This is a genomic window from Pseudomonas sp. Arb-4-2C (assembly GCF_055755015.1).
Genome location: NZ_CM146899.1, coordinates 1,269,150 through 1,326,820, shown reverse-complemented (window position 1 = coordinate 1,326,820; position 57,671 = coordinate 1,269,150). Strand labels below are relative to the sequence as shown.

General features: G+C 60.8%; 50 protein-coding genes (2 of these 50 cut by a window edge). All 50 read right to left on the bottom strand.

Annotated elements, in window-relative coordinates; translation table 11 throughout:
- Window positions 1–175, bottom strand: the 5' portion of a protein-coding gene (gene fliP / locus AC0J41_RS06020; protein WP_003222895.1) for a flagellar type III secretion system pore protein FliP. The gene continues 584 nt to the left of window position 1, outside the view; 175 of the gene's 759 nt are visible here — the first part of the coding sequence; it begins with the start codon at window positions 173–175; its stop codon lies off the left edge, out of view.
- Complete coding sequence (gene fliO, locus AC0J41_RS06015; protein ID WP_473014851.1) at window positions 175–624, bottom strand: flagellar biosynthetic protein FliO; 450 nt, start codon at window positions 622–624, stop codon at window positions 175–177. Before fliO ends, fliP begins: the two co-directional genes overlap by 1 nt.
- Complete coding sequence (gene fliN / locus AC0J41_RS06010) at window positions 625–1,080, bottom strand: flagellar motor switch protein FliN (RefSeq protein ID WP_025111935.1); 456 nt, start codon at window positions 1,078–1,080, stop codon at window positions 625–627.
- 56 nt (window positions 1,081–1,136) lie between these two features.
- Window positions 1,137–2,105 carry a flagellar motor switch protein FliM gene (gene fliM, locus AC0J41_RS06005; RefSeq protein WP_003222890.1) on the bottom strand — a complete coding sequence of 323 codons (969 nt, stop codon included), beginning with the start codon at window positions 2,103–2,105 and terminating at the stop codon, window positions 1,137–1,139.
- Between the two features lie 9 nt (window positions 2,106–2,114).
- A complete protein-coding gene (gene fliL / locus AC0J41_RS06000; RefSeq protein WP_007966247.1) occupies window positions 2,115–2,618 on the bottom strand; it encodes a flagellar basal body-associated protein FliL in 504 nt (167 codons plus the stop codon).
- A 214-nt stretch (window positions 2,619–2,832) separates the two neighbouring features.
- Window positions 2,833–4,215 (bottom strand): flagellar hook-length control protein FliK, encoded by a 1,383-nt coding sequence (locus tag AC0J41_RS05995; RefSeq protein WP_473014849.1) that lies wholly within the window; start codon window positions 4,213–4,215, stop codon window positions 2,833–2,835.
- A gap of 106 nt (window positions 4,216–4,321) precedes the next feature.
- Complete coding sequence (locus AC0J41_RS05990) at window positions 4,322–4,669, bottom strand: Hpt domain-containing protein (protein ID WP_473014848.1); 348 nt, start codon at window positions 4,667–4,669, stop codon at window positions 4,322–4,324.
- 30 nt (window positions 4,670–4,699) lie between these two features.
- Window positions 4,700–6,403 (bottom strand): ATP-binding SpoIIE family protein phosphatase, encoded by a 1,704-nt coding sequence (locus tag AC0J41_RS05985; protein WP_473014847.1) that lies wholly within the window; start codon window positions 6,401–6,403, stop codon window positions 4,700–4,702.
- A gap of 5 nt (window positions 6,404–6,408) precedes the next feature.
- A complete protein-coding gene (locus AC0J41_RS05980; RefSeq protein ID WP_473014846.1) occupies window positions 6,409–6,714 on the bottom strand; it encodes an STAS domain-containing protein in 306 nt (101 codons plus the stop codon).
- Window positions 6,715–6,903: 189 nt separating this feature from the next.
- Entirely contained in the window at window positions 6,904–7,353 is a 450-nt protein-coding gene (fliJ, locus tag AC0J41_RS05975) for a flagellar export protein FliJ (protein ID WP_025111940.1), read from the bottom strand.
- Window positions 7,354–7,359: 6 nt separating this feature from the next.
- Entirely contained in the window at window positions 7,360–8,718 is a 1,359-nt protein-coding gene (fliI, locus tag AC0J41_RS05970) for a flagellar protein export ATPase FliI (protein WP_025111941.1), read from the bottom strand.
- A complete protein-coding gene (fliH, locus tag AC0J41_RS05965) occupies window positions 8,708–9,514 on the bottom strand; it encodes a flagellar assembly protein FliH (protein WP_473014845.1) in 807 nt (268 codons plus the stop codon). The genes fliI and fliH overlap by 11 nt, the downstream gene beginning before the upstream one ends.
- A 4-nt stretch (window positions 9,515–9,518) precedes the next feature.
- Window positions 9,519–10,538 carry a flagellar motor switch protein FliG gene (fliG, locus tag AC0J41_RS05960; protein ID WP_007920042.1) on the bottom strand — a complete coding sequence of 340 codons (1,020 nt, stop codon included), beginning with the start codon at window positions 10,536–10,538 and terminating at the stop codon, window positions 9,519–9,521.
- Window positions 10,531–12,318 carry a flagellar basal-body MS-ring/collar protein FliF gene (gene fliF / locus AC0J41_RS05955; RefSeq protein ID WP_025111943.1) on the bottom strand — a complete coding sequence of 596 codons (1,788 nt, stop codon included), beginning with the start codon at window positions 12,316–12,318 and terminating at the stop codon, window positions 10,531–10,533. The genes fliG and fliF overlap by 8 nt, the downstream gene beginning before the upstream one ends.
- A gap of 15 nt (window positions 12,319–12,333) precedes the next feature.
- Complete coding sequence (gene fliE, locus AC0J41_RS05950; RefSeq protein ID WP_025111944.1) at window positions 12,334–12,663, bottom strand: flagellar hook-basal body complex protein FliE; 330 nt, start codon at window positions 12,661–12,663, stop codon at window positions 12,334–12,336.
- 252 nt (window positions 12,664–12,915) lie between these two features.
- Entirely contained in the window at window positions 12,916–14,307 is a 1,392-nt protein-coding gene (locus AC0J41_RS05945; RefSeq protein WP_473014844.1) for a sigma-54-dependent transcriptional regulator, read from the bottom strand.
- A gap of 5 nt (window positions 14,308–14,312) precedes the next feature.
- Complete coding sequence (locus AC0J41_RS05940) at window positions 14,313–15,506, bottom strand: sensor histidine kinase (protein WP_177327352.1); 1,194 nt, start codon at window positions 15,504–15,506, stop codon at window positions 14,313–14,315.
- Between the two features lie 125 nt (window positions 15,507–15,631).
- Entirely contained in the window at window positions 15,632–17,107 is a 1,476-nt protein-coding gene (locus AC0J41_RS05935) for a sigma-54 dependent transcriptional regulator (RefSeq protein WP_003222863.1), read from the bottom strand.
- 172 nt (window positions 17,108–17,279) lie between these two features.
- Window positions 17,280–17,576 (bottom strand): flagellar protein FliT, encoded by a 297-nt coding sequence (gene fliT / locus AC0J41_RS05930; protein WP_025111947.1) that lies wholly within the window; start codon window positions 17,574–17,576, stop codon window positions 17,280–17,282.
- An 11-nt stretch (window positions 17,577–17,587) separates the two neighbouring features.
- Window positions 17,588–17,983 (bottom strand): flagellar export chaperone FliS, encoded by a 396-nt coding sequence (fliS, locus tag AC0J41_RS05925; RefSeq protein ID WP_003222858.1) that lies wholly within the window; start codon window positions 17,981–17,983, stop codon window positions 17,588–17,590.
- A 129-nt stretch (window positions 17,984–18,112) separates the two neighbouring features.
- Window positions 18,113–19,555, bottom strand: a complete 1,443-nt coding sequence (fliD, locus tag AC0J41_RS05920) for a flagellar filament capping protein FliD (protein WP_473014843.1) — start codon at window positions 19,553–19,555, stop codon at window positions 18,113–18,115.
- An 83-nt stretch (window positions 19,556–19,638) separates the two neighbouring features.
- Window positions 19,639–19,995 (bottom strand): flagellar protein FlaG, encoded by a 357-nt coding sequence (locus tag AC0J41_RS05915; protein ID WP_025111949.1) that lies wholly within the window; start codon window positions 19,993–19,995, stop codon window positions 19,639–19,641.
- A gap of 73 nt (window positions 19,996–20,068) precedes the next feature.
- Complete coding sequence (locus AC0J41_RS05910) at window positions 20,069–20,920, bottom strand: flagellin domain-containing protein (RefSeq protein WP_003222852.1); 852 nt, start codon at window positions 20,918–20,920, stop codon at window positions 20,069–20,071.
- A gap of 237 nt (window positions 20,921–21,157) precedes the next feature.
- Complete coding sequence (locus AC0J41_RS05905; RefSeq protein WP_473014842.1) at window positions 21,158–21,430, bottom strand: hypothetical protein; 273 nt, start codon at window positions 21,428–21,430, stop codon at window positions 21,158–21,160.
- Complete coding sequence (locus tag AC0J41_RS05900) at window positions 21,427–22,716, bottom strand: motility associated factor glycosyltransferase family protein (protein ID WP_473014841.1); 1,290 nt, start codon at window positions 22,714–22,716, stop codon at window positions 21,427–21,429. The genes AC0J41_RS05905 and AC0J41_RS05900 overlap by 4 nt, the downstream gene beginning before the upstream one ends.
- A gap of 86 nt (window positions 22,717–22,802) precedes the next feature.
- Entirely contained in the window at window positions 22,803–23,729 is a 927-nt protein-coding gene (locus tag AC0J41_RS05895) for a ketoacyl-ACP synthase III (RefSeq protein ID WP_025111952.1), read from the bottom strand.
- A 226-nt stretch (window positions 23,730–23,955) separates the two neighbouring features.
- Window positions 23,956–25,008 carry a pseudaminic acid synthase gene (gene pseI / locus AC0J41_RS05890; RefSeq protein WP_473014839.1) on the bottom strand — a complete coding sequence of 351 codons (1,053 nt, stop codon included), beginning with the start codon at window positions 25,006–25,008 and terminating at the stop codon, window positions 23,956–23,958.
- The gene (gene pseG / locus AC0J41_RS05885) at window positions 25,001–26,506 is read right to left on the bottom strand and encodes a UDP-2,4-diacetamido-2,4,6-trideoxy-beta-L-altropyranose hydrolase (RefSeq protein WP_473014837.1); all 1,506 of its coding nucleotides are present in this window, start codon (window positions 26,504–26,506) and stop codon (window positions 25,001–25,003) included. Before pseG ends, pseI begins: the two co-directional genes overlap by 8 nt.
- Window positions 26,506–27,198 carry a pseudaminic acid cytidylyltransferase gene (gene pseF, locus AC0J41_RS05880; protein ID WP_473014835.1) on the bottom strand — a complete coding sequence of 231 codons (693 nt, stop codon included), beginning with the start codon at window positions 27,196–27,198 and terminating at the stop codon, window positions 26,506–26,508. The genes pseG and pseF overlap by 1 nt, the downstream gene beginning before the upstream one ends.
- A complete protein-coding gene (locus AC0J41_RS05875; protein WP_473014834.1) occupies window positions 27,195–27,815 on the bottom strand; it encodes a pseudaminic acid biosynthesis-associated methylase in 621 nt (206 codons plus the stop codon). The genes pseF and AC0J41_RS05875 overlap by 4 nt, the downstream gene beginning before the upstream one ends.
- A gap of 31 nt (window positions 27,816–27,846) precedes the next feature.
- Complete coding sequence (gene pseC / locus AC0J41_RS05870) at window positions 27,847–29,004, bottom strand: UDP-4-amino-4,6-dideoxy-N-acetyl-beta-L-altrosamine transaminase (RefSeq protein WP_473014833.1); 1,158 nt, start codon at window positions 29,002–29,004, stop codon at window positions 27,847–27,849.
- Window positions 29,001–30,002 carry a UDP-N-acetylglucosamine 4,6-dehydratase (inverting) gene (gene pseB / locus AC0J41_RS05865; RefSeq protein WP_025111958.1) on the bottom strand — a complete coding sequence of 334 codons (1,002 nt, stop codon included), beginning with the start codon at window positions 30,000–30,002 and terminating at the stop codon, window positions 29,001–29,003. The genes pseC and pseB overlap by 4 nt, the downstream gene beginning before the upstream one ends.
- A gap of 21 nt (window positions 30,003–30,023) precedes the next feature.
- Window positions 30,024–32,948 carry a TIGR00180 family glycosyltransferase gene (locus tag AC0J41_RS05860; RefSeq protein WP_473014832.1) on the bottom strand — a complete coding sequence of 975 codons (2,925 nt, stop codon included), beginning with the start codon at window positions 32,946–32,948 and terminating at the stop codon, window positions 30,024–30,026.
- Window positions 32,949–32,997: 49 nt separating this feature from the next.
- The gene (locus tag AC0J41_RS05855; protein WP_025111960.1) at window positions 32,998–33,726 is read right to left on the bottom strand and encodes a cephalosporin hydroxylase family protein; all 729 of its coding nucleotides are present in this window, start codon (window positions 33,724–33,726) and stop codon (window positions 32,998–33,000) included.
- Window positions 33,727–33,755: 29 nt separating this feature from the next.
- A complete protein-coding gene (locus tag AC0J41_RS05850) occupies window positions 33,756–34,421 on the bottom strand; it encodes an acetyltransferase (protein WP_025111961.1) in 666 nt (221 codons plus the stop codon).
- Window positions 34,418–35,539 carry a DegT/DnrJ/EryC1/StrS family aminotransferase gene (locus AC0J41_RS05845; RefSeq protein ID WP_473014831.1) on the bottom strand — a complete coding sequence of 374 codons (1,122 nt, stop codon included), beginning with the start codon at window positions 35,537–35,539 and terminating at the stop codon, window positions 34,418–34,420. Before AC0J41_RS05845 ends, AC0J41_RS05850 begins: the two co-directional genes overlap by 4 nt.
- On the bottom strand, window positions 35,536–36,762 hold the full coding sequence (locus tag AC0J41_RS05840; protein ID WP_473014829.1) for a methyltransferase domain-containing protein: 1,227 nt from the start codon (window positions 36,760–36,762) through the stop codon (window positions 35,536–35,538). The genes AC0J41_RS05845 and AC0J41_RS05840 overlap by 4 nt, the downstream gene beginning before the upstream one ends.
- Complete coding sequence (locus AC0J41_RS05835) at window positions 36,759–37,319, bottom strand: dTDP-4-dehydrorhamnose 3,5-epimerase family protein (protein WP_473014828.1); 561 nt, start codon at window positions 37,317–37,319, stop codon at window positions 36,759–36,761. The genes AC0J41_RS05840 and AC0J41_RS05835 overlap by 4 nt, the downstream gene beginning before the upstream one ends.
- Window positions 37,316–38,398, bottom strand: coding sequence for a CDP-glucose 4,6-dehydratase (gene rfbG, locus AC0J41_RS05830; RefSeq protein WP_473014827.1), 1,083 nt, complete (start codon window positions 38,396–38,398; stop codon window positions 37,316–37,318). The genes AC0J41_RS05835 and rfbG overlap by 4 nt, the downstream gene beginning before the upstream one ends.
- The gene (rfbF, locus tag AC0J41_RS05825) at window positions 38,380–39,153 is read right to left on the bottom strand and encodes a glucose-1-phosphate cytidylyltransferase (RefSeq protein WP_025111966.1); all 774 of its coding nucleotides are present in this window, start codon (window positions 39,151–39,153) and stop codon (window positions 38,380–38,382) included. Before rfbF ends, rfbG begins: the two co-directional genes overlap by 19 nt.
- 252 nt (window positions 39,154–39,405) lie before the next feature.
- Window positions 39,406–40,587, bottom strand: a complete 1,182-nt coding sequence (locus AC0J41_RS05820) for a hypothetical protein (RefSeq protein ID WP_473014826.1) — start codon at window positions 40,585–40,587, stop codon at window positions 39,406–39,408.
- A 48-nt stretch (window positions 40,588–40,635) separates the two neighbouring features.
- The gene (locus tag AC0J41_RS05815; protein ID WP_473014825.1) at window positions 40,636–41,823 is read right to left on the bottom strand and encodes a hypothetical protein; all 1,188 of its coding nucleotides are present in this window, start codon (window positions 41,821–41,823) and stop codon (window positions 40,636–40,638) included.
- Window positions 41,816–45,214 (bottom strand): toxin VasX, encoded by a 3,399-nt coding sequence (locus AC0J41_RS05810; protein WP_473014824.1) that lies wholly within the window; start codon window positions 45,212–45,214, stop codon window positions 41,816–41,818. The genes AC0J41_RS05815 and AC0J41_RS05810 overlap by 8 nt, the downstream gene beginning before the upstream one ends.
- Window positions 45,211–46,098 (bottom strand): DUF4123 domain-containing protein, encoded by an 888-nt coding sequence (locus AC0J41_RS05805; RefSeq protein ID WP_473014823.1) that lies wholly within the window; start codon window positions 46,096–46,098, stop codon window positions 45,211–45,213. The genes AC0J41_RS05810 and AC0J41_RS05805 overlap by 4 nt, the downstream gene beginning before the upstream one ends.
- Entirely contained in the window at window positions 46,079–48,094 is a 2,016-nt protein-coding gene (tssI, locus tag AC0J41_RS05800) for a type VI secretion system tip protein TssI/VgrG (RefSeq protein WP_473014822.1), read from the bottom strand. The genes AC0J41_RS05805 and tssI overlap by 20 nt, the downstream gene beginning before the upstream one ends.
- 313 nt (window positions 48,095–48,407) lie before the next feature.
- Complete coding sequence (locus AC0J41_RS05795) at window positions 48,408–52,001, bottom strand: glycosyltransferase (RefSeq protein ID WP_473014821.1); 3,594 nt, start codon at window positions 51,999–52,001, stop codon at window positions 48,408–48,410.
- 108 nt (window positions 52,002–52,109) lie between these two features.
- The gene (locus AC0J41_RS05790) at window positions 52,110–53,678 is read right to left on the bottom strand and encodes a flagellar hook-associated protein 3 (RefSeq protein WP_025113520.1); all 1,569 of its coding nucleotides are present in this window, start codon (window positions 53,676–53,678) and stop codon (window positions 52,110–52,112) included.
- A gap of 13 nt (window positions 53,679–53,691) precedes the next feature.
- Window positions 53,692–55,737 carry a flagellar hook-associated protein FlgK gene (gene flgK, locus AC0J41_RS05785; RefSeq protein WP_473014820.1) on the bottom strand — a complete coding sequence of 682 codons (2,046 nt, stop codon included), beginning with the start codon at window positions 55,735–55,737 and terminating at the stop codon, window positions 53,692–53,694.
- 24 nt (window positions 55,738–55,761) lie between these two features.
- On the bottom strand, window positions 55,762–57,048 hold the full coding sequence (flgJ, locus tag AC0J41_RS05780; RefSeq protein WP_025113522.1) for a flagellar assembly peptidoglycan hydrolase FlgJ: 1,287 nt from the start codon (window positions 57,046–57,048) through the stop codon (window positions 55,762–55,764).
- Between the two features lie 11 nt (window positions 57,049–57,059).
- Window positions 57,060–57,671: the 3' portion of a flagellar basal body P-ring protein FlgI gene (locus AC0J41_RS05775; RefSeq protein ID WP_161794916.1), read on the bottom strand. 477 nt of this gene lie beyond the right edge of the window; the window shows 612 of its 1,089 coding nt (coding positions 478–1,089); its start codon lies beyond the right edge, outside the window — the gene reads right to left on this strand; it ends in the stop codon at window positions 57,060–57,062.

Sequence of the window (57,671 nt, the reverse complement as noted above, 5' to 3'; positions counted from 1 at the left end):
GAATGAAGCTCAGGGCGGTCATGATCAGCAGGATCTGCAGGCTGACCGAATACTCCTGCGCGCCGTCGGCGTTGGTGCCCAGCGTGATCGCCGGGATCGACAACGGATCGGCGGCGAACGCCAGCGGCGCGGCCAGCATCAGGGCCAGCGTCAAGACGATGCGTAGCGCACCCATTACTTCTTATCCTTCTGATCCTTGCCGAGAATCTTCAGCAGATGCTGGGCAAATTCCGGGGTCGCTTTCTCGCTGGTGCTCGGCACCTGCACCGGCTCCTTGAGCACATGCAGCGCGGTGATGGTGCCAGGGCTGAGCCCCAACAGAATCTGTTCGTTGCCGACCTGCACCAGCATCAGCCGGTCGCGCGGGCCAAGTGCGCGGGACCCGATCAGCTCGATCACCTGGCCCTTGCCCGCAGGGCCGGCCTGCTGCACCCGGCGCAACAGCCAGGCGAGGAAGAAGATCAACCCGAGTACCAGCAACAAGCCGAAGACCAGTTGTGTCAGTTGCCCGGCCACACCACTGCCGACCGCCGGCGCGGCATTCGCAGCAGCAGTCGTGGCGGCCGGTTCGGCGGCCAGCACACTCAATGGCAGCGCCAGCAGCGCCCAGAGAAAGCGCTTCACTCAGCGCAGCTTCTTGATGCGTTCGCTTGGGCTGATCACGTCGGTCAGGCGGATGCCGAACTTCTCGTTGACCACCACCACTTCGCCGTGTGCGATCAGCGTGCCGTTGACCAGCACGTCCAGTGGCTCACCCGCCAGGCGATCAAGCTCGATCACCGAACCCTGGTTGAGTTGCAGCAGGTTGCGAATGTTGATGTCGGTGCTGCCCACTTCCATCGAGATCGATACCGGGATGTCGAGGATCACGTCCAGGTTCGGACCGTCCAGCGTCACCGGATCGTTGTTCTTCGGCACGCTGCCGAACTCTTCCATCGGCAGACGGTTGGAGCTGGCGGCGCCGGCGTCAGCGGCCAGCAGCGCGTCGATGTCAGCCTGGCCGTCACCGGTCTCTTCCAGGGCAGCAGCCCATTCGTCAGCCAGTGCCTGATCGTCCTGGGCGTTCATATCGTCGTTCATCATTTGTCCTCGGCGGGCAACAATTCAGTTAAATGCGTGGGGGTGAGAGCGCCGCTTCAGCGACGCTCGATCGGCTCGATCACTTGCAACGCGAGGTTGCCTTTGTGCGAGCCCATCTTGACCTTGAAGGCCGGTACGCCGTTGGCGCGCATGATCATGTCTTCCGGCATCTCGACCGGGATCACATCCCCCGGCTGCATGTGCAGGATGTCGCGCAGCTTCAACTGACGGCGGGCCACGGTGGCACCGATCGGTACGTCGACATCGAGCACGTCCTGACGCAGGGCATTGACCCAGCGCTCGTCCTGATCGTCGAGGTCCGACTGAAAACCGGCGTCGAGCATCTCGCGCACCGGTTCGATCATCGAGTACGGCATGGTCACGTGCAGATCGCCGCCACCGCCGTCGAGTTCGATGTGGAATGTCGATACGACAATCGCTTCGCTCGGGCCGACGATGTTGGCCATGGCCGGGTTCACTTCCGAGTTGATGTACTCGAAATTGACTTCCATGATTGCCTGCCAGGCTTCCTTCAAATCGACGAAGGCCTGTTCCAGCACCATGCGCACCACGCGCAGCTCGGTCGGGGTGAATTCACGGCCTTCGATCTTGGCGTGACGACCGTCGCCGCCGAAGAAGTTGTCCACCAGCTTGAACACCAGTTTGGCGTCGAGGATGAACAGCGCAGTGCCGCGCAGCGGTTTGATCTTGACCAGGTTGAGGCTGGTCGGCACGTACAGCGAGTGCACGTATTCGCCGAACTTCATCACCTGTACGCCACCGACGGCAACGTCCGCCGAACGGCGCAGCATGTTGAACATGCTGATGCGGGTGTAACGGGCAAAACGCTCGTTGATCATTTCCAGGGTCGGCATGCGTCCACGGACGATGCGATCCTGACTGGTCAGGTCGTAGCTTTTGACACTGCCGGGTTCGGCAGCGTTATCGGTCTGTACCAGACCATCGTCGACGCCATGCAACAGCGCATCGATTTCATCCTGGGACAGCAGATCCTGCACGGCCATGTCGTGTTCCTACTGCAGTACGAAATTAGTGAAAAGCAACTGTTCGATCACCACTTTGCCCAGCTCTTTCTGCGCCACTTCCTGGACGCTGGCCGTGGCCTTCTGGCGCAACATCTCCTGCCCGACCGGCGTCGCCAATGTGGCGAAATCCTGACCGGAGAAGAGCATCACCAGGTTGTTGCGGATCACCGGCATGTGCACTTTGAGCGCCTCCAGATCGGCCTGGTTACGCGCCAGCATGGTGATACTCACCTGCATGTAGCGCTGACGGCCGTTCTGGTTGTAGTTGGCGACAAACGCTGGCGCCATCGGCTCGAAGATCGCCGGTTGCTTGCCGACCGGAGTGGCCTCGGCCGCTGCGGCAGGCTTGCTCTGAGCACTGTGCATGAAGTACCAGGTCGCGCCCACGGAAACACCGATCGCCAGCAGCAGAGCCACCACGATCAGGATGATCATCTTGAGTTTGCCTTTGGTCGCGGGGTCTTTTACAGCTGCTGCTTCGCTCTTCGCCATGCCAATAATCCGTCACTAATCGGGTTTTCACAGTCGCACGGCAAGGCAAGAGCAAGTGTTATGCCAGAAGTGTCGAAGAGCGGAATTGGGTAGCACCCCATAACCAATGTGGGAGCGAGCCTGCTCGCGAAAGCGATTTAACATTCAACATTGATGTCGACTGTCATGACGCATTCGCGAGCAGGCTCGCTCCCACAAGGGGTGTTGCGTTGTATCAGGCGTAATAGTCGACGGCGCTGGAGCCAATCACGCTGGTGGTTTGCGCAGCGGCTTCAGCCACCGCCGCCGGGGTCAGCTCTTCTTCCGCCGAATCCAGACGCCCGCCAGCGGCACTGGTGCGGCCACTCTGACCTTGCTGCGCCTGCTCCTGGCCCTGCTGACCCTGCCAGCCACGGCTCTGGTCAGAGACGTTGACGTTGACCTGGCCCATGCCCTGCTGGGTGAACATGTCACGCAGGCGATGCATCTGGCCGTCGAGGGCTTCACGCACGCTTGGGTGCGCGCTCATGAACGTCACCTGGGTCTGCTGGTCCGGCACCATGTTCACGCGGATGTCCAGACGTCCGAGTTCCGCCGGTTGCAGCTGAATATCGGCGGCCTTCAGATTGGCGCTCGACAGGTACATGACGCGGTTGACGATTTCTTCGGTCCAGCCGCTCTGGTGCATGGCGATCGGCTGGTTCACCGGCACCGCGTTCGCGGTTTTCGGGGTGGCCGCCTGGGTCAGCGCCGCCAGACGGTTGGCGAAATCATCGACACGGGTGTCGCTGGTAGCAGACTTGAGATCTTTGAGGCCATCGTCGATCAGGCCGCTGAAGGCTTTCTCACCGCTCTGACTGGTGCTGTCTTTGTCGGCCTGCACATCGAGCATAGTGGCCATGCCAGCGGCAAAGGTCTGCGCCGAAGTCAATTCACTGTCGGCCTGAGTCTGGGCCGGCGCGGCTTTGGGCTGGGACTGGCTGGCGGCAGAAATATGCCCGCCCTGCTCCATCGCCATACGCACCGCCGGCAGCGAGTCGAGAGGATCGGCTGCCGGGTCGAAAGCGCTGTCGGTGGGGGCCGCCGGGTCTTTGACCACCGCTGGCGCAACGGTAGCGGCCACGACCGGTGTTTCTGTTTTGGTCGGCGCCGGGGTTTCAGCGACCGGGGTTGGCGCTACGGGCGTGGCCACCAGCGGTTGCACGGTTTGCGCCAGCGCCGGATCCAGTGCCGGATCCACCGGGGTGGTGTCTGTCACCGGAGTCTGTGCGGAATCTGCAGCTGCGTCGTCGCTGGCCGCCTGATCATCGGACGTCGTCGACGCCGTCTTGTCGGCAGGCAAGGCATTGCCGCTATCGGCAACGGTCTGTTGCGCGGCGGCAGACGACGACGTGTCGGCATCCTTTTTATCGCTGTTGTCAGCGACTTTGTCGCGCGCCGGTTTCAACGAATTGTCAGCACTGGCGAGGGTCTTTTTCGGGCCTTGATCGGCGAATACCTGAGCGAAGCTTGAGGCCTTGTCCCCGGTATCTGCGGCCATTGCCGGCACTTTGGCAGCGGCGGCTTGCGCCTTGGCCTGGGCGGCAGATTGAAGAAGAACATTGGGGGTCGCAGGCATGACACGGTCTCCGCTGCACTGGGATCGTAGGTACAGTTGAAGGGGATTATTGCAAGTGTCGGGCCAGATTCGTCCGGCGCTTGCGAAAAGCGCCGGACGGCAGGATTCAATGGGTCAGTGCGTGCTGGCGCTCGTCCTCGTAAACCGGACGGACATCGGCGAACTCGCTGCTGATGTCAGCCACCAGCTCTACGATTTCGGTTGGACTCTTGTCCCTGGCGTCCGACTCCAGCGTCTGGCAAAGCGTCGCCAGGCGAACCGCGCCCATGTTGCTGGCGCTGCCCTTGAAACTATGGGCAAGCTCCGCCAACACCTTGGCATCGGCGGTCTTTTGCAATTGATGCAAGCGACTTTCAGAATCGGTCAGGAAGGTATCCAGCAAATCCGGATAGCTGTCCTCCATGACTTCGCGCAACGCATCGAGTACTTCGCGATCCACATGTTTGTCAGTCACTTGTTCACTCCTTGATCAAGAATTCGCGAATTATGCCTTAACCTCCCAGAAAAACTCCACGCAAGCACTGCGACCTTCGTCCGACCAACTGGCGTTATGCCCCAATTGCCGGATCAAACTGACACCACGGCCCGACAGGCGGACACCGTCAAGCGGCCGTTCCATCACTCGCGTCACGTCAAAACCCTTGCCGCTGTCCTCGACGCGGATAACCAGACAGCCACCGCTGCCTTGCGGACGCACCTGCAGGTGTACGCGCACATAACCGTCCTGCAAGGCCTCCAGCCGTTCATTGCGCTGCTCGTAGTAGCGAGCGAATCCACTGGCATCGCGCTTGAGGCTGGAATCCAGACCCAGCACGCCATGCTCCAGCGCATTGGAATACAGCTCCGCGAGCACGCTGTAGATCGCGCCGCCTTGCGTGCGCAAACCGTGCACTTCCAGCAACAATTGCAGCAAGTACGGCAAGGGATTGAAGCGTTTGAGCGTGGCACCGCGAAACTCGAAGCTGACTGACCAGTCCAGCGGACACGATTGGCCGCTGTCGGAATAGACCGGCGCCGACGGCACCACCTGCGCCGCCTCCAGCAGGCTGATCTCGACCATGCTCACATCGTCACGAGGCTCACCGCGAAACTCGCGCAAGGCCTGATCGATCTCGGCAAACAGGTTGTCCGGCTCACGGTTGGCGGCAAACAGTTGCTGCAAGCGCTCGACACCGAACAACTGGTCATCGGCATCCGTGGTGTCGATCACTCCGTCCGAGAGCAGGAATACCCGGTCACCCACGGCCAGGGTCTGCACCTCGGTGCGATCATCAAACGCTTGCGGGCTGAGCACGCCCAGCGGCAAATGCCGCGCCGGCAGCGGCACGCGCTCCCCGCTGGCGATCCGGTGCAGATAACCGTCAGGCATGCCACCGTTCCACACCTCCACCGAACGCCGCTGAAAACTCAGGCAGAGCATGGTCGCGCAGCAGAACATGTCCACCGGCAAGATGCGCTTGAGCTTGGCGTTCATCTCGCGCAGGGTTTCGGCCAGACCGTAACCCTTGGCAGTCATGCCATAAAACACTTCGGCCAAGGGCATCGCCCCCACCGCAGCCGGCAAGCCGTGACCGGTGAAATCGCCGAGCAACACATGCATGTCGCCGGCCGGGGTGTACGCCGCCAACAGCAGATCGCCGTTGAACAACGCATAGGGTGATTGCAGGTAACGAATGTTAGGGGCACTGAGGCAACCCGAGTGCGCGACCTTGTCGAACACCGCTTTGGCCACGCGCTGTTCGTTGAGCAGGTAATCATGATGCCTGGCGATCAGGTCGCGCTGCTGCAGCACCGTGGCCTGCAAGCGGCGCAAGCGATCCATCGCCTTGATTTTGGCGGCGAGGATCACCTGGTTGTAGGGCTTCGCCAGAAAGTCGTCGCCACCGGCCTCCAGGCAACGGGCCAGCGCCTCACTTTCAGTGAGCGACGTCAGGAAGATGATCGGCACCAGGGTTTCCCCTGCCAGCGCCTTGATCTGCCGCGCCGCTTCGAAGCCATCCATCACCGGCATCATTGCGTCCATCAGCACCAGATGCGGTGGCTGGAGCCGGAACACCTCCAACGCTTCGGCGCCATTGGCCGCCGTCAGTACCTCATGCCCCTGACGGCGGACGATGGTCGACAACAGCAACCGATCGGCGGCGCTGTCTTCGGCGATCAGGATCGTCAGCGGCTCTTGCGCCTGCATGGCCGTCAACTGATGTCGAAGAGTTTGTCGAAGTTGGAGATGGCGAGGATCTTGCGCACATCGGAGTTGCTGTTGACCACCCGCACATCCGAATTGTCGCCGCCGGCGTGATCGCGCAGCAGGAGCAGCATGCCCAGTGCCGAGCTGTCGAGGTAGGTGGCTTCTTTCAGATCGACCACGATGGAGTCGGGCGTTGGTTCCAGTCGCTCATAGGCCTCGCGAAACTCCTGATGGCGCCCAAAATCGAACCGCCCCCTGACCGAAATCGTCAGTTTTTGACCATCCGGAGAGACTTCTGTAACGACTGACATTGACTGGCTTCCTTGTCATTGACGAACGTGTACAAGGTTTAGCACTTGGACAGGTTTGGGGCAAGGTGCGACGCAGATCTACTGCGGGAGCGGGCTTGCTCGCGAATGCAATCGGTCAGTTGACTGAGCTGTTGAGTGACACGACGCCTTCGCGAACACGCTCGCTCCCACAGGGTTTAGCCGCGCTGCTTAGAAGGGTTCATGTCGCGGCAAGCGCTGCGACAATTCGTCCAGCAACTTCTGTTCGCGCTTGTCTTCGAGGCGTTGCGCCTCTTCGCGGTAGCGCTGCACCAGTTTGCGCAAGCCTTCGACCTTGGCAAACGCCTGCTGCCAGGCGTCCCGCGCCTTGACCAGGTTGTTCTGGTGCCAGACCAGACTCTGGCGCTGCTGGTCAATGGCGGTGTCCAGTTGTGCCAGAAAGCCGTGATAACCAAGCAGCCATTGCCCGGACACGCCGTCGCTGCCGCGCACGATCCACTGCTCCTGGTAATCCAGACGAAAGGCGTCGAGGTCGGCGAGTTTGCTTTCAGCCACTTTGACCTGACCCTGAAAGTAGCCCAGACGCTGCACGGCAGTTTTTTCGGCCTGCTCGGCCATGTCCACTACCGGCGCCAGGCGTGCGGCGCGACTCACGGCCATGGCCGGTTACCCGCCTGCCGCAGGCGCGAACAGGGTTTCCAGATAAGCCTGGCTTTCGCCCATGTTGATCTTGTCGTTCAGCCCCTGCCGCTGGTAGCGGGTCAGTTGTGGCTGCAGCGAGATCGCCAGGTCAGTTTCGCGGTCGCCACCGGCCACATAGGCACCGACACTGATCAGGTCGCGACTCTGCTGGTAGCGCGACCACAGTTGCTTGAAGTACTGCGCACGCTGCATGTGTTCCGCCGAGACCACGGCCGGCATCACCCGGCTGATCGAGGCTTCGATATCGATGGCCGGGTAGTGACCTTCCTCGGCCAGACGCCGGGACAACACGATGTGGCCATCAAGCACGCCCCGCGCCGAGTCGGCAATCGGGTCCTGCTGGTCATCGCCTTCGGACAACACGGTGTAGAACGCAGTGATCGACCCCCCGCCCTTCTCCGCATTACCGGCGCGCTCCACCAGTTTCGGCAGTTTGGCGAACACCGAGGGCGGATAGCCCTTGGTCGCCGGCGGTTCGCCAATGGCCAGCGCAATTTCGCGCTGAGCCTGGGCGAAACGGGTCAGCGAATCCATCAACAGCAGGACGTTCTTGCCCTTGTCGCGGAAATACTCGGCAATTCGCGTGCAATACATTGCCGCGCGTAGTCGCATCAGCGGCGCATCGTCCGCTGGCGAGGCGACCACTACCGAACGCTTGAGGCCTTCTTCACCGAGAATGTGCTCGATGAACTCTTTGACTTCTCGGCCCCGCTCACCAATCAGGCCAACGACGATGATGTCGGCCTCGGTGAAGCGGGTCATCATGCCCAGCAGCACCGACTTCCCGACACCGGTACCGGCGAACAGACCCAGACGCTGACCGCGCCCAACCGTCAGCAACCCGTTGATGCAACGGATGCCGACGTCCAGCGGTTCGTGGATCGGGTCGCGGTTGAGCGGGTTGATCGTCGGGCCGTCCATCGGCACCCAGTCCTCGGCTTTCATCCCGCCCTTGCCGTCCAGCGCGCGTCCGGCGCCGTCGAGCACACGACCGAGCATGCTCATGCCCATCGGCAACCGACCGGTTTCAGCCAGCGGCACCACGCGGGCACCCGGGGCAATGCCGGCGACGCTGCCGACCGGCATCAGGAATACTTTGCTGCCGGAAAAACCCATGACTTCCGCTTCCACCTGGGAGGGGTGATAGCTGTCGTCGTTGATCACCAGGCAGCGCGTGCCCATGGCGGCGCGCAGGCCTTCGGCTTCGAGGGTCAGGCCGACCATGCGCAGCAGGCGGCCTTCGAGAATCGGCGCGCCGGCCATTTCAGTGGCCTCGGCGTAGCTGCTCAGGCGCTTGGCGAAACTGGTGCGTTCAAGGCGCATCGGGGGTGTCCGCGAGCGGCTCGTCAGGGGTGGCGGCCGATTTGGCTTCTTCGGGCAGGTCCAGGCTCAGATCCGGCGCGGCCGGGTGCAAGGCCTGTTCGTGCAACTGGTCGAACAGCTTGTCCATGACCTGGGTGACCCGGGTTTCGATGCTCGCATCGATACGGCTGTGCGCGGTTTCAACCCGGCAACCACCGGGCATCAGCGCTTCATCCTCGACGATGCGCCAGGATTCTTCGTGACGCTCGCGCAAGGCCTTGGCCTGCTCGAAATCCTGCGGATTGACGTACAGACGCACGTTGTCCACGCCCAGCGGCAACAGCTTGAGCGCGTCACGCATGACGTGTTCGATCTGGCTGGAGTCGATGGCCAGTTCGCGCTTGATCACCTGTTTGGTGATGTGTTGCACGAGGTTGACCAGCGACTTTTCGATCTGTGTGTCCTGCTCAGCGATCGGCTCGAACAGGTGCGTCATCAGTTGCTCGAGGCTGGCCAATTTCGCCGCCAGCGCCACTTCGGCTTCCTGACGCACCTTGAGCGTGGCGCTGTGAAAACCTTCTTTCTCGCCGATGCCAAAGCCCTCGTTGTAAGCCTCCTGACGGATGCTTTCGAGTTCTTCCAGAGTCAGTGGCTGGACTTCCTCCAGCGGCACTTCTTCCATTTCCGGCGGTTCGGGCTCCGGTTCCGGCTCGGGTTCCGGTTTCGGCGGATCGAAGCTGGGCAGTTCCCAGGATTCGAAACCACGGACATCGCGGGCGCGGATCAGATCCGTCACTGACTCGTCATGCTTGTCCATGGGCTTAGATCATTTCCTCGCCACCCTTGCCACCGAGCACGATTTCGCCGGCTTCGGCCATACGACGGGCAATGGTGAGGATTTCTTTCTGCGCGGTTTCCACGTCGCTGACGCGCACCGGGCCTTTGGCCTCGAGGTCGTCGCGCAACAGTTCGGCCGCACGCTTGGACATGTTCTTGAAGATCTTTTCCTTGACGCCTTCGTCCGACCCCTTGAGGGCCAGCACCAGCACATCGGACGACACTTCGCGCAACAGCGCCTGGATACCGCGGTCGTCGACGTCGGCGAGGTTGTTGAACACGAACATGAGGTCTTCGATCTGACCGGACAGGTCTTCGTCGACTTCGCGGATCGAGTCCATGAGCTGGCCTTCGATCGAGCTGTCGAGGAAGTTCATGATGTCCGCCGCACGCTTGATGCCACCCAGGGTGGTGCGCGAGGCATTCGAGTTGCCGGAGAACTGCTTCTCGAGAATCTGGTTCAGCTCTTTCAGTGCTGCCGGTTGCACGGTGTTCAACGACGAGACGCGCAGGATGATATCCAGACGCACCTTGTGGTCGAAGTTGCCGAGCACTTCACCGGCCTGATCCGGGTCGAGGTACGCGACCACGATGGCCTGGATCTGCGGGTGTTCGTAACGGATCACGTCGGCAACGGCGCGCGGTTCCATCCATTTCAGGCTGTCGAGGCCGCTGGTGTTGCCACCGAGCAGGATACGGTCGATCAGGCCGTTGGCCTTGTCTTCACCCAGGGCCTGGGTGAGCATTTTGCGCACATAGTCGTCGGAGCCGACCCCCAGGCTGGTCTGATCGCCGACAATGTCGACGAACTCGCTCATGACCTGCTCGACCTGCTCGCGATGGACGTTGCCCATCTGGGCCATGGCCACACCGACACGCTGAACCTCTTTGGGGCCCATGTGGCGCAGCACTTGGGCTGCATCGGTCGAACCCAGGGACAGCAGCAGAATCGCGGCTTTGTCGACCTTGTTCAGTTTGACGGTTGCGGCTCGGTTATCACTCATCTGCGTTAATCCACTCTTTCACGACCTGAGCCACGCGACCCGGATCTTCAGCCACCAGACTCTTGATTGCATTCAGCTGTGCGTCATAACCCTCGCTCGGGCTAGGCAACAGAATGCTCTGCGGACCACCGAGGCTCACGCGATCGTTGGCCAGTTCGCCGTCCAGGCCGCCCATGCCACCGAGTTCCACGTCGCTGCCAAGACCGGCCAGCTCCTTGCCTTTGCCGCCACCGGTGATGTTGTTCAACACCGGACGCAGCACACCAAACACCAGCACCAGGATGAACAACACACCCAGCACTTGTTTGACGATGTCCCAGAACCATGGCTGGGAGTAGAACGGAATATCGGCGACCACTTCACCGCGCTCGGCGGAGAACGGCATGTTGATCACGCTGACGCTGTCGCCACGGCTGGCATCAAAGCCGACGGCGTCCTGCACCAGACGGGTGAAGCGCGCCAGTTCATCGGCGCTCCACGGCGCGCGGGTGGTTTCACCGTTGGCCGCATTGACCTTGACCTGATCGTCAACCACCACCGACACCGACAGACGATTCAGGCGACCCTGCTGCTGTTTGGTGTGGCTGATGGAACGGTCGAGCTCGAAGTTCTTGGTGGATTGTTGACGCTTGTCCGCCGGGTACGGCGCGAGCATCGGCTGGCCGGTGGCCGGGTCCATGATCTGCTGACCGTTGGCATCAACCAGTGGCTGACCTGGTTGAATCATGCCGGTGGAAGCCTGCGCGCCACCAGTGGTTTGCGGTGCCGAAGCTGGCGCCGGCGGCTGGTTGCTCAGGGCACCCGGCACACCTTGCGGGCCATTGCTGGCGGTGCGTTGCTCGTTCACCGACTGCTCGCTGCGCAACGCCGGCTGGTCCGGGTTGAACTGCTCGGCGGTCGATTCGACGGCGTTGAAATCGATGTCGGCCGAAACCTCAGCCTTGTAGCGATCGTTGCCCAGTACCGGTTGCAGAATGTTGTGCACGCGCTGGGTGAGCATGCTTTCCATGCGACGGCTGTAATCAAACTGCTTGCCGGCCATGGTCATTTCGGAGTTTTCCGCCTGATCGGAGAGCAGGTTGCCCTTCTGATCGACGACGGTGATCTGCGATTTGCTCAGCTCAGGAACGGAGGTGGCCACCAGGTTGATGATCGCGATCACCTGACCCGGCTCCAGCGAACGCCCGGAGTACAGCTCGACCAATACCGAGGCACTTGGCTTGCGCTCATCACGCACGAACACCGAACTCTTCGGAATCGCCAGGTGCACGCGGGCACCCTTGACGTTGTTCAGGCTGGAGATGGTGCGCGCCAGTTCGCCTTCCAGACCACGACGGTAGCGGGTCGCTTCCATGAACTGGCTGGTGCCCAGCCCCTGTTCCTTGTCGAGGATTTCGAAACCGATGTTGCCGTCGCTGGGAGTGACACCAGCGGCAGCGAGTTTCATCCGCGCACGGGACAGATCGTCGGCCTTGACCAGCAAGGCGCCGGAGTTCGGCTCGACGGTGTAGGGAATGTCGGCGGAGGCCAGAGTGTCCATGACCTGCTTGGCGTCCATGCCGGCAAGGCTGCCGTACAACGGACGGTAATCCGGCTGCTGCGACCACAGCACCACGGCAAAGCCAATCGCCACGCTCGCAGCCAGGCCGACCAACAGGCCCACCTGACGCAACATGGTCATCTCGGAGAGGTTTTCCAGGAAGGACAGGCCGAACAGCGGCGGTTTGCCGTCTGTCGGGGTGGCCTTGGCCGGAACGTTATCGGCGACTGCTTCTGCCATGACTCAATCTCGTCCTTAAACCGGCATCTGCATGATGTCTTGATAAGCCTGAACCAGCTTGTTGCGCACCTGGGTCAGAGCCTGGAACGACACGCTGGCTTTCTGCGAGGCAACCATCACGTCGGTCAGATCGACGCCGCTCTTGCCGATTTCAAATGCATTGGCCAACTGAGTCGACGCCTGCTGGGTATCGCTGACTTTGTTGATGGCCTGACCGAGCATGTCGGAAAAGCTGCTGCCTGCCAGTTCAGGGACGGCGGCAGTCGATTTCGGCGTGGCCATGGCGTCCATTTTCATGGCCTTCATGTCCATCATCAACCGATTAAATTCAATACCTTGGCTCATGGTCTACTCTCTTGGGCGGCCCGCAATTTTTTGACACTCACTCGGCGGGTACACAGGTGTTAGCAACAAGGGTGCCAGCTCGGCTGATCTTGTTTCACAAATGCCGCTGTGGGCTGTGCGCGAACTCGGGATCACCGCAAAACAACTGCGGGAGTGGGCTCGCTCCCGAAGGCGGCGTGTCATTCAACAATGATGTGACAGAGCCGACCTCTTCGGGAGCAAGCCCCCTCCCACCGTTATTCGCGTCAACTTTCAGGTGGCGAACAGATACCCTTCGACATCCATCCCGGCATCGCGCATTTGCGCCAGCTTGTAACGCAGGGTTCGCGGACTGATACCGAGTTTTTCCGCGGCCTCCTTGCGCCGGCCACGCTCGGTACGCAGGGTGTCGATGATCATCTGAAACTCCCGGCGCCGCAGGTCATCGCCCAGCGCACCGGCGGATTCGGCCTCGACTTCGATCTCGCGCACCAACGCTTGCACTGGCGCAATGACCGGCGCAGCGGCGTAAGTCACCGCACCCGTCAGACAGAAATCCTGCGGCTGGATCAACCCGCCCTGCTGCAGAATCAGTGCACGCTGAATCGCGTTATCCAGCTCGCGTACGTTGCCCGGCCACGGGTAATTCGTCAGACACGCCTGCGCTTCCCGCGAAAGTTTCGCCGTCGCATGCTTCATTTTATTGACGTGTTTGTTCAGCAACCGCTCAGCCAGCGGCAGGATATCGGCAGTGCGCTCGCGAAGTGGACGCCAGGCCAGCGGGAAAACCGACAGACGGTAGAAAAGATCCTCACGGAAGCGCCCCGCCGCCACTTCGCCGGCCAGATCACGGTTGGTGGTAGCGACCACACGGATGTCCAGGATGATCGGCTTGCGCGCGCCGACGCGCTCGACTTCGCGCTCCTGCAAGACCCGCAGCAACTTGGCTTGCAGGCTCAGGGGCATTTCGGAAATTTCGTCGAGCAGAATGGTGCCGCCATCGGCCTGTTCGAACTTGCCAGCCTGCGCCGCGATCGCGCCAGTGAACGAGCCTTTCTCGTGACCGAACAGCGTGGCTTCGAGCATGTTGTCGGGAATCGCCGCACAGTTGATCGCGATGAACGGCTGACTGGCACGATGGGAATGCTGGTGGATGTAGCGCGCCAGCACTTCCTTGCCCGTGCCGGATTCGCCGGAGATCAGCACCGTGGAATCACTGCGGGCAACGCGCGCCGCCAACTCCAGCAACTGCGCACTGGCCGGTTCGACCGCCACTGGACCTTCAGTTTCAGCAATGCTGATACTGCCCAAGGCATGCCGCGAAACGAGATCCAGCAGCGCCTTTGGCTCGAACGGCTTGACCAGATAATCCGCCGCGCCCTGACGCATCGCATCCACCGCGCGCTCGACCGCGCCATGCGCTGTCATCAGCAGTACCGGCAATTGCGGCTGCCGGGCACGCAGCAATCCCAGCAATTGATGGCCATCCATGCCGGGCATGTTGACGTCGCTGACCACCAGACTGAACGCTTCGCGCTCGACCGCTTTCAACGCCTCTTCGGCGCTGCCGACTGCCTGGTAGTCGTGGCCTGCCAGCAACAGCGTATCGGCCAGCGCTTCGCGCAACGAGCGGTCATCCTCGACCAGCAAAACCTTGATGCCCATGACGTTCACTCAGCTCCCTGTACAGCGGAAAACAACGGCAGGATCACCTGCGCGCACGTGCCGCGCCCGACCCGCGAACGCAGTTGCAATTCTCCCTGATGCGCCCGCGTCACTGCCTTGACCACGGTCAGGCCAAGTCCGGTGCCGGTCACTTTGGTGGTGAAAAACGGCTCGCCGAGACGCTCGAGCACCACCGGATCAATACCACTGCCACTGTCGCTGACGCACAGGCGCAGGCTGTTGTCGCGGGTGTAGCAATGCACTTTCAGGCGCACGTTGCCGTCACTGGCCTGAATCGCGTTTTCAATCAGATTCAGAATCGCCCCGACCAGGGTGTCGCGATTGCACAGCAACTCGCCGGCGTGGCTGTCGCACTGCCAGCGAATCGGCAAGTCCTGCACATGAGTCAACGCTGCCGCTTGCAGCGACTGCATCAGCGCATTGGGGGTGATGCGATCGGTCAGCGGCAACTCGCCACGGGCGAACACCAACATGTCACGCACCTGATGCTCCAGCTCATGCAGACGCTCTTTCAGGCGCCCGGCAAAGCGCTGCTGGGTGGCGACCGGCAATTGCTGCTCAGTCAAATGACTGGCGTACAACAACGCAGCGGACAAGGGGGTGCGTATCTGGTGGGCCAGCGAGGCGACCATGCGCCCCAGCGAGGACAGACGCTCATGGCGCGCCAGTTGATCTTGCAGATGACGGGTTTCTGTCAGGTCGTTGAGCAGCACCAACTGCCCCGGCTCGGCGTCCAGCGAACGAGTGGCAATCGACAGGCGTCGACCGTTTTTCAGGGAAATTTCATGGCCGTCGTCTTCGCGCGGGGCAAAGCAACGGGCAATGACATGGCGCCACAATTCGCCTTCCAGTGGCAGCCCGAGCAGATCGATCGCTGCCGGGTTGGCTTCACGCACGATGCCATGGCCGTCAATCACAATGACGCCGCCAGGCAGCAGATCGAGGAGGTTTTGCAGACGGTTGGCCAGACGCTCTTTCTCGGCCAACTCCTGCATGCGCTGGGCACTGACCACCGCCAGCTCGCCCTTGAGCTCGGTCACCCGGGCTTCCAGCATGCTGTAGGAGTCGGTCAATTGACTGGACATCTGATTGAACAGCGCGAAGGCCTGCTCAAGACCCTGACGGCTCGCCTGCTCTACGGACGACGGTAGCCCCTCGGCATTGGAGGCAGAAGACATCTGGGCGTGGGGCATTGTGTTCTCTCGCTTGGCTGACCGTCAGTTAAACGGAACGTTGCGAGGGATGTAGCAATACCCGTGCCTAAAAAAAACAGCTTATAAATGAAGAGCTTGAAAAACAGGCGTCAATCATCCGCCTGTTCGTCTCCTTCGCGCCGGCTCATGCCGTACTTGCGCATCTTCTCCACCAGCGTGGTGCGACGAATACGCAGGCGTTCAGCGGCACGCGCCACGATGCCATTGGCATCGTCGAGCGCCTGCTGGATCAGGCCCTGCTCCAGACCGCCAAGGTAATCCTTGAGGTCCAGGCCCTCGGGCGGCAGCATGGCGTTGGCGGTGAAGTCCGGGGTATGGCCGTTGATCGCCACACGCTCTTCGAGGTCGCTGCGCAGGCTGTCGACCATCTGCTCGTCTTCGTCGTCGACGTAGCGGAATTTCTTCGGCAACTCGACCACGCCGATCACCCCGTACGGGTGCATGATCGCCATGCGCTCCACCAGGTTGGCCAGCTCGCGGACGTTGCCCGGCCAGCCGTGACGGCACAGCGACATGATCGCCGCCGAATTGAAACGGATGGAGCCGCGCTTTTCGTGCTCCATGCGCGAGATCAACTCGTTCATCAGCAGCGGGATGTCTTCGACGCGCTCACGCAGCGGCGCCATCTCGATCGGGAACACGTTCAGGCGATAGTAGAGGTCTTCGCGGAAAGTGCCGATCTCGATCATGCTTTCGAGATTCTTGTGGGTCGCGGCAATGATGCGCACATCGACGCTCTGGGTCTTGTTGCTGCCCACACGCTCGAAGGTGCGCTCTTGCAGTACACGCAGCAGCTTGACCTGCATCGGCAGTGGCATGTCGCCGATTTCGTCAAGGAACAGCGTACCGCCGTTGGCCAGCTCGAAACGCCCGGCACGGCTGGTGATGGCGCCGGTGAACGCGCCCTTCTCGTGACCGAACAGCTCGCTTTCCAGCAACTCGGCCGGGATCGCCCCGCAGTTGACCGGAACGAATGGCGCATCGCGACGTTTGGAATGGTAATGCAGGTTACGGGCAACCACTTCCTTGCCGGTACCGGACTCGCCGAGGATCAGCACACTGGCGTCGGTGTCGGCCACTTGCTGCATCATCTGGCGCACATGCTGAATCGCCCGGCTGGTGCCGACGAGGCTGCGGAACAGATTGGGTTCGCGATGACGGCCGCGCTCGCGGGCCTGATCGTACATCTCGCGATAGACCTGGGCACGGTGCAGGGAGTCGAGCAATTTGCTGTAGCTGGGCGGCATTTCGAGGGTCGAAAGCACTCGACGACGCTGGTCTTCAGGCAAGTCAACGGAAGAATTATCGCCCATCAACAACACCGGAAGGAACTCATCCCAGGTTGAGAGTGTCTTTAGCAAGCCCAAAAGCGCACCAGGAGCATTGACCGTCCCGATCAGTACGCAAATGACCTCACGACTAGACGACAAAGAGCCGACTGCCTGCTGCCAGTCATGGCTGCCGCAGGGTAAATTTTCTTCGCCGAGAAAATTTAAGATCACCGCCAGGTCGCGGCGGCGGACGCTATCGTCATCGATCAGCAGAATTTTGGTTTCACGCCACATGCAATAGCAACTTCCCTAGTCAACTCAATGCCCGAAAAATGGGGCAAGCGAGACGCTTGCAGGACACCTTGTGCCTGTAGACGCCTGAAATCTGAAAACAGCCACTAGTTAAGTCAAAAAACCGTGCACAGTCAAATTTATGGCGCACATGTCTGGATTAACTGGGGGTTAATTAACCAAACAGATGGTAAACCTTTGCCGCCTTTTGCGCTTGGGTGATCTGCGACATCTCGTTGGCTATCGCTTGCCGCTCACCCATGGCCGCCTCCAGCAACTGCTTGTAGACGTGCAGCAACTCTTCGAGGTTCTCGCGCAACGCGGCCTCGTCCAGCGAAGCCTCGGCCATGACGTCTTCCATGCAGGAACGGCAAGCCAGGTCCAGCTCGCCAATGGCTTCCCAGTTACGTTCGGCCAGCGCGCTGACCAACGCTTCACGGGTATCTGCGATTCGCTGCAATACAAGATTCATGGTGATCTCCTTTAAAACTGAGGACCCGGCGGAGCAATGCCGTCCCAGCCTTCCTTCACGGTGCGCAGCAGGCCCGCCACTTCATCGAGAATCTTCGGGTCGCTGCTGATATTGGCCTCGGCCAGACGCTTCATCATGTAGATGTACAGCTGATCGAGCTCACCCACCGTATCGGCGCAGTTATCCAGATCCAGACCTTCGCGCAAGCCACTGATAATGCCGATAGCCTTGCTGATCGATGTGCACTTGCCCGGAATATCCTTGCGCTCGATGGCGCCTTTGGCCTGAGCGATGCGGTCCAGGCCACCTTCCATCAACATTTGCACCAGACGGTGCGGGCTCGCTTCGGACGTTTGCGCGTGCGCACCCACTTTCTGGTACTGCCGAAGGGCTAACATTGGGTTCATGTTCTACCTCATTGCCACAATGACTCGTATAGCCAGTGTATCGCCAACGAATGACAAAACTTTAGATCTAAAGACAAAAACCCGGCGCACGCCGATGAAGCGTAGCCGGGTTTTTGTCGTTCCTGCCTGTTACTTCGCGGACTGCTGAGCGTTCAGCGAGCTGAAGAACGACGTGATGTTGCTCGCCGTGGCCTTCATCTGCCCGACCAACAGGTCCATGGCGTTGTATTTGGCGGTCAGGGTTGCCGTCAGGTTGGTGACGTGCAGATCCAGTGCAGCCTGCTGCTTTTGCACGTTCGAGGCCAGATTGGTCAGGTTCGAGCTGCGCTGATCGAGCAAGCCACCGGTCTTTACATAAGGGTCGACCGCAGCGTTCATGCGCGCCAACAAGCCATTCTTGGCGTCGGTACCGCTGAACATCTGTTGAACCTGACCCGCCATGCCCGGCGTTGCCAGACGCTGGTTGAGCGTAGAGCTGTTGATGGTCAGCAAACCGGTCTGGCTGTCAGTCATGACACCCAACTGCGACAACACCGCCAGTTGGCCGCCAGCGCCTGTGTCCGTCAGTTGTTCACGGATATCCGCCATCAGCGAACGCGGCAGCGAGTCACCGGTGAACGCTGCGGAAACCGTCAGCTTGCCATCGGCGTCCGGCGTTGCCTTGGACAGCGTGTCGATGGTTTTCTTCAGGGTGTTGTAGGAATCGACAAACGTCTGCAGCGACGTCTGGATACCTGCAGTGTTGGTCGCCACAGAGATGACCGAAGCGGTTTGCGCGCCGTTCACAGTAGGGCTGGCGGCAGTCAGGTTCAGCGTCATGCCGCTGATTGCACCTGTCACCGTATTGGTCTTGCTGGTAACCGGCAGCCCGTCGATGGTGAGCACCGCATCCTTGGACAGTTCACCCACGGCACCGGCAGTACCGGCCGAAGGATTGTCGCCCATCTTCTGGGTGCCATCGATTTCCAGACCGGCAATGCCGCTGACCTGCAGGTCCATGCCCGCGCCGGTCTTGCTCGAACTGAGCACCAGACGCGAGGCGCCGGAGCTGTCAGTCACGATGTTGGCGGAAATACCGTTGCTTGCCTGCGCAGTGTTGATCGCATCGCGAGTGCTCTGCAGCGTGGCATTGGCCGGGATCGTGACGTTGTAATCAGTGCCATTCTGACTGATTTTCAGGGTACCACTCGGAATGGCACTGGCGGCACCACCGGCAAATGCGGCACTGGCTACTTTCGAGCCGGTGGCCAGGTTCTTGACGACCACGTTGTAGGTACCCGGAACAGCGGTACTGTTGGAAGTCGCGCCGATAACCGACGGCGAGTCCGAAGTAGCGGTGTAGCCGGCAAATGCGGGGGACGTCGCATTGTTCAGGTCATTCATCGACTTCTGGAAAGCGGCCAGGGCGCTTTTCAACGAACCGACACCGGAAATCTTCAGCGAGTTGGTTTTCGTCTGATTATCGATTTGCGTCTGTTTCGGCGCCTTGTCGGCGTTGACCAGTGCCGTCACGATCGCACCGATATCCAGGCCGGAACCCAGTCCCGAACCCGGTAAAATTGGACTTGCCATGCTGAATCTCCCTTCAGGTTACTGCCAGACTTTTGACCTGTACCAGCTTCTAAAAATCTTATAAACACTATTCATGCCAGCTATCAGACTTTGGCGTCGAACAACACGTGACTCGCATTGGCGAGGCTGTCTGCCAGCTTGAGGGCTTCTGCGGAAGGGATCTGTCGAACAACCTCACCCGTCTCGCTTGCAATCACCTTGACGATGACCTTTCCGGAATGCTCGTCGATCGAGAATTCCAGATTGCGCTTGATCGACTGTACAAACTTCTCGATCTCCTGCACTGCCAGTTTCAACTTGGTATCGTCCGAATCCTGATTTTTATCAGCAACCGGAGTCTCGACACTGGCAACCTTAGGCGTCTCTGGCGGCTTATCAGCAACAGGCGTTGCTGGCTTTGGAGCCGGATAAGACACGTTAAGCTTGACGCTCATGTCCATGCTCATCACCTCCTAAACTAAAAAAGCGAGAGAGCGCGACCAGCGCACTCCCCCGCCCTAACTCTTTCCGAAATTACTGAAGCAGCTTCAGTACAGCGGAAGGCAGTTGGTTGGCTTGAGCCAGAACGGAGGTCGAAGCCTGCTGCAGAGTTTGCTGCTTGGTCAGGTTAGCAGTTTCTGCGGCGAAGTCGGTGTCTTGTACACGACCCTGTGCTGCAGTGGTGTTTTCCACGATGTTCTGCAGGTTGGAGATGGTGCTGGTCAGACGGTTTTGCGAAGCACCCAGGCTCGAACGAGTGCTGTTGATCGCGGCAATTGCAGCGTCGATCGCGGTGATTGCGTTGTCGATGTTGGTAGCTGCGCCCGATACGCTAGCACCGGTCAGAACTACAGTACCGCTACCTACGGACAGGCTTACGGCGTCGAACTTGGAGCTCAGTACCAGGTCGATGTGGTTAGCCGAACCGGTGTTCGCGCCCACTTGCAGGGTCACAGTACCAGCCGAACCGTCCAGCAGGTTTTTGCCGTTCAGGTTGGTGGAAGCAGCGATACGGGTCAGTTCGTCCGACATCTGAGCGAATTCAGAGTTGGTTGCTGCCTGGTCGATGCTGCCGTTGGTACCGGTACGGGCTTTAACAGCCAGTTCACGCATACGCTGCAGAATGTCGGTCGAAGCTTGCAGAGCGCCTTCAGCGGTCTGAGCAACGGAGATACCGTCGTTGGCGTTCTGGATAGCCTGGTTGCCACCACGGATCTGGGAAGTCATGCGGGTAGCGATTTGCAGGCCAGCGGCGTCGTCTTTAGCGCTGTTGATTTTCAGGCCGGAAGACAGGCGCTGCATCGAAGTCGACAGGGCGTCGGAAGCACGGTTCAGGTTCTTTTGAACGTTCAGCGACGTGGTGTTGGTGTTTACTGTTAAAGCCATGACGAATTCCTCGTTGGTTGGGTACTGCGGCTTCCGGCCCTGGCAACCGCCTGGAATGGCCTAGAGAACCTTCGTAATAGTTATCGTCGGGTTGGCAGGTTGCTTGAGGGCTTTTTGAAAAAAATTTGCCATCACCCTGCCACCCCAGAGAAAACAAGGGCTTAGCGCCCTCCCATCCACGTAAAAATGACGTCATAAAATCGACCTTCGCGCAAAGCCGCGGGCCAGCGCGGTCGGTCAATGTGCCAGTCGTGCTTTTTGCAACAGTTCGATCAACTCGAACTCCATCCAGTCAGCCAGCCCCAACCAATCCTGACGCTCCTGGCAGTCGAGCATCTGCGTGAGCACAAAGGCCCAGTCCTGCGCGACGGCCGGCGGCGCGGATGCCAGCAACTGCTGCGCACCCTCGAACAGATCGACCATGTCCAGCGCCGCCTCGACATCGCGGCCCAGACGAAACAGCCCGGCGCACTGACGGCATTCGTCGACGCATTGCTCAATCGCCGTCATTGCACAAACTCCTGATTGAACTGCGTCCCGGCGATCTGTGCGCCCGCCCGGCTGCTGTTAAAGAACTGCACCTGCGGATGCGCGGCGATATAACGCTCCAGCACACACAGGTAGCCACGGAAATTCAACTGCGTCCTGACCCGCTCGCCAAATCCGTCACGGACCCAGTGCCGAGCCTGTTCGACGGGAGGCCCGAGATCGCCGTCACCCCATCCGGCATGAGTCCTGTTCATCGGGAAGGCAAAATCGGCACCGAAAAGAGTGATGCGTGTGGCGCCCATTTTCACGGCCAGATCCACCGCAGGGTGAATCACGCTGCCACCGGCATGCAGTTCGGCCCGCGGATACTGCTGACGCAAGGTGGCATAGACGGGGCTGGCGGTATAAGCGCCGTAGCGCTTGCCCTTCCAGGCTTTCAATACATCCGGAGCACTCATGGGCAAGTACACCAGCGGGATGCCGTCGGACGCCTCGAAAGGCAAATGCCGAAAGCCGATCAGCTTGTCGATGGTCACCACCAGATCGGGGATGATCCCGTGCTTGCGCAATGGCCGATAAGCCGTGTCGACACAGATAAACAGTGGCCGCTCCGCCTGCCCGCGCACTGCCGCCAGCCGTTCGAAATGTTGTTCCAGGCTCGGCCCGGTGCCGATCACGTAGATTTCGCGGCCGAGGCAGGTGCCAAACAGCTGCGCCACGTCATCGTCCGCCAGCAGCACCTCCAGACTGTCCTGCAAACGCTGCTGAATGGCCGGCGATTGCGGATCGAAATCACGATTGTTGAAACTCAGGTGGACTTCATTGACCAGCCGATCACGAACCTTCGCATTGAAGTCATCGGCCAGCAGCATTTCGGCAGGCAGCGCAAAAAACGGCGTGAAGAGATCCGCATGATCGCCGGCGTACATCAGTTCCACTCTGGGATCGGCGAGCCATTGGCGCTGATCGAGCAGTTGCAGCACCAGTGCAAACAAGGCGCCGTTGAGGATGTGCACGTACAGCCGTTCAAGTCCGTCGCGCTCCAGCAACACCGACGGCAGATCGCCAAGCCCCGTGCCGTAGACGTGCAACCGCGGTTTCTCCGCCAGGCTCGCCGCCTGGACCCGGGCCTCGTGGACCCGATCGTGACGACTGGTCAGTTGAATCCCGTCGACACTCAGCGTAGAGCCCAGGCCTTGCACCAGTTCGGCTTGAATAGCCGAACTGTCTTCAGCCATCAATCGTGCAAACAGCGCCGGCCAGCGTTGCTGGATCACCTCGGCGTTGGCTTGGAAAAACTCGCTCATGCCGGCTCGCGCTCCCTTCAGGCAAAAAAATAGCGTTCAAGGGTAACCTTGAACGCTATTTTTGTATCAGTCGTTTTTGACCGGACTCAAGGACGATAGATGATCGCCGAGCCCCACGACAGGCCTACGCCGAAGCCACTGAGCGCAATGCGCTGCCAGTCGGAATCGAGGACGTGTTTTTCCAGCAGCAACGGAATGCTCGACGACACGGTATTGCCGGTCTCGACCATGTCCTTGATGAACTTCTCGGGTTCGCCTTCGAAGCGACGAGCCACGGCATCGACGATCGCCGCACTGCCCTGGTGAATGCAGAATGCGTCGATGTCGTCAGCCTTGAGGCCGGAGTCGTCGAGCAGCTCGTGCAAGTGCGCCGGGACTTTGAGCAGCGCGAAGTTGAACACCTGACGCCCGTTCATGAAGAACACGCCATCGGTGACTTTCAGGTGCGGCGCACCGGAACCGTCGGTACCAAACTTGGCCTTGCCCAGCGCCCAGGCCGGGGCTTCGCCCATCCAGGTGGCGGTGGCGGCATCGCCGAACAGCATGGTGGTGTTGCGATCTTCGGGGTCGACGATTTTCGAATACGGATCAGCGGTGATCAGCAAGCCGTTCTTCAGGCCGGCGGCTTCCATGAACCCCTTGATCGCGTAGATGCCATAGACATAACCGGAGCAACCCAGCGAAATATCGAACGCCGCCACATTGGTCGGCAGGCCGAGTTTGTCCTGGACGATCGCAGCGGTGTGCGGCAGACCTTCTTCGTCACCGTTCTGGGTGACGACGATCAGCGCGTCGATCGATTCACGCTTCAGCTCAGGGTTGCGGGCGAACAGCGCATTGGCCGCTTCCACGCACAGATCGGAGGTTTCCTGTTCAGCGTCTTTGCGCGGCAGGAAGGCCGAGCCGATTTTACCGAGGATGAATTCTTCATCCTTCTCGAATTTTGCACCTTGTGCGTAATTGTCCACGCCGGCTACAGGAACGTAGCTCGCAATGCTTTTTATGCCAATCATTACGGCTTCCCAATAAAAAACAGCCCAAAACCACCGCTCGCAAGGATTCGAGGGGCGCCGACAAACAGAAAACGGCCGCCACGACGGGCAGCCACAGGGAGCGCAAAGGGCTATCACTGGAACCGATAAACGGCCAGGCGCCATCTCCCCGGTCAATACAATACAGTGAAGATGCGCGTTATGACTCGCAGGTCACGCTATTTTGCCGAATCGGTTGCAGATCGGGTTATTCGACCAACGACCAGTCCAGCGGCGTGCCGCGTTTGATCGCCTGGCGAGCGCGGCGACCGAGGACGGCCTCAGTGTGCTTGGGCGGCAAACCGAGACCAGGACGAATGGCGCGCAGATTGGCGGCGGTGAAGGGCTCACCGGCAGCCATGTCGGCGGTGATGTACAGCGAGCGGCGATAGACCAGCGACTTGCGCTCGGCCTCGGTAACGCCGTAATGCACCTGGCCCATGGCCTGCCAGGCACGTTCGGTCTCGACCACCAGACTGGCCAGTTCCGCAGGCTCCAGCGAGAAACTGGCGTCCACGCCACCCGCCGAACGGTCGAGGGTGAAGTGTTTTTCCACCACTGTCGCGCCGAGTGCCACGGCGGCCACGGACACGCCAACCCCCATGGAGTGATCGGACAGCCCGACCTCGCATCCGAACAATTCACGCAGGTGCGGGATCGTGCGCACGTTACTGTTGAGCGGCGTTGCCGGGTAAGTGCTGGTGCACTTGAGCAGCACCAGATCCTTGCACCCCGCCTCGCGCGCGGCGCGTACGCTTTCGTCGAGTTCGGCAATGCTGGCCATGCCGGTGGAAATGATCAGCGGTTTGCCGGTCGCGGCGACACGGCGGATCAGCGGCAGATCGGTGTTCTCGAAACTGGCGATCTTGTACGCCGGAACGTCGAGGCTTTCGAGAAAGTCCACCGCCGTATCATCGAACGGCGTCGAGAACGCGAGCATGCCCAACGCTTTGGCCCGGGCGAAAATCGGCGCATGCCATTCCCACGGGGTGTGGGCCTTCTCGTACAAGTCGTACAGCGAAGTGCCGGCCCACAGGCTGTTCGGGTCCTTGATGAAAAACTCGCCCTCGGCCAGGTCCAGGGTCATGGTCCGGGCGGTGTAGGTCTGCAATTTCAAGGCATGCGCGCCCGCCTTCGCGGCGGCCTCGACGATCTGCAGGGCCACCTCCAGCGACTGGTTATGGTTGCCGCTCATTTCGGCAATGATGAACGGCGGCGCATCGGCGCCGATCAGACGATCGCCAATCTTGAAACTACTCATCGCGGTGATCCTTCAAAACCTGGGTGAACGCGCAGGCACTCTGGGTGAATCCGGCGTCACGAAATACATTCAAAGAGGGCCGATTGCCCGGCAAGACCTGCGCGGTAATGGCGGTCAACGGCGACCAGTGGGTACGCACGAACGCCTCGCCGCGCGCCAGTAGCGCCCTGCCCCAACCAAGACCGAACCGTCCTTCCAGCAGATAGAGCGACACTTCGGCCTCGAAGCCACGCAAGTCATAGCGCAGGACGCCGACCGGGCCGTCATCGGCCTCGGCGATCAACAGCAGGCGCTGCGGATTGCGCAGGCTCGCATTCAGCCAGTGCAGATGCTGCGGCCATTCGATCGCGCCACTGTCCAGCGACCAGCGCCGCACGGCCTCGGCGTTGCGCCCCTCGAACAGTAATCGAGCATCGTCCAGGGTCGCCGTGCGCAACGTGAGCACCGCACCGGCCAGCGCTGCCGCCACCCGCAACGCGCCGCGCCCGTCCACCAGTTGCCGCGAACGTTCGGCCAGGCTTTGGCGCAGATAGACATTGTCGACGACAAAGCCGATGGCATCGCGCAGTTGCTCGACGCTGACCTGTTCACGGGCGCCCAGGAACACATGCGCCCCGGCTGCCGCCATGGCTTCGCCGTTGGCCTGCTGATTGTTCGAGACCGCGATGCACAGGGTCGGCAGGCCCAGGGCCGCACGCTCCCAACTGGTACCGCCACCGGCGCCGATGAACAGATCGGCGGCGCTCATGCGTTGCTGGAAATCGCTGACGAAACTGTGCAGGCGCCAGAGCGGCCGCGTCTCGGCCAAGGCTTGCATCTGTGCCCATGCCGGGTTGTCTGCGCCTGCGACGAAATCCACCTCCAGATCAGTGAAGCCCTGCAGTGCGAGCATCGCGTGATGGGTCTGCATCGCCGCATCGAAACCACCAAAGTTCACCAGCACACGGCGGGCCTTCGGTTTGATCTCGATGGCCGGGCACACGAACTCTTCGCGCAGCATGGCGTAGCGCGGACCGAGCAAGGTGCGACAGCCTTCGGGCAGCAGCGGCGCATAGTTTTCGCTGAGCCCGGAGAGGTTCTGATTGAGCAGCAGATCGACGCTGTACTGCCGAGTGGCAAGATCGTCCACCGCCGCAATCCGTGGCGCCCACCGCCGGGCGGCGGTTTGCCAGTGATGGTCGAGGCCGTAATGGTCGGCGATGATCCAGTCGAACCCGGCATGCCCCTCCAGCAACGACGCCAGTGCGTCGATATCGGCCTGCCACGGCAGCATCGATTCGATGGCCTGCTGCGGGTCTTCAGCGGGGTAGCGCTCGGGCAAGGCGAAGGTCTCGAAACCCTCGGCATGCAACGCATCGAGCCGATGCCCGGGCAACCTGCGACAGGCAAACGCAACCTGACTGCCCTGCTTGCGCAGCACCCGCGCCAAGGTCAGGCAGCGGGCAATGTGGCCGCTGCCGATGGTCGGCGAGGCGTCAGCGCGGATCAACACTCTCATTACAGTTCTCCGCCAGCCTTCAGTGCGGCGTAAAGGTATTCGGCGCGCTTCCAGTCTTCAAGCGTATCAATGTCCTGCACCAGATGCCGCGGCAGAATCACCGGCAGACTGGCTGGCGAATACAGCACTTCACCACGCAACCAGGCTTCGCTGCGGCCCCAGTAGAACTGGCCGGCGTCCTGAAAGGCTTCGGGCAGGTCCTGCGAACGGGTGTTGCGAAATTCGGGGTACAACGCGGTGAGCGCGCCCTGCCCGTCCAGCGTCAGCGCCCGCTGCACCGGGAAACCAAAGTTGCACACGGAGAACGCAAAGGCTTTGTCCGGGTGCTGCTCCAGCAGCGCAAATCCCTGACGCAGGAATCGCGCCTGCAACAACGGCGCGGTGGCGTACACGCAGCAGGCGTAATCGAAGGCCGGCAGCTGCTGCAAGGCATGCACGATCACCGCCGCTGTGCCGGTGAAATCATCGGCCAGCGCCGCCGGACGCAGGAACGGCACTTGCGCGCCATGGGCCAGCGCCAGCTCGGCAATTTCGGCATCGTCGGTACTGACCACGACCTGATCGAACAGGCCGCAATCCTGCGTCGTGCGGATTGAGCGGACAATCATTGGCACGCCGTCGAACGGCAACAGATTCTTGCGCGGGATGCGCTTGCTGCCACCGCGGGCCGGGATGATTGCGACACTGTTCAAGGACGTTTTTCCAACAGAAACCAGGTGATGTCGTTGACCGGAAATTGTCGATCACGGTGATAACCAAAACCGTAATCGAGCAACTGCAGATCGGGATAGCGATCAAGCATTTCGCCGGCGAAATCGCGCTTGAACAGCTTCCCGCTGTTACCGCGATACGACACCCCCACCGGCACAGGGTTGTAGTACTCGGCGATCAGAATGTAGCGCTGGCTCAACGCGTACAACTGCGCGTAAGCGGTCGCCAGCAACTCCGGCGCCAGATGGATCAGCACGCCCTTGCTCAGGCTCAGGTCGTACGTGCGCTCGCGAGGGAAGTCGAACAGTGAGCCGTGCCAGATCTGCGCAATGTCCAATGCCCGCGCCTGGGCGCAGGCGTTTTCATTGATCTCGACCCCGAACAGTTCACTTTGCGGCAGCAGTTGATGCAGCGCCTGCAGGTTGTTGCCGGCATTGGTGCCCAGCTCCACCACGCTGTCGATGCGCCCGGCGCGGCTCAGGGCCTTGGCGAACAACGCCAGATTGGCCGCCACCAGCGGCTGCCCGGTGTTGCGTTCAACGTACTGGTTGCCGAAATCGCCCTGCCAGAATTTTTCCTGCTCACTCAGCTCACGCATTGCACAACCCCATCCACCGCCGCAGCGGTCTCTATTCGGTCAACCGCCGCAACTGCTCGACCACATGATCCTGCTGCTCTTCGCTGAGCAACGGAAACAGCGGCAGACTGATCGCTTCAGCGTAATAACGCTCGGCTTCGGGGAAGTCGCCCTCGGCGAAGCCCAGGTCGCGATAGTACGGCTGCAAATGCACGGGAATATAGTGAAGATTGACCCCGATACCGGCGGCACGCAAACCTTCGAATACCTGCCGATGCGTCAGGCCGATGCGCTCGGTCTGCAAGCGCACCACGTACAGATGCCACGCCGACTCCGCCTCTGGCTGAGCGCCGGGCAAGGTCAGCGGCAAGTACGCCAGCAAACGCGCGTAGCACGCCGCCAGCTCACGACGGCGGGCGATGAACTCGTCCAGCTTGCCCAGTTGCGACAGGCCCAGCGCCGCCTGCAAATCGGTGATCCGGTAATTGAAACCCAGCTCGGTCTGCTGGTAATACCACGGGCCGTGGCTGGGCTCGGTCATCCGTTGCGGGTCACGGGTCATGCCGTGGCTGCGCAGGCGCTGCAAGCGCTCGGCCAGTTGCGCACGATTGGTCAGCACCATGCCGCCTTCGCCACTGGTGATGATCTTCACCGGGTGAAAGCTGAACACGGTCATCGCCGCAAATTCACCGCAACCCACAGGGCGCCCGGCGTAGCGGGCGCCCACTGCGTGCGAGGCGTCTTCGATCACGGTGAAGTTGTAGCGCTCGGCCAGTTCGGCAATCTTGCGCATGTCGCAGCTCTGCCCGGAGAACGCCACCGCCACCAGCACTTTGGGCAAGCGGCCGTCCTGCTCAGCCTGATCGAGTTTCGCTTCGAGGGCGAAGGCATCGAGGTTCCAGGTCAGCGGATCGATGTCGACGAAATCCACCTCGGCGCCGCAATAGCGCCCGCAGTTGGCCGAGGCCAGAAAGGTGTTCGGCGTGGTCCACAAGCGATCGCCCGGGCCAAGCCCGGCAGCGAGGCAGGCAATGTGCAGCGCCGCCGTGGCGTTGCACACCGCCACCGCGAAATCCGCCTGGCAACGTTCGGCCATCGCCTGTTCGAAGCGCTCGATGCTCGGCCCCTGGGTCAGCCAGTCCGATTGCAGGACTTCGACCACCGCATCGATGTCCGCCTGATCGACGCTCTGCCGACCGTAAGGAATCATACCGAGAGCTTCGCGTGCAGGTCGGCGATCTGCCCGACCGACAGAAAGTGCGGGTTGGTGTCGGAGCGGTATTCGAAGTCCTCGCCCACCGGCCGACCGTGTTCGCCAAGCTTGTCGACGGCAAAATCGACATCGACGCTGGTGAAACGGATCGACGGCTGAATGGTGTAGTGGTCTTCGAACTCCAGCGTCATCCGCGCATCGTCCAGCGGCACCATCAGTTCATGCAGTTTTTCCCCCGGACGAATGCCGACGTTCTTGTGCGGCAACTGCTCGGCCATGCCCCGCGCCAGATCGACGATACGGATCGACGGGATCTTCGGCACAAACACTTCGCCGCCGTGCATCCGCGCGAAGCTGTCGAGGACAAACTGCACGCCGTGATCGAGGGTGATCCAGAAGCGGGTCATGCGCTCGTCGGTGATCGGCAGCTCTGTGGCACCGTCGGCAATCAACTTGCTGAAGAACGGCACCACCGAACCACGTGAACCGGCCACGTTGCCGTAGCGCACCACGGCAAAACGGGTCTGTTGTTCACCGGCAATGTTATTGGCAGCAACGAACAACTTGTCCGACAGCAACTTGGTTGCGCCGTACAGGTTGATCGGGCTCGCCGCCTTGTCGGTGGACAGCGCGACGACTTTCTTCACGCCGTTGTCGATGGCGGCGGCAATGATGTTCTCCGCGCCATTGACGTTGGTACGGATGCATTCGGTCGGGTTGTATTCCGCCGCCGGCACCTGCTTGAGCGCCGCCGCGTGCACCACGTAGTCGATGCCGCGCATGGCCTGGCGCAGACGCTCGGCATCGCGCACGTCACCGAGGAAGTAACGCATGCACGGCGCGTTGAAGGTCTGCTGCATCTCGTATTGCTTGAGTTCATCGCGGGAGAACACCACCACACGCTTGGGCTGGTATTGCTCCAGCAGACGGGCGATGAACTTGCGCCCGAACGAGCCGGTGCCGCCGGAGATGAAGATCGATTTACCGTTGAACATATGCTGATTCCTGTCGGCAGCTCAGGCGAGCAGCTGCGCCCAATTGATCGGGGCACTATCACCCAGGGTGAAACCTTTGCCGGTCAGGGCCAGGTTGGCGTTGTAGGCCGGATCCCGGGCAAAGGCCGCGCTCCATTTTTCGCGCAATGCCGCCAATGCTTCAGGCGCTTGCGGCAGCTCGCCGGTGTGCAGTACCTGCACCAGCGGCGTCCACACGGTGAGGTAACCGGCCTGCCCGGCCTTGAGGCACAGATCAACATCGCTGAAGCCGTCGGCGAAGGTCACTTCGTCGAGACCGCCGAGCGCATCGAACAGCTCTTTGCGCACCATCAGGCACACCTTCGACACTGCCGAATAGTTCTGCTCGACCGCCAGGCGCTGCATGTAACCTTCGCCAGCGTGTTTCTCGCCGACGAACGCCGAGCCCACGCCATCGTTCAATCCAAGAATCAAACCTGCCTGGGAGATCTTGCCGTCGCGATCCACCAGTTTGGCGCCGACGATGCCGACCTCTGGACGCTGGGCATGATTGAGCAACGACTCGATCCAGTTCGGGTTGACCACTTCACTGTCGTTGGCCAGCAACACCAGGTATTCGCCCTGCGCCTGCTGGCTGGCCGCGTTGTACAGCGCCACTTGATCCAGCGCACGCTCGGCATGCAGCACCCGCACCTTGGCGTTGTGTAGCGTTCCCAGCCAGTCATTGACCTCGGCCGACTGGTTCGGGTTGGCCGCAATCAGCAGCTCATAGCGGGTGTAACGGGTTCTGAGCAGCACGCCCTCCAGGCAGCGTTGCAATGCGGCAAGATCGTCGCCAGCGGGCACGATCACCGAGACCAGCGGCCGCTCGACATGACGATAGTCGATCTGCCAGGTGCCAGGCTGCGTCGAGGTGACTTGAGCCTTGTACCCACGATTGCCCAAGTGGCGCAGCAGCGCCTGACGCTCGTGAGCATTTTCTGCCAGCACCGGTGCCCGGGTGATCAGCAATGGCTCGTCGAGGTGAGCCAGACCGTCGAGGCCGCCCTGCTCGATGATGCGCAGCAGCACATCGAGTTCCAGTGCCTTGCTGAAATCGGCTTGATAACCACCGAGACCCGCCAGCACTTCGCGACGAATCAACCAGTGCCGCGCCATCAGTGACGGAACGCTCTGCAGCAGATCCAGGTTGAAGCCCGGGCGGAACATATCCACCAGCGCACCATTTTCCTGGCGCTGGATTTCATCCGTGGCCACCGCACGCACACCCGGTGCCGCCATCAGTTCCAGGCTGGCACGCAGCAGGCCGGCAGCCGTGAATTCTTCACCCGCCTCAGCCAGCAGCAGCCAGTCGCAGGACGATTGATTGAGGCTCTGGTTGAGCTTGTCGACGAAGTTGCCTTGGGTTACGCGCACAAAGTGCAGCGTATTTTGCGCGGTGGTTGCGGCCGGCGGTTCACCCGTGGTGAAGACCACTACCTTGAAGGCTTTGCTGTGGCCTTCGAGCAAGCTGTCCAGAGTGACCTGCAACTTGTCGATGTCGTTGTCCAGATCGAGCAGGAAAATCCCGAACTGCGGACCGCCACCATTGTCGGCCAGGTGACGGGCAATCGCTGCAGCCTGCTCGGTATCCGGCGTGCGCGCAGCGAGCCACTCGAGCAGTCGGCCGGTCAACATCTTGTCGAATGTCGGCTGATGCCCTTCGAGCAACACCGCGTCCAGACGCGCGACCCAGTCACGCAGCACGGGCGCGTCGCCTTCCTCGTCCAGCGGTTGCAATTGCGCGATCAGACGCTTGATCACCGCGCGATTGAACACGTTGCTGTCGTGCGCCTGCCACAGGCGATCGAGCACGCTTTCCGGCGTGTCGTTGTTGCGTGCCAGCATCAGGCTCTGCTGGCGAGCCCAGATTCCTTCCAGCTCCTTGAGCTGAACGCGTCCGGCAGGCATCGCGTGCAGCAGAAACTCGAATTGAGTCAGTTGATCGAAAAACACCTGATTGTAGAACGGCATTTCAACGTATTGCTTCGGACCGAACCGGCGCTGAGGGCCGGTCTCGATATCGATCCATGTCGATTCGAAGATCAGCTCGGCAGTCAGTGCCCGGTTGGTCAGCAGGCTGTCGGCCAGCGTGGCAAAACTCTTCAGAACAAACGCTTTGCCCTGCTGCGGATCCTGATGCTGGAGCTGGGTCGGCAACCCGGCGAGGAATTCGGCAAATGCTTCGCGCCCGGCCACACTCTTGGCGTCCATATAGGCCAGAGAGTGATAGATCTCGGTGTTGTGATCGGACTGCACGTAGTTGATTTCGCGCACGACATACGGGATCGGCAGAATCCGCGCCTTGCCCCGGGCCAGCATGTAATAGGTGTGGCCGACTTCCTGCCACTGGAAGATCGTGTCTTGCGGCATGGCGTTATACCAGTCACGCAAGATCGCCGTACGCTGCACGGCATAGAACGGCGGCAGGTACTGATGCATGTAATCGAGCAGACGATCCTCGGCCTGATCCGCCGAGTAGTCCTCGCAGACTTTCTTGTCGCGTCGGTAGTAATTGACGCTGTTGGCCAACGTCAGATACATCAGGCTGTAGCCGTGGCACAGGCTGTAATCGGGGTTGGCATCCATGAATGCCACGGCTTCATGCAGGGCGTCATGCACAAGGAAGTCATCGTCGGCAGCAAACACCATGTAAGGCGTTTGCAGCTGCTCGACACCGTAAGCCAGCTTGGCGCGAATGCCCCAGTAGCCGAACTGCGGCAAGTGCTGATAATCCACGTGGGTGAATTCGGCAGGGATGCCCGCCAGCGCCACCGCCGACGAATCCAGCACCAGAATCCTGCACGGCAGGCTGCTGTAGAAGCGAATGGCTCTACGCAGAAACGCCGGGCGTTCGTGAGAGATCAGCACAATGGTCAACTGTTCGTTGAGTGCCAGAGCGGTTCCAGAAGTGTTCTTGCCTTGCATATATTCCCCACAAGCGGCGAGTCGCCGAAAACTCATCGTTGTTTGTCGATTAACGCACGCGACGCAGATAACCATCCGGCGCGACTGTGATCAGCAATTTGCTGTGAATCGCCTGATCGATTTCGAAATCGCGGTTTTCTTCCAGGTACGCCCACACTGCGGTTTTCGGGTTGTCACCCTTGCCCCACGGACGGTCCGGGAACGCATCGGCCGGCATGTCTTCGACCACGGTGTCCATGACCACGCAATAGCTGTCCACCGACACCAGTGGTGCATACAGACGCAGCTCTTCGAGGACGTGCTCGTGGGTGTGGTTGGAGTCCAGCACCACCAGCACTTTCTTGCCCTGTACGCGCTCGCGCACCTGATCAACGATGGCGGTATCGATGCTCGAACCCTGGATCATGCTGATGCGTTTGAACATCGGGTGCGCTTCGATGGCTTCGCGGTTGTGCTGGCGGATATCGATGTCGATGCCCAGCACTTCGCCGTGCCCGATCAGCTCCAGGATCGAGGCGTAGAACACCAGCGAACCACCGTGGGCGATGCCCGTCTCGACGATCACGTCCGGACGCAGGTTCCAGATGATTTCCTGCATCGCGACCATGTCCTGCGGGAACTGAATGATCGGCCGGCCCATCCAGCTGAAGTTGTAGGTGTACTTGTGCCTGGCCGTGGTGCCGACCCAGTCCAGGGACTCGGTCTGCAATGCCTTGTCGTTCTGCAGGCCTTCAATGTTGGCTTTTACTTCTTCGCGAAACTGTTCATGCGGATTCATTGCAACTCTCCAAAAATTCGGGAAACGGCTTACCGGAACACCCTGGCATCCGGGTAAGGCACTGCATGGGTCTTGATGATCCTGGCGGGATTGCCCGCCACGACCGAAAAATCCGGAACATCCTTGGTCACCACTGCACCGGCACCGATGGTCACCCAGCGCCCGATGCGCAGGCGCGGCAGGATCGTGGCGTTGGTCCCGATAAAGGTCCCGTCACCGATTTCCACACAACCTGCGATACACACGCCCGGCGCCATGAACACCGAATGGCCGATCTGCCCTTCATGCCCCACGACACTGCCGGCGCTGATGCTGGTGTTGTCGCCCAGCGTCACTTCGGCCTGCATCAGCACGCCTTCCTGCAGATAACTGCCCTGCCCGATGCGGATCATGCTCAGGTCGATACCCGGATGAACGAACTGCCCCAGGCGCGCACCGGCCTCGACCAACTGACAGGTGGTTTCGTAGCGTAACCGGGTACTGCCGGTGATCAGATTGACGAAGCGCACGTCCTCGCCATTGAGTTCGCCGACGAGTTCGCAACCACCCAGCACCGGCACCCCGTAAAACAGCGTGCCGTGCTTGCGCGGGTCGTTGTCCAGAAAGGCGAACTCGATGTTCGGCGCGCTGCGCTTGACGGCGTGCAGCATGCGCACCGCTTCCGGGTTGGCGGCGCCCAGCAGATAGATCTTCACGAGGTGTGCCTGCGAGCCAGCAGATCCAGCACCACTTGCACCACGCGCTGCTGATCGGCGTCGGTCATGTCGTGATAGCTCGGCAGGTTGAAGGCGCGCTCGGGCAACGCAAACGCCAGCGGTGTGTCGACCCCGTATTCGCTGAACATCGGCAGCGACGACAGCGGCCAGAAAAATACCCGGGCGTCGATGTCGGCAGCCTGGAACGCGGCGATCATTTGCTCGCGGTGGATGCCGGTGTCGGCATCGAACACCACGGTCGGCATCCAGTAGCCGTTGCGGCCATGGGCCGGTTCGGGGTTGAGCGACACACCCGGCACGCCTTCGAGCGCTCGCGCGTAGTTGGCAAAAATCACCCGCTTGCGCTCGATCAACTCGTCAATTCGCTCGACCTGGGCGCAGCCGACGGCGGCCTGCAGGTTGCTCATCTTGTATTTGAAGCCGACAAACTCCGGCCAGAACTGCTTGGTGCAACCCGCCACACGACCATGGTTGGACAGGGTCAGGACCCGCTCATACAAGGCCTTGTCCGAAGTGACGAACATGCCACCCTCGCCGGTGGTCATGGTCTTGGTGCCATGAAACGAAAAGGCCCCGAATGCCCCCAGCGAGCCGGCAGCCTTGCCGCGCCATTGCGAACCGATGGCTTCCGCCGCGTCCTCGATCACCGGGATGCCGAACTCGCGACCGATGGCGAGCAGCGCGTCCATGTCACACAGGTTGCCGTACAGGTGCACCGCGAGAATCGCCTTGGTACGCGGGGTGATTGCGTTTCTGACCAACTGCGGGTCCAGGCACCAGCTGTCGGCCAGCACATCGACAAACACCGGCGTGGCGCCGAGGTAGGTGATCGGCGCCGCCGAGGCAATCCAGTTGGTGTTGGCCAGGATCACTTCGTCGCCAGCGCCGACGCCCAAGGCCGCCATGCCCATGTGCAGCGCGCCGGTGCAACTGGAGGTGGCGATGGCGTAGGTTGCGCCCAGATGCTCGGCAAAACCGTGTTCGAAACGTGTCAGGTATTCGTAGCAACGTGCGCCCCAGCCGTTCTGCACGGCGTCCAGGGCGTACTGCGCTTCGAGCTCGCCAACGCTGGGTTTGGTGTAATGAATTCTGCTCATTGGATGCTCAACTCCGGAACGGCGACGACGAAGCGTGCGCCCCATGCCTTGGCCGCAGACAGCTGCTGCGTCACTTCGCTCAACAGGTTCCACGGCAAGACCAGTATGTAGTCAGGCTGCTCCTGGGCAATACGCTCAGGCGCGACAATCGGGATGCGGCTGCCCGGCAGGAACTTGCCCTGCTTGTGCGGGTTGGCATCGGCCACCCAGGCCAGCAAGTCCGGTTTGACCCCGGCGTAGTTGAGCAAGGTGTTGCCCTTGGCTGCCGCGCCGTAACCGACCACGCGCTTGCCCTCGGCCTTGGCCTGCAACAGAAAGCGCAGCAATTGATGCTTGATGCTTTCGGCCGCCGGGGCGAGCGAGGCGTAGTACCCGGCGGTTTTCACCCTGGCCTCCAGCTCGGCCTGCAGCTGTTGCTGCACCGCCGGTTGCACTGCACGACGCTGGCCGTCCTTGCGCTGCACGAATACCCGTAGCGAACCGCCGTGCGTGCTCAACTGGCTGACGTCGAACACTTCCAGGCCATTGCGCTCGCACAGGGTCTGCACCGCCGTCAGCGACAGATAGGAATAGTGTTCGTGATACAGCGTGTCGAACTGCGCGCCAGCCATCAGCGTCAGCAGTTGCGGGAATTCAAAGGTGGCGACGCCGGTCGGCTTGAGCAACGTGGCGAAACCACCGAGGAAGTCGTTGATGTCCGGCACGTGCGCCAGCACGTTGTTGGCCGCCATCAGGTCGGCGCCCCAGCCTTCGCTGTGCAGCTGCGCGGCGGCGGCGCGACCGAAGAACAGCTCACGAATTTCCAGGCCTTTTTCCCGCGCCGCTTGCGCGGTACTGCGGGTCGGCTCGACGCCCAGGCACGGGATGCCACGACCGGCAACGTACTGCAGCAGGTAACCGTCGTTAGCCGCGATTTCGACCACACGGCTGTCGGCGTTCAGGCCAAAGCGCTCGACCATCTCGGCCACATAGCACTCGGCGTGGGCCAGCCAGGTGCTGGAGAACGAACTGAAGTACGCGTATTCGGCGTCGAACAGACTGTCGGCGCGGGTGTAGTCCTCGGTCTGTACCAGCCAGCATTGCTGGCACACGGCGACCTTCAGCGGCACCCATTGCTCGGCCTGTTCCAGGCGATCGGCGTGCACATAGGCGTTGGACGGTGGCGAGGTGCCGAGGTCGATCAGCGGCAGGCTCAGCGGTGCGGCGCACCCACGGCAGTTCATAGACGCACTCCGGCAAAGTGTTGATCGAGCGCGGGATGGCTGGAGTCACGCGCTGACAAATTATTGACAGGCAACGGCCAGGCAATAGCCAGCCGTGGATCGTTCACCGACAGCCCGCTTTCATGCTCCGGCGCGTAATCGGCGCTGTGCAGGTAAAGCAGTTCGGCGTCGTCGGTCAGGGTCTGGAAGCCGTGGGCGAACCCGGCGGGAATCAACAGACTGCGGCCGTCGCCGGCCTTGAGGTGCTCTACGTGCCAGTGCAGAAAAGTCGCCGAATCAGGACGCAGATCCACCGCCACATCCCACACTTCGCCACGCAGGCAAGTGATCAGTTTGGCTTCCGGCGCATTGGCATTCTGATAATGCAAACCGCGCACGCTGCCCTTCTCGCGGGTACAGGAATGGTTGATCTGGCGGATGTGAAATTCGCGGCCAAACGCACTCAGGCTGCCTTCGCAGAACAGCCGGGCGAAGTGCCCGCGCTGGTCTTCGAAGCGCTTGTGCTGGACGCTGAACAGCCCGGTCAGCGGCAACGCTTTCAAGGAAAACTCGCTCACAGCGCGCCCCGGTACAGGTTCAGTTGGCCGAGGGTAACAGCGCGCATGTCGTCGCCGTTCTGCCACGCCAGGTGCCAGTCAAGGGTCTGGGTCAGGCATTGCTGCAGCGTCCAGCGCGGCTGCCAGCCCAGCACCTGACGGGCACGGCTGCTGTCCAGGCGCAGCAGGCCGGCCTCATGCAGTTCGCTTTTTTCGATGCGCAAACCGCGCGCCTGCGGCCAGCGATTGGCGAGCAGTTCGACCACTTCGCCGACGCTGCACATGTCTGCCTCACCCGGACCGAAGTTCCATGCCCCGGCGTATTCCGGCCCTTGTTCATAGAGGCCGGCAGCCAGTTGCAGGTAACCGGCCAGCGGCTCCAGCGCGTGCTGCCACGGGCGCACGGCTTGCGGGTAACGCAAGGTCACTGGCTCGTCTGCGGTCCAGGCCTTGAGCACGTCGGGAATCAGCCGCTCAGGGGCGAAGTCGCCGCCGCCCAGCACATTGCCGGCACGCGCGGTGGCCAACGCCAAACCGTGCTCGGCGTACTTGTCGGCCGGGAAGAACGACGCGGCATAAGACTGCGCCAACAGTTCGCAGCAAGCCTTGCTGCTGCTGTAAGGATCGTGGCCACCGAGGGCTTCGTCTTCACGGTACGGCCACAGCCATTCCTTGTTGGCGTAGACCTTGTCGGTGGTCACCAGCACGCAGGCACGCACGCAACCGACCTGACGAATCGCTTCGAGCAGGTTCAGCGTGCCCATGACGTTGCTGGAGTAAGTCCCCAGCGGATCGCGATAACCTTCACGCACCAGCGGCTGCGCCGCCAGGTGCAGAACGATCTCCGGCTCGGTGTCGGCGATGATCTCCAGCAAGGCGCCAAGATCGCGCAGATCACCGCGCTGATCGTTGATGCCGTCGTGCACCCGCGCCAGTTCGAACAGGCTCGGCGCGGTCGACGGATCAAGGGAAAAGCCGCTGACGTGCGCGCCGAGGCTTTGCAGCCACAGGGTCAGCCAACTGCCCTTGAACCCGGTGTGACCGGTGACCAGTACGCGCTTGCCGCGCCAGAAATCCGCACTCAGTCCCATTGCTTCCATGGAGCCTCCCCGTTCTGCCACAGCGCTTCGAGGTGGTTTTTGTCGCGCAGGGTGTCCATTGGCTGCCAGAAACCGTCGTGCTGAAACGCCATCAGCTCACCGCGAGCGGCCAGACCGTCAAGCGGGCCGGACTCCCACGACGTCGAATCACCCTCGATCAACGGCAGCACCTTGGGCGACAGCACGAAGAAACCGCCGTTGATCCAGCCACCGTCGCCACGCGGCTTCTCGGTGAATCCCAGCACCCGGTCACCCTCACGATCCAGCGCACCGTAGCGTCCCGGCGGTTGTACAGCGGTGACGGTGGCCAGTTTGCCGTGAGTCAGGTGAAAGTCGACCAACGCGCTGATGTTCAGATCGGAAACGCCGTCGCCATAGGTGAAGCAGAAGGCTTCCTCATTCTCCAGATAGCGCGCGGCGCGCCCCAGGCGGCCACCGGTCATGGTCTCTTCACCGGTGTCGATGAGTGTCACACGCCATGGCTCGCTGTAATTCTGGTGCACGTCCATGCGGTTTTCACGCATGTCGAAGGTCACGTCGGAGGTGTGCAGGAAGTAGTTGGCGAAGAAGTCCTTGATCGCGTACCCCTTGTAGCCCAGGCAAATCACGAAGTCGTGAATCCCGTGCGCGGAGTACTGCTTCATGATGTGCCAGAGAATTGGCTTGCCACCAATCTCGATCATCGGCTTGGGCTTGAGGTGCGACTCTTCACTGATACGCGTGCCCAGACCACCCGCCAAAATAACTGCCTTCATCATCTCCCCTCTTGTTCGTCACAGGGCTGCGCATCGCTTTCTTGAGCTCTGCAGCCTTCTGGCTAAACCTTTCTGCCGTTTCGGGCGCAGGGGCAATGACCGCGAGCGCTCGTTTTATGGCGATTTGAGGGGGACTTGCAGGAAACGCGCCAGCTCGGCGGGTATTGTGTCAGCGGATGATGAAGCTTAAAAAAGGAACAAATCCGGCGATGGATTCATTCCTTTCATTGAGCCACGCCTACGGGGCCTTGCTCAATGCAACCCTGCCGCTTTGCAGGCATCGACGAAATTCACACCTTTTTTATCCATCGCGGTTTTGACCTGGGCGTTGGCTTTTTGCAGCGCCGCGCTGGGTTTGGCCCATTGCTCAGGCGGCAGGGGTTGCGACCAGGCTTGCACGTTTTGTGGCAGGGTCGGGCGGCCCTTGCGGTGGGCCCACTCGGCGATCAGGTAGGGCATTTTCCAGAAGGTCAGGATGCGGCGGATGTACCACCAGCGCAGGGGCCATCTCGTGGGTTGTGGGTATCCATAACGCTTGCGATAGTCATCATCCATGCCGTCATCGAGATCGCCCATAAATCGGGCGTCGAGCCGTTCGATTTCAAACGTATGCAGCCCTTCATACGGTTTGAGTTCGTCCTCACTCAAGGTGATGCCCAATGCGGCGAGCATAGGGCTTGGCGCGTCCACCAATTCCCCTTCTTCCATGTAATTGCGAATCGACGTCCACATGCCCAGTGCATGCGCGTCACTGGGCTGGGCCGAGAGGATGAATTGCACGGTGTCGTGCTCGTCGTCCTCCAGCCCCATGCCGAAAGTGTAATCGCGTGTGGCGCCGTAACTGGTGACACCCTGACTGCGAGCGACCCACGCCACCACGCTTTCCCACGGCACGATGAGGACGCGATGGGTGGTGTCGTCGATGTAGCAGACTTCGCGGCGTTGGCGGCTGAAGCGCACGGGGTAGCTTTTGGCGAGGGTGCGGACGTTGGAGAGCATGCCGTAGATGAAGGCGCCGATGGGAATGATGAGTAAAAGCGAACCTGTCGCGAACACTTGTGCTACATCCCAAATAATGTCGAAAAACTTACGGTCAATCTCTGGAGGACTTGCAATAACGAGCCATAAACAAATGAGTACAGGCGCGATAAAAGCTAAGGCGAAGGCGAACCATATTTGGATGGCCAATCTCTTTCCCAACTCAACCATTCCGAAATTACTTCCGCCTAGCTCCAGATAGATCTCGTTCATCGCCGAGAAAGTACGACGAGACACCTGTGCCTGGCCGGTATAAACCGGCAACGGCGCCAGAAACAGGGTTTCGTTCAAGCCCCTGACCCGCAGTTCACCCGCACTCGGCCGCCGGCTGCGAATGTCCGGTGCCGAGTCTTTGGTTTCTGGCTTTTTTTTGCGCTTGAACAGTTTGCTAAACATCAACAGTCGCCATTTCGTCGCGGGTGAATAACCAGTACCGGGCCTTGCTCAATGCAACCCTGCCGCTTTGCAGGCATCGACGAAGTTCGCGCCTTTTTTATCCATCGCAGTTTTGACCAGTGCGTTGGCTTTTTGCAGCGCCGCGCTGGGTTTGGCCCATTGCTCAGGCGGCAGGGGTTGCGACCAGGTTTGCACGCTGTGTGGCAGGATCGGGCGGCCCTTGCGGTGGGCCCACTCGGCGATCAGGTAGGGCATTTTCCAGAAGGTCAGGATGCGGCGGACGTACCACCAGCGCAGGGGCCATGGAGTGCGTTTGCCGTAACCGTAACGGTGGCGCTGTTCGGCGGTCAGGTCTTCGGCGCCATCATCTAACGATCCCATGAAGCGTGCGCCTTTACGCTCAATCTCAAACGTATGCAGACCTTCGTACGGTTTGAGTTCGTCTTCGGTAGGCGTCAGCCCCAACAGAACGAGCATGGGATTGGGCGCATCCACCAACTCCCCTTCTTCCATGTAATTGCGAATCGACGTCCACATGCCCAGTGCATGCGCGTCACTGGGCTGGGCCGAGAGGATGAATTGCACGGTGTCATGCTCGTCGTCCTCCAGCCCCATGCCGAAAGTGTAATCGCGCGTGGCGCCGTAACTGGTGACACCCTGACTGCGAGCGACCCACGCCACCACGCTTTCCCACGGCACGATGAGGACGCGATGGGTGGTGTCGTCGATGTAGCAGACTTCACGGCGTTGGCGGTTGAAGCGCACGGGGTAGCTTTTGGCGAGGGTGCGGACGTTGGAGAGCATGCCGTAGATGAAGGCGCCGATGGGAAGGATTCCCCCCCAAGAAATCAGAATCATAAAATTTAGGAACTCGAGTAGTTCCTGCAGTGGGGCTTTGAAGTTTTCTGGATAGAAGAGCACTCCATAAATGATGAAAAGGGTGGGCGCGATAAAGGTTATGAATACGACGAGCCAAATTCCAAATGCAAGTATCTTCCCCTGCTCGACCATCCCTCGGTTACTTCCTCCCAGCTCCAGATAAACCTCGTTCATTGCTGAAAAGTTACGCCGAGACACCTGCGCCTGGCCGGTATAAACCGGCAATGGCGCCAGAAACAGGGTTTCGTTCAAGCCCCTGATCCGCAGTTCGCCCGCACTGGGCCGCCGGCTGCGAATGTCCGGTGCCGAGTCTTTGGCTTCAGGCTTCTTTTTGCGTTTGAACAGTTTGCTAAACATCGACAGTCGCCATTTCGTCGCGGGTGAATAACCAGTACGGGGCTTTGCTCAATCCGGTGGGCAGGGATTCTACGGGGTCGAGTGTAAACCGGCCTTGGGCCGGCAACCGTACACCACGCTCGGTAGTGATACGCAGATCACGCAGGACAAAACAGGTGCGATGGATCAAATCGCGCTCGGCTTCCAATTGGTAACCAATATTCAGAGCCAGGGCGAAATCCGATGTTTGCAGGACATCGGGGATCGGCAGGTACAAGGTCAGAGCCTCGTCTCCCTGGCTGACGACTGCGGCCACCGCGGCCCATGCGGCGCTGCATTCCTGCCAGCGCCGGGGTGGCAACTGGCTGTTGTAGGGGCCGGGGATCGGTACAGCGCGGGTTTGCTGATAGGCCAGCAGTTGCAGCCGGCGGCTGTCCATTTCCCGTGTGCGGACGCCGGGCAGTCTGAGTTGCAAATAGGTTTGTTTGCCCTCGCGGATCAGCTCGCAGGTCGGTTGTTGCACCACCGTTGCCAATGCACTCCAGTCCTCTGGCAGGTTGCGTTGCAGGTTGGCGGTACCCCATACGCTCGCCTGCAACCACTTTTGTAAGGCATCCAGATTGAAATAGTTGTAGAGGCCTTCACCCAGCAGTTGCAAGGCTGTGCCGATCAGGCCTACGAGGTTGGCTTGCGCAGCGATACCCAGCAGCCGGGGACTGGCTTCGGCCCAGGCAACAGCTCGCAGTTCGGCGGGTTTTCTCAGAACCTGACTGATGATCGACGTCGTGTGTTTGGCGCCCCAGGTGTTGGTGCCTACGAGGGTAGCGTCGCCGGCGATTTGTATGGTCGTGGCGGCCAGGGTTTGGTGGTTGCCTTCGGCCAGCGCTTTTCCCCATTGCTGAGAGTGCTTACCTAAATCGATTGCGGCAGCAAAAGCCCCAGACGTAAACGCGCCGAAACCTGTAATACCGCTCCAACGCCCCAACCGGCTCATGGTGTTAAGTTTTCCGGCGGCACTGTCCATTTGCTCGATATGCGCCTGAAGGATTGTCACTGACAGCCCCTGTACCGCAGCAAAACCTGCCGCCGACATTCCAATCAAGGACTCAGCGAAAGCCGCTTTATCAGCCAACGAGCGATCATCCTTTTTCAGAATCGTGCTCAACGCCTCAACAAACTTCTGCCCCTGATAAACAAACAGCAACAACGCAATCCCGTCGCCCTTGGATTTCAACGCACTCACCATCGGCTTGCCAAACGTCCCCGTCGCGCGGAAATCACGCACGGTTCGCTGCATTTCTTCACGTAACGCCGGGGCCATGCCATCGATCACCGTGCCGATTTGCCCCGGCCCGCTTGAGCCGACGGTCAGGGCACGGCTGAGGTTTTCCTCCAGCGGCACCAGCGCGGCCCTGAGCTGATTGATCCGCTGGTTGTGCACCTGCTCGCTGCCGGGTGGGGCCAGGCCGTGGATTTGCCGCGACAGCTCGCGCTGGCGCAGTTTGTAGCTGCCCTTGAGCTGACGACGCAGGTCGAGCACAGCATCACGGGTCTGGTTGAACGCCTGGAATTCGGACGCCGACGCCGCCCGCAGGGTCAAGCCGCTACGAGAAAACTCGCGCAACAGCTGCAGGCGCGTTGAAATGCCAAGCCCCCGGATGAAGCTGTTGGGGTTGCTTGGCTGTTGTCCTTTGAATTCTGCGTGCGCTCGATCCAATTGATCCGCTGCGATCAACTGATGCGCTGGTATGTACGCCCCATCCAACAAACTCTGCAGCCCACTAAACCGCGTATTCAAATCCGCAAAGTTCGGTAACCGCTCATTCATCAAACTCCTGAACTGGTTGGTCAGCACGTCCACTGCATCAAGACTTTCCTGCGCCGCAGTGACCTTGATCGAGAAGCTGCTCAGGTCCATGAGCTTTTTACTCACGTCCATCTGATCGGCCAGGGCCAGTGTGTCCAGCCCCGGTACGACGGTGAGCAGGTTGCTTTCCAGATAGATCGCCAGTTTTTCCGTGGCTTCGCGGTTCCAGCACAGGGCGGCCACGCAGAGGAATTCGGTTTCCAGGCGATGGCGGATCTGCGCGTCGTTGTGAAAGTCGTAATACCAGGCCGCTCGATGAAAGTGGCCGGCGACAATCATGTTCAGGCGATCTTCACGAATGGCCTGCAAGCGCTTGTGCCAATGGCTCAGCAGGGTTTGCTGCCGGCTGACGAACGCCTGCATGTCGCTGCGGTTGATCAGGTGATCGATGCCGCGTTGGCCGATCTCCTTGCCGTACAGCGCCTCCCAGGTTTGCAAGTGCAGTGCGGTGATCGTGCCCCGGTGTTTTTGCCACAGCGCGTCGCCCAATGCGTCCTGCAAATTGACGGCAGCGCGGGCGTACGGATCGCTCATCGCCGCTTTTCGCCAATGCGCCTCGTCGCCAACGATTGGCGGCCCGACATGGTCACGCTTGGCCCGCAGGTAGTCCTGAACGGCCGCCTGTTGCTCAGCGTTGGTTTCATCCTTCAGGGCTTTGACATCGGGGTCGGTGCTGGCCAGTGCCTCAAGGCGTGCCGGGCTGATCTCGTACAACGACTGAATGTAGGCGCCAGTGAGGTACTGACGCTGGGCGGCATCATCGCTGCTCCATTGATCGAGCCAGTCTGCGATGTTCAGTTGGGCACTGGCCAGATCGCGCATCACGCCGAAGTCGTCGCGCAAGACCAGAAACAGGTAATCGTTCTGATAAGCCCCCAGCACTTGGCTGGTGAGGGTTTCTATTGCCGTGCCCTTGAACAACGGTGCGTCCTCCCAGACGTAGGGCTGGCGCTCTTGCGGATTGGCGCCTTCGGGCAGATCGATTGGCGCGGTTTTTTCAGCGACCTCGGCCAGCCAGGTTTTCGCCTGACGTTGGCTCAGCAGGTTCGTGCCGCCCTTGTCCGGACAGGCACTCGCCAGTTCAACGCGTTGCATCCAGTGCTCACGCTCAGTGGCGTCCTTGAGCACTTGCGAACATTTGTAGGCCGTCCACTGGATTTCCGAATAGCTGGCGAACAACGTGTGTTGCCGGGGGAAAACCAATTGCGGCTCGCCAACCGACGTGGTGCGTGTGTCGCTGGCCACTTCCTGGCCTTTCCACACCAGTTTGCTGATCTGCCCTTGTTCAATGCGGTATTCGTGCAGGTAACCGCTGCCGCTATCGATGATGTAGAGGTAACCGTCACGCAGCAGCCGTATGCCCAAAGGCTGGCTGTCGAGCTTGAGCGGCACGCTCAGTTCGGCTGAGGGATCGAGGTTTGCCACCAGACCGTAGCGCAGCGGCAGCAACTGCACTTTTTCGCTCATCAAGGGACATTGGCCAATGGGTGAGCGGATGTCTTGGGCGCTTTTGGTGAGGGCAGCGATATTGGCGGCGGCGGTCATGGCAAGTCTCCCGGCTGTTGAATCGAGCGCTCATGCGCCAGCTCGGCGGCGCGTTGCACGCGGCTCATCGGGGATTGCTGCGACGGCACTGTCAGCAGCTCGACAATGTCCGGGTGGCTCTGCAAGGGTTGCCCGGCCAGATAGCCAAATACATTGGCGTAGAGCGTGACTTCCTGTTCTGAGGTGAAGCCTTGTTGATAGGCGTCCTGTGCTGTTTTTTCGGCAAATCGCAGGCGTTCCCGGGCCGAACGGGACGCCATGAATCCGGGAAAATACCGCTGCAAGTGATTGTTGAGGCTGAGCACCGACTGATGAAACCGCGCCTCTCCCAGAGCGGTGAGTTCCTGTTCGGTCAACTGATAGATATCGCAGGTGTCGGGAGCTGCATGATCTGCAGGTTGATGTTGAAGCCAGATGACCTGAAGCCCATCGGGCAGGCACAGGTGCTGGACGGGGCCAAACCAGCGCGCGCTATTGGCCTGCTGCGCAAGGTCGAGCAATGGATGCATGACCGCTGGATCAGCGATACGCAACATGACCTCCACTGCGCTCGGATGTTTGACGGTGAGCAGACGACGCCAGTGTTTGCAGAGCGTCAGCGCATCGACATCGCTGAATAGCAGAAAGCCCCATTCCAGCGCGGCGTTTTCCTGGAAGTACGTCAGCAGCGGATCGTCTGCGCCTTTGAGCGTGATCAAGTACGGCGAGATATCTGCCAGCTCCTGCCAGCGTGTGCCTTGATAGAGGCAATAAACCGGATTGTCCCAGCGGCGCAGACATTGGGGCAGGTTGGGGACACTGACACCATCCAGCAGCAAGTAAGCCGGCACCGACCATGGCAGATCATCGGGTAAGGAAGGTAATTCAAGCATCGGCTTCTCCACGCTGCTGTTGAGCGGCTTCGCAAACAGCGCAGATCGGTCTTTTGGCCAACAGGGCCAGACGCTGCGATTGTGCTAATACGGGGGCTTGAGGGGTGATTGCGGCAGTTGGCAGCGCCGACAACGCCGCCACTCCGACCACTGGCGCACCGCCCTCGACGATGGCCACACTGCTGAAGATCCCGGCCGCATTGATCACGATGTGATGCCCACCCGCCGTCAGCGACAGGCTCGTGCCGGCATCGATCACCACTTGGCTGGCGGTAACGCGGGCATGCGGGCCGGCCTGAATCACCAGCGTGCCTTGCGCCGTGGTGCTGCGGTTGCCGCTGACGCTCAGCACGTCATCGGTGCCGATCACCGTGTGGCGCGCACCGTCAGTGGTGTGCCGTTCATCAGCCTTGATCAGGCTGGTGCTGTGGTTGTCGACCTGCTCGAAACGGTCGCGACGGATCTGGTTGCGGCTGTCATTGAGGATCAGTTGTTCGAAATCACGTTCGGCGCGCAGGTAGATTTTTTCCTGGCCGGCGCGGTCTTCGATCATTAGTTCGTTGTAGCCGCCGGTGTGCGGTGAGCTGTGGCTGCGCAGTACGGTTCGGGTGTTGTGCTCGGGCAAGGCGTAGGGCGGGGACATCACCTTGTTGGCCACGCAACCGGTGATCAGCGGCTGGTCCGGATCGCCCTCGAGAAAGGTCACCACGACTTCCATGCCGATGCGCGGGATGGTCACCGAACCGAAATCTTCACCGGCCCAACTCGATGCAACACGAATCCAGCAACTGCTGCGTTCGCTGTTGAATTCAGCACGGTCCCAGCTCAGCTCACACTTCACGCGGCCATATTCGTCGCAGTAGATTTCTTCGTTGGCGGGCCCGGTGACGCGTGCGGTCTGGCTGACCAGCGGCCGGCGAGGCGCTGGCAATGGCGGGCGAAACACCACCTCGGCGGGAATCGCGCTGAAGCTGTTGCGATAGCCCTGAGTGAAACCGTCGGTGTCTTTCGCGTCGCTGGTAATCGATTCCTCAAGCACCTGGGGCTGTCGGCCAGTGTGAGAAACGCTGAGCAACAGCCACAGGTCATTGCCGCTTTTGCGCGGGTGTTCGGTCAGTTCGAACAGGTGGCCGCAGCGCAAGCTCGACTGATCGCTCTGCCCCTCGCCCATTTCATAGTCGCTGCGATAGCGCTCAAGTGCCTGCCGGGCCAGTTGCTTGCCGCGCTTTTCGTTTTCGATCAACAGCGGGTATCGGTAGTCCTCCAGCACCGGGGTGAAGTCGGCGGTGAATCTACTTTCCAGCAGTAGACTCGGACGTTCGAGGTCATAGTCGCGGCGGGTAACGGTGCTGGTGCGCGTGCTTTTGCGCACACTGAAGCGGCTGACCACCGGGTGCTCCGCGACCATACCCGAGTCTTGTTGATAGGGCGTGGCACCGAGTGTGGGCAGGAACACCTGATCGTCGGTGAACACCAACAGATGCCCGTCCGCCGAGTGCTGATGATGCCAGGCGATGCCGTCCTCGGCGCATAGCCTCTGGATGAACTCGTAGTCACTTTCGGCGTACTGCGTGCAGTATTCGCGAACAGCGCTGGTGCTGACATGAAAGCTGAACGCATCGGCCTGAAGGCCATGGCCCTTGAGCACCTGCGCGATGATCTGCGGCACGGTCAGACGCTGAAAAATCCGTTGATCGCGGCTGAACTGCAAGTAATACAGCGCTGGCACCAGCGTCAGGTGATAGCGGGTCAGGCGCTTGCCCGATTCGCCGACCAACACGTCTTCGATATGCCCGTGAATGCCTTCGCCGCGATGGCCGAATTGCAGAAACGCGGGTTGGCCGAGCACACTCTCCAGATCGAAATCAGGGTGCTCGCTGACCAGTTCGACCCGGATGCCGTAGAGGGTACTGATCGCTTCGGTGCCACTGAAGGCCAGCACCTGAAAGTCGTGACGGATTGCAGGAATCTGCAACACAAAATGCGCGGCATTGGCCGGCCGGAACATACGCTTATCCTTAAGCAAATAGGAAAAGAGCGCGATGTCCAAACCGTCCGTGGTTCGTGCTCGCGAGTATTGGCGGGCACGGTAACAAGGAGGGTGATGACTTTATGTAGGGAGCTTCGCTGGTACCTGTAAGACAGGTCGCTGATTACGCCTCTCCAACCAAAGCGCTGGTGATGACCATCGGATTGAGCCGCGGAGCACACTACGTATTTCAAATCAATCACAGAAGCGTGCGATCAGAAACAAAAATGCCAGTCAGCGAGGCTGACTGGCATTGACTTGAAAGGTCGAGTTTTTGATACCAGCAGGCAAATCAGTCCGCCAGCCAGCCATTCTCCCAATAGCGCAGGTTATCGCCACGCAGCACGTAATCGCGCAACACCACCTCACGCAACTCGTCGCCCATGCGGTAACTGGCATCCGGATCGGCCAGGTGCATGCGAATCGCCTGCAACCACTCATCGGTGGTGTTGGTCTTGACCCGCGTGCACGGCAGGTAGCCGCGATAGGCCTCGGTGTCGGTGCAGATCACCGGGTAGCCACATGCGCCGTACTCCAGCAGCCGCAGGTTGCTCTTGCAGTCGTTGAAGATGTGGAACTCCAGCGGTGCGAGGGCCAGATCCAGATTGAGGCTGGCCAGTTTCGCCGGATACACGTCCAGCCCGATCACGCCATGGAACTCATGCATGTACGGCCGCAGGTCATCCGGGCACATGCCGAAGAATACCCAGTCGACTTCATTGGCCAGCTCGCGCACGACATCGGCGATCACTGCCAGGTCGCCGTGGTGGCTGGTGCCACCGCCCCAACCAACGCGCGGTTTCTTCGACGTGCGCCGACGGCTGCGCAGGTTGCTCCAGAGGTCCTTGGCGAGCATGTTCGGCACCACACGAATGTCGTGGTGCATGTCCGACAGAACATTGGCCAGCGGTTGAGTGGACACGACCACTCGATCACAGAGGCCGATCGCCCGACGCACCATGCGCTCCATGTCCTGCTTGCTCGGCATGTTGCGGATGTGGGCATTGCGATGAGGAACGTCGATGACATAGTCATCCAGCTCGAAAATACGCCGGGCGCTGAAGTATTTCTTCAGCGGCGGGATTTCATCGATGGCATGCTCCGAGTAGCGCCCTTGCAGCACGATCACGTCGGGGGCCTGACGCTCGATTTCGACGATCGACGGCAAGCCGTAGCAGACGCGCCCTTCGACCCGATTGGCCGCCACCAGCTCGATCATCGGCTGGCTCATGCGGTAATGGCCGATGGCCGACGCATTGATCGGCACCGCGAGTACATTGGGCAGGTTCGACCTGGAAAACGCACTCCAACCGGTCAGCAGACCCGGCTCGAGGCTGAAGTTGGTGGCACCGACGCCTTGCAGCGCGAGGTTGACGTTGTACGCCGGGTCGCGGGCAATTTGCGGCAACCAGCGCTGGTAAAACGTATCCTGCTCGCGTTCGTGCTGTTGCTGCTCATCGCTCGTTGCCACGGTGCTCGGGCGTGCACCCACGGCCAGCCTGGCATGCGGATTCCACACCACCAGGTAACCTTCGCGACCCACACGCAGGCACAGATCCACGACGTTGTACGCGGCCTTCAAGTCTTGTTCGTCGAGGCCCCCGACCTCCTTGAAGACCGACTTGCGCACCATCAGGCAGTCACCGCCGACAGCGCTCAGGTCCTGCACCGCCTGCAGCCGGAACATATAGCCCTCCGACTGCATCGGCTGACCAAAGAAAGGCAACCCGGCCGGTCCCTGCAAGCCGAGAATCAGGCCGGCATGCAGTACACCGCCGTCCGGATTGAACAACTTGGCGCCAACCACCCCGACTTCCGGGCGCTGTGCGTGATTGAGCAATTCGTCGAGCCAGTCGGCTTGAGTGATCACCGCAAAGGCATTGAGCAGCAGCACGTACTCGCCGCGCGCCTGGCCCACGGCAAAGTTGTGAATGGCAGCGGGATTGTTCTTTTGCGGGTAGCGCAACACGCGTATCCGGTCACCGCCCAATTGCCCCATGCCGTCGAGCCACACCTGCGCCTCGGCGCTCTCGCTGCCGCCGTCGACCAAGAGCATTTCGTACTCGGTGTAAGCGGTCTTTTCCAGCAGCGTTTCGACACAACGCTGCAAGGCAGCTGTCTGATCCTGAGCGATGATGATCACCGACACCAACGGGCGACGGGCATGGCGATAGTCGACCCGATTGAGCAGCTCACAACCTTCACGCCGGGTCTCGTAGGCAATCCCCAGGCGCTGCAGATGCGCATCCAGCACCCGCGGATTCTGCTCCAGGACACCTGGGTCGGTGAGCCACCGGGACAGATCGAATTTCGATTCGAGCAACACTTCGGCGATATGCCCGATCACCTGAGTGCCGTCACTCTCGACCATGCGCCACAGCAGGTCGTGAGGCGCCAGTTGTGCAAAGTCCGCCTCCAGGCCTCCCAGCGCCAGAACCCGCTCGCGCTTGAACGCCAGAGCCCGCCCGACGTAGGGATAACTGCGCATCAGGTCGAGGTTGAAATCCGGCTTGAACGCAGGCTCTGCCGACTCGCCATTGCGCAGACTGCCTTCGTCGCTGTACAGGCACGTGAAAGACCGCGAATGCGCGATCCGGTCGGCCATGATCAGCAACGCCGTGGTCACCGGACGATCGCCTGGCTGCAGCAGGTAGAACCAGTCGGCACCTTCCAGCTGCGGCAGCAAATCATTGAGCTGTTCCAGCCCGTCGCCTTGCAGTGGCAGATGAAACACGCGCCCATCCAGTTGCGCTTCGCAACAGGCTGCGGACAGGACCAGCACCAGTTCCGGCGGGTAATCCTGATTGGCGAGGGCCTCCAGCGTACGTTCCAGGCCATCGCGGCTGCCTTTGCCGTCGATGATGATCGGCACGATCCGCGGCTGGTGCGACCAGTTGGCGATGGTTTCCGGCAGCAACGTGCGCTGTCCTTCGGTCAGCACCCGGCACTCCAGCCATTGCGCGTAGAGTTCGCCGAAACTCAGGCTGTCGACGCCGACGCCACACTCCTGACGGCTCTGCCGGGTACCCAGGGTACGACTCAACGGCAACTCTTCCCAAACCCTTGGCGACTCATCAGCCTTCACCAACGGGATATAACGCACCCAGCCTGGCGCAGGCGCCGACTCACCGCTGCGGACTTTGAGCATTTGCGAGAGCCACTCGCGCTCGACGTCCATCGCATCCTTCATCGGTTGTTGCGCGCTCAGCCGCTCCGGATAAAGACGCTCGGCGCTCAGTACATTGTTGGATACCGCCAGGTTGCCGCGGCGCAGCAGGCAGACGTACAAGGCGAAATCCAGGGTGGCGACGAAGCAGCAACCCTCCTCGGTCAATGCCGGAAGCAGCTCGGCGACGTCGGCGCGGCGAAACAGCGCGTTGCTGAATCCACCGAGAACGTTGACCGGGAATTTTTCGAATATCGCCAGCAGATCGTCACCCTTGAACAGGCCACTGACCGGCGACAGCGAGGTGTTTTCCAGCCGCGCAGGCAGGATGATGTCGTTCGCATCCCAAAGCAGTCGCTGCGCCAGCACCAGGCTGACCTCATCACGGCGCATCTCGTGCGCCTGCTGCTCGATACAGGCGGAATACAGCAGATCATCGTCACACAGAAACTTGATTAACTCGCCCTGCGCCTGATCCAGACAGGCTTTCAGGTTGCCGACCAGGCCCAGCGTGCGCGGGTTGCGGACATAACGGACGGCAACGCCGGTCTCCTCGCTGACACTCGCGACAATGTTTTCGATCTCGACGCCGCGACTGTCATCGCAAACGATGATTTCCAGATGGCCATAGCCTTGGCCGACAGCGCTACGCAATGCCCGCTCGAAAAAGCGTGGATTGAAGGCGGGAATGACAAGGCTGACGAGAGGGAGTGAATTCACGGCGGGCTCACAGGCGGTACGAGCCCGCTCGGTGAAGCGAGCCCTTGAAACCGCTAAAAAACATTGCTTGGGGATGGAACAAACGGGCGCTCACGCGCCCGCTAACCGTCAGATCTTGTTGAACAGACCCAACTGGCTGATCTTGCTGAACGCCAACTGCGCTGCTTGCAGCATGGTCTGCTGCAGGGTCAGGCGGGTCATGACTTCGGCGGGATCCGAATCACGGATCGAGCCTTGGGTCGTGGTGTTCGCCGTGCTCAGGCTCTGGTTGGTCGCGGTTTGCATATCCAGCGACTGGCCACGGGCACCGATAGTGGTGACAGAAGCGCCGATCTGGTTGGTGGCGGCGTCGATGTTGCCGAGGCCGGCCTCCATCACACCCTGAAACTTCTGCTTGGCAACCGGATCGCCATCGATCGGCGTATTCATCGCGGTAATCATCTGGCCCAGGGTGTCGAGCACGTTCTGGGTCTGGTGATTGTTCGACTGGATCGAGAACTGATCGCCAGCGGCCGGCGTGTTGCCCAGCGCAAAGGTCACGCCCGCAGCAGTCGCGTTGCCGCCCGCCACGGTGCCAGACGACACGGGTTTGCTGTCTGCAGTAACTGGCGCTGCGTACAGATCGAAAGCGGTGGCGCTGGTGAACTTGAGCACCGCTCCGCCCTGCGGGAAGGCGTTGTTGTAGGCCGCCTGGTCGGTGATGGTGGAACCGGTGATCACCGCAGTAGACGGGTTGCCCGGGCTGCGTGCGGTGGTGAACGAGTCAGGCGTCATCGACAACTGGAAGCTGTGCCCGGCAATGACTGCGTCCGGATTGGTGTCACCCGTCTTCAGGTTGATGTTCAGCTTCAGGTCGACGCCACGGAAACTCACCGTCTGGTTGGTTCCGGTGGTGTTGACGACCGCGCCGTTCTGGCTGGCTTCGGAAGTCACGTCGTTACCCAGCGCATCGGTGATTTTCAGCTGGGTGCTGCTGACGAAACTGACGGTGTACGGCTGACCACCGGAGAACTTGGAGTTGTAGGTGGCAACGGTGCCCACGGTCCCGTTGGACAACACTACGCGCCCGTCATCCACCGCCGGAGCGGTCATGTTGGTGGTGGTGCGACCGGTGTTGATGGTTTGCTGGAAGGCATCCCAACCGGTGGTGTTGGTACCGACCGACATGCCATCGCCGATGCCCAGATTGATGGTGGTCTGGTCACCGTTGTAGGTGTAGGTGCCGTCGGCGTTCTGCGCATACGGTGCGGTGTCGGTTTTCGAGCCGGAGAACAGGTAGTTGCCGTCAGCGTCCTTGGAGTTCATCAGGCCCAGCACTTGTTGCTGGATCTGCCCCAGTTCCGACGCGTAAGCCTGGCGGTCCTTGTCGGTGGCCGTGCCGTTATTCGCGGCCAGGGACAGTTCCTTGGCTCGCCCCAACGCCGTGGTGATGGCGTCGAGCGTGGATTCCTGGACGGTCAACGCACTCTTGGCGCTGTTGATGTTGGTGGTGTATTGATCCAGCATCGCCGCCTGCTGGCCCAATTGCAGCAAGCGCCCGGCGCCGATCGGATCATCAGCCGCGGTATTGATGCGCTGCAGGCTGCTGGCCTCGCTCGCGGTGGCGACAGCCTTGTTGAAGTTACGCTGATAGTCAGCCGCTTGCGTGCCGTAATACTGGGCGGTGGAAAGGCGCATGGATTACGACTCCTTAAAGGCTGTTGATCAGCGTGCTGAAAGTTTCCTGCGCAGCTTTGATGATCTGCGACGAGGCGGTGTAGTACTGCTGGTATTTGACGAGGTTGCCGGTTTCTTCATCCAGGTTGACCCCGGACAGCGAATCGCGCGCACCTTGGGCCTGCGTCAGGATCTGCGTAGTGGCAGCGCTGTCGGACTTGCCTTGCGCCGCCTTGGTGCCGACGTTGGTCACCAGCTTGTTGTAGGCGTCGGTCAGGCTGATGCCCTTGCTCGCCGAACCGGTGTCGACGGTCTGCTTGGTTTGCAGAGCCACCAGCGATTGCGCGTTACGGTTGTCGGACGAGGCCGCCCCGGTCAGGTTCATGGTGAAGCTTTCGCCGGCCTTCGGCGTGCCGCCCACGGTGGTCTGCACGGTGAAGGTTTTCTGCACCGGCGGCACCACACTGTTGTCCATGACCTTGTTGCCGTTGGCATCGAGGATGCCGACTTTCAGGTTCAGGGTATTGGCCTGCCCTGGAACAATGGTGCCGGTACCGATGGAGTTACCCTTGGCATCGAGCATGGTGTAGGACTGGCTGCCACCGCTGGCTGTATCGAACACCAGCTTGACTGGCGTCGAGTTTTTCAGCGCGGCCTGCATGTCAGCCTGCGCGGCCGGGTTGTAGATGTCGATCTTGTCGCTGAGCGTCGGCTGGGTGTAAGTGCCCAGGTTGTTTGCACTGGCCACACCGGTCAACGGACCGGCCGCTGCGATTTTCTTCGGGTCGGTGAGCACCGTCTGAATGCTCGCCGCCGCGTTGCGGGTCGGCGTTACCTTGAAGCTGTCGCCAGCGCTCAACGCACCGCCATTGAGCGACAGGCTGAAGCCGTCGATCACCGGAGGCGGATTGGTGGTCGTGCTGAACGTGCCCAGGTCGGTACCGTCGGAGCGCTTGACGCTGTAATCGGTGGCGCTGGTGAACGTCACCTGATAATCGCTGGTGGTCAGCTTGCCGGTGTCCTTGATGGTGACATCGAGGTTGCCCGAGCCTGCGCTGTTACCCGCCTGCGCGATGCTGCGCTGGCTGACCAGCGCGGCGCTGTTGATGTTGTTGAACAGTGCTGCGCCGAAGTCACCGTTCTTGTCGATGCCCTGGGCTTGCTGGCTGTTGATCTGATCAGCGACGACCAGTGCCACGCGCCCCAGTTCGTTGAGCGACGGGTCGAGCACATCTGTGCGATACGTCAGCAGACCACCGATTTCGCCACCGGTCATTGCCGAAGTGATGTCCATGGTGCTCGAGCCGCGATCCATCTGGATAGCCATGCGCGTCGGGTCGTCTTTGCTCGGCACGGTGCTCAGCGTGTTGGTGGTGTTGCCGATCACCAGAGGCTGGCCGCTGCCGATATACACGTCGAAACTGCTGCCGCGCTCGACAACCTGTGCGCCGGTCAGTTCGGACAACTGACGCACGGCTTCGTTACGGCTGTCGAGCAGGTCGTTCGGTGCACCGCCGCCGCTGGAAATCTCGCCGATCTTCTGGTTCAGATTGGCAATCGAGGTGGCCAGCTTGTTCACCTGGGCGGTCATGTCGCCGAGGCTGCCATTGATGCTGGTGTTCTGGTCGTTCAGCTGTTTGGCGATGGTGTTGAAGCGACCGGCCAGCGCCTGCGCGCCGGTCAGCACCGATTGACGGGAGGTGTCGTCGGTTGCCGAAGTTGCTACGCCCTGCATCGAGGTGAAGAACTTCTGCAGCACCCCGGTCAGGCCGGTGTTGGTGTCCGACAGCGTGGCGTCCAGTGGCGTCGCCTGGGCCAGGTACGAGGCGGCTTCGCTGTTAAGCGATGTCGCGGTGTGCAACTGCGTTTCCAGATAGGAGTTGTAGACCCGGCGTACGTCGGCCAGGGTGGTACCGGTGCCGATGAAAACGCTGCCGTACTGCTGCGAGGACTTGGTGCCCTGCACGGTTTGCTGACGTGAATAACCGGCGGTGTCGACGTTGGCAATGTTGTTGCCTGTCGTAGCCAAAGAGGCCTGGCTGGACGCCAGTCCCGACATCCCGATATTGAGCAAACTCATGGTTCAGACCTTATACCTTGTGCCTTATAAAGGCTGGGTGGAAACGCCCGCCGCAGCGTAGTTTTCAAAACTGTTCATCTGCTTGGCTATCTGCGAAATCTTCGTCGCGTAGTTCGGGTCGGTCGCGTAACCGGCCTTTTGCAACTCGCGTACAAACTGTTCTGGGTTATCGGCCGACTTCACAACATCTTGATAGCGATTGTTGGTCTGCAGCAAAGTCACCAGATCGTGGAAACTGTCTTTGTACGAGGCGTAGGAACGGAACTCGGCCGTCTCCTTGACCATCTGCCCGTTGCGGAACTCGCTGGTGATCGCCCGCGCCGAATCGCCGGTCCAGTTGCTGCTGGCCTTGATGCCGAACAGGTTGTGGCTGCTGCTGCCATCCTGGGCGCGCATGACCGATTTGCCCCAGCCGGTTTCCAGCGCGGCTTGCGCCACCAGATAACGCGGATCGACGCCAATTCGAGCGGCGGCCTCTTTGGCCATCGGCAGCATGGTGTTGACGAATTCGTCGGCGGAGCTGAAGGCGCGTTTGGCCGGAGCCAGCGGAATCTGCGCCATCGCCCGGCCGTAAATCTGCATCTGCCCACCGGACGCTTTCGCGTCTTCGGCACGGGTCAGCCAGTCGCCGTTGTACAGCGGGCCGGCGCCGGTGGTAGCCGTGGTCGCGGCGCGCTGCGGCAATGCATTGGCCGTGGTCGGCGTGGCCGACGGCACCAGACCTGCGAGCAGACGGTCCGCCAGCTTCGGTGGCAGCGCCAGGCGACGCTTGTTGATCATCGCCATGTCATTGCTGTGCGAGGCTTCGGTATTGGAGACATGCCCGGAGCGCGATGCCCACAACGGACGCTCGCCATTGAGTCGCGATAACGGCCCGTTGGTGGCGGTCGTGCCGGCCGCAATCGGTGTCTGCACGGCAGCGGCTTTCGCGGCCTCCTGCTTGGCGGCAGACGCAGCCGCAGCCTCACCCGGGGCCAACGGCCTGTTCTTCGACATCTGCTTCATCAGCACGTCGGCGAGGCCGATACCACCGCCCTCGCGGGACAGCGAGACGGCCAGTTGCTGGTCGTACATTTCCTGATACTGCTTGGCGGCCGGGGTGTTCATCGGGTTGTCTTTACCCAACGCCTCGGTGGCCGAACGCATCGACTTGAGCATTTCGCCAAGGAACAGCGATTCGAATTCCTGCGCAACCTTGCGCATGTTCGCATCGCTGTTCTTGTCGCCGACCTTGAGCTGGTTCAGACGATTGAGGTCGGAGTAGGAACCCGAATCGCCCGTGCCCACCAGACTGCCTTTGCGCATATCCATGGTCGCCGCCCTCAGATCACGATCAGGTCGGCTTGCAACGCGCCGGCCTGTTTCAGTGCTTCGAGAATGGCCATCAGGTCACCCGGTGCCGCGCCGACCTGGTTCACCGCCCGCACGATTTCGTCGAGGGTGGTACCCGGGCCGAACTTGAACATCGGCTTGGCTTCCTGCTGAGCATTGACGCGCGAACGCGGCACAACAGCGGTCTGACCGTTGGACAGCGGACCCGGCTGACTGACGATCGGGTCTTCGGTGATCGTCACCGTGAGGCTGCCGTGGGTCACGGCGGCCGGCGAGACTTTCACGTTCTGGCCGATGACGATGGTGCCGGTGCGCGAGTTGATGATGACTTTCGCCACCGCCTGCCCCGGATCGACTTCGAGGTTTTCCAGGATCGACAGATAGTCGACGCGCTGGCTCGGGTCGAGCGGTGCCGTCACACGAATCGAACCGCCGTCGATAGCTTGCGCCACGCCAGGGCCGAGCATGTCGTTGATCTTGTCGACGATGCGCTTGGCCGTGGTGAAGTCGGAACGGTTGAGGTTCAGCGTCAGGCTGTTGCCCTGGTTGAAACCGCTCGGCACCGAACGCTCCACCGACGCACCGCCCGGGATCCGACCGGC

Coding starts and splice junctions, on each gene's coding strand:
- AC0J41_RS05945 (WP_473014844.1), bottom strand. CDS start 14,307: ATGGGCATCAAGGTTTTGCTGGTCGAGGATGACCGCTCGTTGCGCGAA.
- AC0J41_RS05875 (WP_473014834.1), bottom strand. CDS start 27,815: ATGCGTGAGCTGAGTGAGCAGGAAAAATTCTGGCAGGGCGATTTCGGC.
- pseG (WP_473014837.1), bottom strand. CDS start 26,506: ATGAGAGTGTTGATCCGCGCTGACGCCTCGCCGACCATCGGCAGCGGC.
- fliS (WP_003222858.1), bottom strand. CDS start 17,983: ATGAACCCAATGTTAGCCCTTCGGCAGTACCAGAAAGTGGGTGCGCAC.
- tssI (WP_473014822.1), bottom strand. CDS start 48,094: ATGTTCCGGCCGGCCAATGCCGCGCATTTTGTGTTGCAGATTCCTGCA.
- AC0J41_RS05820 (WP_473014826.1), bottom strand. CDS start 40,587: ATGTTTAGCAAACTGTTCAAGCGCAAAAAAAAGCCAGAAACCAAAGAC.
- AC0J41_RS05810 (WP_473014824.1), bottom strand. CDS start 45,214: ATGACCGCCGCCGCCAATATCGCTGCCCTCACCAAAAGCGCCCAAGAC.
- fliD (WP_473014843.1), bottom strand. CDS start 19,555: ATGGCAAGTCCAATTTTACCGGGTTCGGGACTGGGTTCCGGCCTGGAT.
- rfbG (WP_473014827.1), bottom strand. CDS start 38,398: ATGGAAGCAATGGGACTGAGTGCGGATTTCTGGCGCGGCAAGCGCGTA.
- AC0J41_RS05790 (WP_025113520.1), bottom strand. CDS start 53,678: ATGCGCCTTTCCACCGCCCAGTATTACGGCACGCAAGCGGCTGACTAT.
- AC0J41_RS05815 (WP_473014825.1), bottom strand. CDS start 41,823: ATGTTTAGCAAACTGTTCAAACGCAAAAAGAAGCCTGAAGCCAAAGAC.
- AC0J41_RS05845 (WP_473014831.1), bottom strand. CDS start 35,539: ATGAGCAGAATTCATTACACCAAACCCAGCGTTGGCGAGCTCGAAGCG.
- AC0J41_RS05860 (WP_473014832.1), bottom strand. CDS start 32,948: ATGCAAGGCAAGAACACTTCTGGAACCGCTCTGGCACTCAACGAACAG.
- AC0J41_RS05980 (WP_473014846.1), bottom strand. CDS start 6,714: ATGTCAGTCGTTACAGAAGTCTCTCCGGATGGTCAAAAACTGACGATT.
- fliF (WP_025111943.1), bottom strand. CDS start 12,318: ATGGCAGAAGCAGTCGCCGATAACGTTCCGGCCAAGGCCACCCCGACA.
- fliH (WP_473014845.1), bottom strand. CDS start 9,514: ATGGACAAGCATGACGAGTCAGTGACGGATCTGATCCGCGCCCGCGAT.
- pseB (WP_025111958.1), bottom strand. CDS start 30,002: ATGTTCAACGGTAAATCGATCTTCATCTCCGGCGGCACCGGCTCGTTC.
- AC0J41_RS05840 (WP_473014829.1), bottom strand. CDS start 36,762: ATGAACTGCCGTGGGTGCGCCGCACCGCTGAGCCTGCCGCTGATCGAC.
- fliT (WP_025111947.1), bottom strand. CDS start 17,576: ATGAATCTTGTATTGCAGCGAATCGCAGATACCCGTGAAGCGTTGGTC.
- flgK (WP_473014820.1), bottom strand. CDS start 55,737: ATGAGTTTGCTCAATATCGGGATGTCGGGACTGGCGTCCAGCCAGGCC.
- fliI (WP_025111941.1), bottom strand. CDS start 8,718: ATGCGCCTTGAACGCACCAGTTTCGCCAAGCGCCTGAGCAGCTACGCC.
- flgJ (WP_025113522.1), bottom strand. CDS start 57,048: ATGGATATGCGCAAAGGCAGTCTGGTGGGCACGGGCGATTCGGGTTCC.
- AC0J41_RS05940 (WP_177327352.1), bottom strand. CDS start 15,506: ATGTCTTCTGCCTCCAATGCCGAGGGGCTACCGTCGTCCGTAGAGCAG.
- fliE (WP_025111944.1), bottom strand. CDS start 12,663: ATGAGCCAAGGTATTGAATTTAATCGGTTGATGATGGACATGAAGGCC.
- AC0J41_RS05895 (WP_025111952.1), bottom strand. CDS start 23,729: ATGATTGGCATAAAAAGCATTGCGAGCTACGTTCCTGTAGCCGGCGTG.
- AC0J41_RS05905 (WP_473014842.1), bottom strand. CDS start 21,430: ATGACGGCGATTGAGCAATGCGTCGACGAATGCCGTCAGTGCGCCGGG.
- fliM (WP_003222890.1), bottom strand. CDS start 2,105: ATGGCCGTGCAGGATCTGCTGTCCCAGGATGAAATCGATGCGCTGTTG.
- AC0J41_RS05995 (WP_473014849.1), bottom strand. CDS start 4,215: ATGCCTGCGACCCCCAATGTTCTTCTTCAATCTGCCGCCCAGGCCAAG.
- AC0J41_RS05935 (WP_003222863.1), bottom strand. CDS start 17,107: ATGTGGCGTGAAACCAAAATTCTGCTGATCGATGACGATAGCGTCCGC.
- fliG (WP_007920042.1), bottom strand. CDS start 10,538: ATGAGTGATAACCGAGCCGCAACCGTCAAACTGAACAAGGTCGACAAA.
- fliN (WP_025111935.1), bottom strand. CDS start 1,080: ATGAACGACGATATGAACGCCCAGGACGATCAGGCACTGGCTGACGAA.
- AC0J41_RS05900 (WP_473014841.1), bottom strand. CDS start 22,716: ATGAGCGAGTTTTTCCAAGCCAACGCCGAGGTGATCCAGCAACGCTGG.
- AC0J41_RS05855 (WP_025111960.1), bottom strand. CDS start 33,726: ATGAATCCGCATGAACAGTTTCGCGAAGAAGTAAAAGCCAACATTGAA.
- pseI (WP_473014839.1), bottom strand. CDS start 25,008: ATGAGTAGTTTCAAGATTGGCGATCGTCTGATCGGCGCCGATGCGCCG.
- pseC (WP_473014833.1), bottom strand. CDS start 29,004: ATGATTCCTTACGGTCGGCAGAGCGTCGATCAGGCGGACATCGATGCG.
- AC0J41_RS05985 (WP_473014847.1), bottom strand. CDS start 6,403: ATGCAGGCGCAAGAGCCGCTGACGATCCTGATCGCCGAAGACAGCGCC.
- AC0J41_RS05915 (WP_025111949.1), bottom strand. CDS start 19,995: ATGGACATGAGCGTCAAGCTTAACGTGTCTTATCCGGCTCCAAAGCCA.
- rfbF (WP_025111966.1), bottom strand. CDS start 39,153: ATGAAGGCAGTTATTTTGGCGGGTGGTCTGGGCACGCGTATCAGTGAA.
- fliJ (WP_025111940.1), bottom strand. CDS start 7,353: ATGGCCGTGAGTCGCGCCGCACGCCTGGCGCCGGTAGTGGACATGGCC.
- fliL (WP_007966247.1), bottom strand. CDS start 2,618: ATGGCGAAGAGCGAAGCAGCAGCTGTAAAAGACCCCGCGACCAAAGGC.
- AC0J41_RS05910 (WP_003222852.1), bottom strand. CDS start 20,920: ATGGCTTTAACAGTAAACACCAACACCACGTCGCTGAACGTTCAAAAG.